Below are 54924 nucleotides of genomic sequence, written 5' to 3' on the forward strand. Positions count from 1 at the left end.
CAGCGCCAGCAGCCGCTTCGGCTGGGGCCGGTCCGGCTCCAGCGCCGCGACGCGCTCGCGCAACTCGATTGCCCGGTCGATCGCGCCATAGCGTTCCAGCCGCGCCGCCACGATTCCATAGGTCGCGCTGTTGGCCGAGGGCAGGTCGAGCGCCGCCGTCACCATCTCCACCGCTTCGGTCGTGCGGCCGCGCTTGCGCAGCCATTCGGCGGTGTCGAGATAGAAGGCCGGCACGCCGCCATGCGTCGCTTCCTCGGCCACAAACCGCATCGCGAACGCGTTCGGCGCGGCATCGAATGCCTTGAGATAGGGCCGGTCGGGCTGCCACGCGTCGATCGCGATCTTCGGCGCGTTCGAATCGGGCAGGCTGCCGATATCCTCGGCGACGATCGTCGTGACCGCCATCGAGGACTCCATCGTCACCGGCGCACGGCGCGCGCCGGTCACCACCACATCGCCGCCCGACTCACCGTTCGCACGCATTGTCGGCGGCGGCGGTGCCGGAACCGGCTCGGCCATGGGCGTTGCCGTCGGTGCCGGCATCGGCGCGGACACCGGCACGGCCCTCCCCTCCTGCTTGGGCGGGCGCGGCGCCGAAGCCGGGAAGCGCCGCTTCCACCATGCGACCTGCTCCGCCCACATGCCCGCGACCTGGTTCAGCCGCGCGGACCGCGCCTTCGCCTCACCGTCATCGGTGGCCCTGCGGATTTCGCGATACTGGGCGAGCAATTCCTTGGGATAGCCCTCGGGCGGCGCGATATCGGCGTTCACATAATCGGCCGGGGTTTCCAGCACGAGGAACGACAGGCTGGGCGATGCCACCGAATAGCGGCGGCTGAGCGCGACATAGGCCTCGCGCTGCTCGCTCGCGCCCAATGTCGCCAGCGTATCCACCGCCAGCAACTGACCCTCGCCCCCGAACGAAGCCGGGTCCTCCGGCATTGCGATCCGCGTCTCGGCCGATCCGACACGCGCCGTGACGCCGCCGCTCGCGGGCGCTCGCGCGATCACCATCCAGCGTCCCGCGCGGCTCTCCACCGGTACGAAGTCCAGCCGCCTGCCGCTCGCATCGAACACGCCTGTCACCCCAGCGTCCGCAGCCGCCAGCGCCTTTTCGATCGCCGATCCGTCGGCACCCAGCGCGAAGGCCCGCCCGCCATGGCTCGCCGCCACATGCCGCAGCCACGCCATGTCGGCATCGGGCTCGGTCGTCACCGCATCCAGCCGGCACCGCGCCGAAAGCGTAGCCGCCCGGTCGATCGAAGGCCGCCCGTTGGAAAATAGCAGGCACCGGTCCGCAGGCGCCGTCTCGTTCCCCAGCGCGGCGAAGCTGCTCGCCCCGCCATAGCGGACCGCCTTCAGCGCCGCGATCGCCGCGTCCACGCTCGCCACCGTCTTGCGCTCGGCCCCGCTCGAATTGAACAGCACGATCTCGATGCTGCGCGGCTGCAACGCGTTCAGCGTCCGCCGCAGCAGCGCCAGTTCGTCGTCATGCCGCCCCTGCAGCCGCGAGCGCGAACGATCCCAATAGATGCGCAGCTTGCCCGCCGTCCCGACGCCCGCCGGCCCGCTGGCACCAGAAAGCTGCACGAACCGCTCGCCCAGCGTGTTGCGGCTCAGCAGCGCCGCGGGCAGTCCTGCCCGGCTGATCGCCAGCGGCCCGCTCAACTCGCCTTTGCCCTCGCCCTTCGCGATCCAGCCCGCGCCATCGCGCGTCATCGGCCCCGGCGCACGCCCGGGCCAGGTCACGCCGGGCGCCACCGCATCGCTCGATCGCACCGTGATCGACCAGCCATCGCCGGGCTGCACGCTCAACGGCAGCAACCAGACTTCGTCCGATTGCGCCGAGGCATAGAGCGGCGCCACGAAGCGCAGCCGGATCGTCCGCGTGCCGCGCGGCGGGATCGGGAAGACCCGCGTCTTGAACGCGCCGTCATTGGTGACTTCGGCCAGCCCGGGATCGACGCGCTGGCGCACCCGCTCCTCATAGACGGCCTTCGCCTTGGGCTGATCGACCAGCACGCCCTCGATCATCCGGCCGTTCACATCGAGCGCATAGCCGGTCACCACCGCCCCTTCGGGCAGCATGAAACGGAAATCGCCCTCAAGGATATCGTTGCCGGGATTGGCGAACACCGCGGTCACGCTGGTCTCCGCCACCGCGCCGCGCACATTCACGACGGTATCGAGCCGCTGCAGGGTGATCTTGCGCACCGCCTCGTCGCTGCGCACGCCGCCGGCATGAGCGGTCAGGCTCGGGTTCGCCGTCTGCGCCTGCGCAGCCAGAGGAAGCACCATCAGCGCCAATGCGGCCAGCCAGCGTCGGATCATCGTGCCTCTCCCCTGCAACAACTCACGCTATGTCTTTCAGATGACACCTGCATTGCGCCAAAACCAAGGCCGCGATCCCCCGCTTCCCTTTTTGTTCGCGCAGGAGTAAGGCACCGCGACTTTTCTCGCACGTACAGAGGCATGTTTGGCCAAAGAAGAACTCCTTGAAATGCGCGGACAGGTTGTGGAGCTTCTCCCCAACGCGATGTTCCGTGTCCGGCTTGAGAATGATCACGAGATCCTCGGCCACACCGCCGGCAAGATGCGCAAGAACCGCATCCGCGTGCTGGTCGGCGACGAAGTGCTCGTCGAACTGACGCCGTACGACCTGACCAAGGGCCGTATCACCTACCGCTTCAAGTGATGCCGTCCGCGCAAGCGGACTCGTCCGGCTCGCCTGTGCGGCTCGTCCTCGCCTCCACTTCGCCGCGCCGTCTCGATCTGCTCAAGCGGATCGGCGTCGAACCTGCGCGCGTGGCCGCCCCGGACATCGACGAGGATCCGTTCAAGGCCGAGCTGCCCCGCGCCTATGTCCAGCGCATCGCCGAGGGGAAGGCGCATGCCGTCCCCCGCGCCGCGGACGAGATCATCCTCGCGGGCGACACCACCATCGCCGTCGGCCGCCGCATCCTGGGCAAGCCCGAGGACGAAGCCGATCTGCGCCGCATGCTCGCCTTGCTCTCCGGCCGCCGCCATCACTGCCTGTCCGCGGTCTGCCTGATCGGGCTGGACGGCAAGGCACGCACCAAGCTTTCCGACACGATACTCACCTTCAAGCGGCTGAGCGAAGCCGAGATCGACGCCTATGTCGCGTGCGGCGAAGGCATGGGCAAGGCAGGCGGCTATGCCATTCAGGGCCGCGCCGAGGGGTTCGTGCGCTATCTGGCGGGCAGCCATTCGGGCGTGGTCGGCCTGCCGGTGTACGAGACTCGCGCGCTGCTGATCGGCGCGGGCCTGCTCATTGCCTGAGTGGCTCTACGAAGCGGGCATCGGCGAAGCCCGCGCAGCGCTGGTCGAGAACGGCGCGATCCTGAAGGCCCGCATCGAGCTTCCCGGCCTGCGCGCGGGCGCCGTCATCGAAGGCCGTCTGCGCGCCGAGAATCGCGTCGAAACCGCCGAGGGCGACCTGTTGCTCGATCGCGCCCCGCCCGGCGTCACCCAGGGCGCCAAGCTCATCGTCGAGATCGCCCGCGAAGCCATTCCCGAACCCGGCCGCGCCAAGCTGCCCAAGGCCATCGTCACCGACAAGCCGCCCGCCCCCGGCCCCGATCTGCTAGCCCGCATCGCCGCCACCGGCATCCCCGTCCGCCAGCCCCGCCCGCACGAAGCCGATGCGCTCGAAGCCGCGGGCTGGTCCGAGATCCTCGAGGAGGCGACCACCGGCGAGATCGCCTTCCCCGGCGGCGCGCTGCGCATGGCGGTGACCCCGGCCATGACCCTGTTCGACGTGGACGGCACCGGCCCGCTCTCCCCGCTCTCCCTTGCCGCCGCGCGCGCCACCGCGCTGGCGATGGAGCGCCACGAGGTCACCGGTTCGGTCGGCGTGGATTTCCCGACGCTGGCCAACAAGGCGGAGCGGCTCGCACTGGGCGAGATGATCGACGCGCACCTGCCCCGGCCGTTCGAGCGCACCGCGGTCAACGGCTTCGGCTTCCTCCAGATCGTCCGACGCCGCACCCGCGCCTCGCTGCCCGAACTGCTGCTGGCCGATCCCGCCGGTGCCGAAGCCCGCGCCGAGCTGCGCCGTCTCGAACGCCTTTCGCCGCCCTACCCGGCTTCCCATATGGTGAGTGCCCGCATCGCCCGCCGCATCGCCGCCCATCCCGACTGGAGCGCCGAGCTGGCGCGCCGCATGGGCGGAAGCGTCGCGCTGGTCGCGGCCAAGGAGTGACGAATTGAAGCGCGATACCTGCCCGATCTGCCGGAAACCCGTCGATGCGGCGTTCACACCCTTTTGCAGCCGCGGCTGCAAGGATCGCGACCTGCTGCAATGGCTGGGCGAAGGCTATCGCATTCCGGCCGGACCCGCTGACGAAGAAGCGCAAACTGGACTGGACACCGCGAACGACGCCGACTAAGAGCGCGCCTTCCGGCGTTCGCCGGAGAGAAAGCTCCGGCCCCGCCGGACGCGCCCGGGTAGCTCAGTTGGTAGAGCATGCGATTGAAAATCGCAGTGTCGGCGGTTCGATTCCGTCCCCGGGCACCACTTTTCCGATAGCGACAGAGAAGCACCGGGTGCCCGAGAATGGCGCGGGAATAGCACCGTTTTGTTAGGCACTTATTCCGGCACCGATCTTGGCTACGCCAATCAGAGACCAATTCTGCACGATTTTTCTCCGGCTGAAACGGCCCTATCTCCCGCCGCAGGAAAAGTGGCCCCGACTTCCTTCGGCCCCTTGGTCTGGAGCGTGCAGACGGCAGCGGGAGGGACACGACCGAAAAATCGGAAGTAGGCTTCCTAAAACCGGAACTGGACTTCCGCCTTTGTCGGAATGGCAGGCATTGGGCCGACAGCCGTCGGTCCGCTTTCGGCGTGCGAACGGCGAGAGCAGACGTGCTTGGCCAAACACGTCAGTTGCAGCACGGCGCGTGAGGAGAGCTGTCGATCGGCAGATTTACCCATCGCGAACCGCCGGCTGGCCCCCGAAAAGTGGCGTTTGCCGACCATGAGAGCGGCCCATCTACAGTCCCGATGGGCCGCTCGGAGATCAGATTTCCGTTCGCTCGGCGAGGAGCAAGGCATCCTCGATGTCAACGCCGAGATATCGAACCGTGTTCTCGATTTTGGTGTGTCCCAGCAGGATCTGGATCGCACGGAGGTTCCCGGTCGCCTTGTATATCATGGACGCCTTGGTCCGGCGAAGAGAGTGTGTACCGTACTCGGCTCGTCGAAGGCCAATCGCATCGACCCATTCATCTACCAACCGGGCGTACTGCCTCGTGCTGAGATGCCCCGCGCGATCAACGCGGCTTGGAAAAACGTAGTCGCTCTTGGTGCCGCCCCGGCATCCGAGCCATGCATGGAGGCTCGCGCGGACATCAGCAGTGAGTTCGAATTGAACAGGTCGGCCCGTCTTCTGCTGAATTACGATCGCCCTGGTTCTTATTTCGGCTCCGGACACCAAGTCATCGATCTTGATCTTGACCAGATCGCAGCCACGCAATTTGCTGTCGATCGCCAAGTCGAAGAGCGCTCTGTCGCGAAGGCGCCCCTCGCGGTCCAGGAAGAAGCGGACGGCCCATATTTGCTTCTGCGTCAACGGGCGCTTCGTCCCCACCGCCTTACCTGCGTTCCATGCAGGTCGCGATTGAACGCCGGGATCAAAACGTGAGTAACCCATGGTCATTCTCCACGGCCTTGATTGGCCGTGGGTTGAACAGCTTTTGTTGCAGTAAGAGCGGACGGGCGGGGAGTCAGCGTCTCTCTCCGCGCTTTGCAATTGATTGACGCCCAGCGAAGTTGTCCTCCCCGAAGCGCCTGCGCGGCTGAGAAGGGGGCCTGGCGCTCATCGATGAGTCAGACGCGGTCAATTCGCACAAGATTCTGTGACGTCTCTATCAACCGCTCCCTACCCACCCCATATCATGGGTATCGCGGCCCCTGCCACGAGCGCCGCCGCGACTGAGAGATGCTTCGTGCTCCCGCTCGACCGAGGAGACACGTTATGAATATTCACCAGATGATTGCGCCGGCTGATAGCGAGCAACCCGCATCGGTCATAGCGTCGGGTGGGTCTGGATCTGAGGCGGACGCGCTGGAGGCGGCGCTTTCGGACATGACCGCCGCATTTTCCAGCGATTTCGTCAACGGGAGGGTCGGCGAGCACCATAACACCTTCGAGCACCGTTCGCGCGTGTTGCGCCAGATGACGGAAAGCCTCGCTGCGATGCGTGCGCAAGACGCGGTGACGGTGTCGTGAGCCCGCGCGAAGAGGCTCGCGAGGGGCTGATGTCCACGCCAGAGGACGCAGGTGCCGAGATGGCGCGGTACGCGATCACTCGGGTGCCCGCAGACATGTTCCACTATCGGGAATATCGCTATACTAGGCTTAGCGACGCGCTCGCCCAGGCCAAGCGCGACGGGAACGCAGCTTCTGGCGAGCCTGGATAGACGGATACGGGCTGCCGCCCACAAGCTCACAGGCCCGGCGGCGCCCGACGATCCTCGTAGATGCGATTTTCCTTGCGCACTCGACGACGGTATGAGCGATCGCGCGCGTGATAGGTTCGATACGCCACGAAGCTTGCCAACAGCAGCGTCAAGACCAGCATCATGCTGTAGGCGATGATCAATCGAAGTTCCATGCTGCATCCTTTGCGTCGAATTCGAGGTTCTGCCTGGCCGCGGAGACGGTGACCTCGACCGTCATGCCGAGAAAGGCATCAGCCGCGCCAATGTACCGGCCGTCCACCGGGCTCAGCTGACCGATGCTGCGGCCGACGGCGACGGGCACCAGATGCGCCTCGCCCATGCGCCCGTTGGTGGGATCGAACGCAATCCACCCCGCGCACGGCAAATAGACCTCGGCCCACGCGTGCGTCGCGCCATGCTGGTTGTCTCGATCGGCGGGATCGCCCGAAATCGGCGGATCGAAGAGATAGCCCGACACTGCGCGCGCGGCGAAGCCGAGGTGCCGGACCGCCTCGATGAACAGCGTGGCGAGATCGCGGCACGAGCCCGAAGCGAGATCGAGTGTCAGGTGCGGAGGCTGCGTCCCGACTTCGTCGCGCGTGACATAGGTCATGCCGATCCGGGCGGCCGCGTTCACGTCCTGCAGCAGTGACAGCGTGTCGGTATCGCCGCCAAGCACCACAGCGCGCGCCCAGTCGGCAAGCCGGTCCTCCGGGTCGGGATGTTCGGGAACCAGCAATGCACCCAGATCGGTGCGTTCCTCGTGCGAATAGTCGAACGGATAGTAGTGCGCATGCGGCGCAATCTTGAGGATGGGCCATGCGGCAGCGGTCTGTTCGACTGTCACCCGGTTGGTGATCACCAGCCGCGCCGTGGGGTCTGGGAAGGATGCCGTGGCGATAAGGTTGCCGAAGACATCCTGCGTCCACTCGAACTCCGCCGGGGGCTCGCAGCTGAGGTCGGCGGAGATCGGACGGAGTGCATGCGAGCCGCGCGGGCTCAGCATCATCCGATGCGCGAGAAGCGCGACGGGAGCCCGGTAGGCATAGGTGGTGACGTGCAGGATTTGCAGCCTCATTCCGTCACCTCCTGAATTAAGGACTCGAAGTCCCGAGCGTGGCATCACCCGCGGTCGGCGTGTCCCCTGTCGGGATTTTCGCTCAGCTCGCGAAGGCCGGCCGCGGGCGGTTCGCTCCGCGCAACCTGCGCCTCCGCGAATGCGCGGGTGCGCAGCTTCCGATCTTCGCGCAGGTCGGCTGCAATGCCTTCCTTCGCCCAGGCGGCAGCGGCAGCGTTCGCGACCAGCCGGACATTGTCGAGCGTGGCGGCGCGGGCAAGCGCATGGTGATGCGCTTCCTGGGCGCGGCAAAGGATCGAGGACGGCTGCATGGAACGGGCCTTTCGGTTTGGGGGAAGAGGTCAGCCCTTCTTGAGCGGCTGAGCCTGGGGCGTGCCCTTAAGCGAGGGATTGGAAGCGTTCTGCTTCGGCGGCTCCGGCTTCTTCGGCTTCCGCGCCTCGCGGTTGCCGCGTTGTTGGCCCTTGGCCATGTCGTGATCTCCTTGATGCGGGCCCGGCGGGCCGGGGATGACGCTCAGCGGCCGAACAGCGACAGAATCGGACGAACTGCAGCTATTTGGCGACCGCTGCGAACCTGCGCGTGCGCGGCAGCCTTCGCGTCGATGCTCGGGCTGCGAACATGGCTGATGCGTGGTGCGGGCCGGGCGAAACGGGCGTCGGGGATGGAGGGCATGAGAAGGCTCCGCGTCAGAGCGGGAGCATGAAGCACTCTCAGTCGCGGCCAAGCTCGAGAAGACGGCCTGCGATAACTGTAATATGGGGACGGACACACTGCGGCGCCATCCCCCTTTGTCGAATCTGCGAATAGTTTGAGCCGTGTCCTTGTGACTCAATCGACCGGACACAACATTGTCGGGGCGATCCTGAAGCTGAGTGCGTCGGCCTTTGAACCGGGCTGCACGGCGACCAAGGTGACAAGCCGATGTTCCTCGACGACCGCGACGCACAGGCCGGCGAGGAACTGCCGTTGCCTTGGACCACGCCACCATCCAATCAAGGGTCGGCCGAATGCCGCTGGTGCTGGCGGTTCGTATACAGGCCGGCGCTCCCTTGCTCGATCAAGGTGGTTGCCGGGCTCGCCGAAATGCGGACGTCGTCAGGGCTGGGTGATCGATGCAAATGGGAGCTTGCTACCAGAGCGTCGCCTGACGCCGCCTCCGCGGAAAAACCCCTGTGACCGACAAGCACCAGCGCTGGACACAAACGGACATCAACGATCTGCGGAGTGGTGTCGCTGGCGGCGTGGAAATCGAGGGCATAGCCGAGGCGCTCGGGCGCACCGTCGAGGACACCCGTGCGATGGTCCTGCGCCTTCGTCTACGCATCGAAGGCCGCAGCTAGCGGTTTACAATCGCGGCGCGTCGGCGTTGATCGAGAAATAGTTCGCTTGCCGCCTTGTCGGCAGCACGCCTGGCCACGACATTGTGCAGTGCAGCAATTCACTCCAGGATTGTACGCACGTCAGGGCTTCCGCCGTGGCCAGGAGACCGCCGCGTGCGAAATCTGAACGATACCCTGAACCGCCTTTCCGCATTGCGAAGCAAGATCGCACCCGGTGCGACTGGGTGCGCCGGCGCAGATCGGCTCTCCGACCTCCCCGCGTTCGGCTCCAATCCGGGCGCGCTTCGAGGTCGCTTCTATGTTCCTCAGTCGCTAGGTTCGTCCGCGGCCCTCGTGGTCGTGCTCCACGGCTGCACCCAGAACGCCGCCGGCTACGACCACGGATCGGGCTGGTCCCAGCTCGCCGACGAACAGGGGTTCGCCCTGCTCTACCCGGAGCAACAGCGCAGCAATAATCCCAATCTCTGCTTCAACTGGTTCAATACGGGCGACACGCAGCGCGATTGCGGTGAGGCGCTGTCGATCCGTCAAATGGTCGCGGCGATGGTCGCGGAGCACGCAATCGATCCCGCCCGCATTTTCGTCACCGGACTTTCGGCGGGCGGCGCGATGACGTCGGTCATGCTCGCCACCTATCCCGACGTGTTTGCCGGTGGCGCGATCATCGCTGGCCTTCCCTATGGCACGGCCGCGTCGATTCCCGAGGCCTTCGATCGCATGCGAGCGCATGGCGGGCCTCCGGCGGCAGCGCTTGGCGGGCTTGTAACCGGTGCATCACCACACAAGGGCCCATGGCCGAGAATCTCGGTGTGGCATGGCGACAGCGACGCGAGCGTGAGCCATGCGAATTCGGCGCTGATCGTCGAGCAATGGCGAGCCATTCACGGCATCGCGTGCGAGCGGACCGCCGTCGAGCACGTCGACGGCCATCTTCGCAATGTCTGGCGCGATGCCCATGGGCGCGACGTGATCGAGGAATATTGCATCGGCGGCCTCGGCCACGGCACTCCGCTCAGCACCTCGGGCGCCAATGCCTGCGGGGTCCCTGGGCCGTACATGCTCGAGGCCGGAATTTCCTCGACCCGGCGCACCGCAAGTTTCTGGGGTCTGGTCACGGCGCAAGCGGAAAGGCGACCGGAGCCGGCGCTGCCGCCAAGCCCGGGCATGGCCGTGCCCGCCAATCATCGCGAAGCGCAGTCTCGGCCCCAGAGGGCCTCCCGCCACGTTGAACGCATAATCGAAGATGCATTGCGCGCCGCGGGCCTGATGCGCTGAGCGCCGCGGCGGAAGGAAATTCGTTGGAGCTTTCGCACCACTTGTACGTGCTGCTGCTCGCAGGGGGCGGCGTGCTGGTGCTGTTGACGGCGTGGTTGCCGATGCTGCTGCGCAGGGCACCGCTGTCGCTGCCGATCCTGTGCGTGGGCGCGGGTGCTACGCTGTTCGCGCTGCCCCCACTTCGACCCTTCGCGGTTCACCCGCTGCAATTCCCGATCCTGGTTGAGCGACTGAGCGAACTCGTCGTGATCATCTCGCTGATGGGCGCAGGTCTGAAGATCGACCGGATGATTGGGCTGCGTAGCTGGATGCTGACCTGGCGCTTGCTGGGGATCGCGATGCCAGTCACCATGGTGATCGTCGCGGGGCTGGCCTTGGGGCTGCTGGGACTTGGCCTGGCGGCGGCATTGCTGATCGCGGCGGTGCTCGCGCCGACCGACCCGGTGCTTGCGAGCGACGTCCAGGTGGGCGGTCCCGGCGAAGGGAAAGAGGACGAAGCGCGGTTCGCCCTGACGTCGGAAGCCGGTCTCAACGACGGCTTCGCATTCCCCTTCGTCCATCTTGCGATCGCTCTCAGTGCTGCATCGTTCGGGCGCGGCGATCTGCTCGCGTGGTTCGGGCACGACCTTCTGTGGAAGACACTCCTCGGGGCGGTCGGGGGCTACGCCATCGGACGCGGGCTCGGCTACTTGACTTTCCACCTGCCGACGCGGGCGAGCCTGTCTCGCACCGGCGACGGCTTCGTGGCGCTGGCGGTGACGCTGCTTGCCTATGGCGTGGTCGAGATATTGGGCGGGTTCGGCTTCCTGGCGGTCTTCGTGTCGGCGCTGGCGCTCCGCAACGCCAGTCGCGATCATGACTATCACGACCGGCTGCATGGGTTCGCCGAAGAGGCGGAGCGGCTGCTGATGATGCTGCTGTTGATCCTGTTCGGCGGCATTGTGGTCTTCGGGGGCCTGCTCGCTGCGTTCGACGCGTGGATGCTCGTGTTCGTCGCCGGCGTCCTGCTGGTGGCGCGCCCCGCCGCGGGCCTGCTCAGCCTGGTCGGATCGAAGCTGCCCTGGCGCGAGCAGCTGGTGATTTCCTTCTTCGGCATCCGCGGGATGGGCTCGATTTACTATCTCGCCTTCGCGCTCAATCACGCCTCCTTTGCGGAGCCTCAGCGGCTCTGGGCGATGGTGGGTGGCGTCGTGCTCGCCTCGATCCTGTTGCACGGCATCACCGTGACACCGGCGCTGCGGCTGCTTGATCGCTGGCAGCGACGCCGCGGCGAGATCCCGCGATAACTCGAGTGGTCTCCTCCGGCTGGGCCAACCGGCCACGGTGATTCCCTCCGGACTGTCTCACGACGGAGTTAAAGGCCGGATCGCAAAATCATCCGTGGCCTGATGATCGGCATGGGAGAAACGGCGACCTCGTCGAACCAGCTCGCATCGACGTTGAACGGCTCCTGAGCGGTGCTGATCGGCGCCCGCGCCTCGGCGGTCTGGGCCGTTGCCGAATTCATGCCGGGCGGAGCGCCGACCATGCTATGGTGTAGCCGTGAGTCGATATGGCCGAGATATGAACGGCTCGCGACTATCCGGAATAGCTTTCATTCCCGAGAGCTTGCCGGTTTTCCCCGGAAGGGGGAATTCCATGAACCCGACAGCTCATCCCGACGTCGCGCACAATCTGGCGTTGGCGATCCTAGCCTCCTCCGACGCGCCTGCGCTTTTGCTCGACGGCAACCTCGCCGTCATCGCCGCCAGCGACACCTTCTACCGCGCCTTCGCGCTCGAGCCGCAAGACGTGGCCGGACGCCCCCTGTTCGACCTCGGCGCAGGCGAGTGGGACGTACCGCAGCTCCGCTCGCTGCTCGGCGTCGCCCTTGCGGATCTCGCCAGGATCGACGCCTATGAGATGGATCTCAAAGGCGATGCCGCGCCGCGCCGGCTCGTCCTCAACGCCCGGAAGCTCGACTATGGCGCTGCCCAGCAGGTCCGCCTACTCCTGACGATCTGCGACGTCACCGAGGCGCGGCTCAGTGCCAAGCTCAAGGACGATCTGCTGCGCGAGAAGGCGATCCTGCTTCAGGAACTCCAACATCGCGTCGCCAACAGCCTGCAGATCATCGCCAGCGTGCTCATGCAGAGTGCGCGACGGGTGCAGTCCGAGGAGGTGCGCAGCCACCTCCACGATGCCCACCATCGGGTCATGTCGATTGCCACCCTCCAGCAGCAACTCGCCGCGTCGAGACTGGGCGATGTGGAGCTTCGCGGATATTTCTCACAACTCTGCGAGAGCCTCGGTGCATCGATGATCCATGATCATGATCAGATCGCGATCGCGGTCACTGCCGATCGCAGCAGCGTGAACGCGGACGTTTCGGTCAGCCTCGGACTGATCGTCACCGAACTGGTGATCAACGCGCTCAAGCATGCCTTCCCAGGCGAACGCAGCGGCAAGATCCTCGTCGATTATCATGCGCATGGGCCGGACTGGACCCTGTCGGTCAGCGACGATGGCGTTGGCACGCCGGAAGCGTTGGCGGCGGCCAGGCCAGGCCTCGGCACCAGCATCGTCGAGGCGCTCGCCAACCAGCTTGATGCCACGGTCGAGACGGAGGGCGGATATCCCGGCACGACGGTCTCGGTCAGCCATACGGAATTGTCGGACGCCTGAAGCGGGAGCCGAACCGCGCCATCGCGTCGGCATCCCAATTGCAGCGACCTTCTTGACCGGTGGGGCATTGCGGCCCGCCCATGTGAGGCCCTTTAGCACCCGACCTCGTCAGGATAATATTGGCACGTTGAGAATTCTATATGTTCAATTGAGATAAATATAAGAGAGTCTTATATTAAATGGTTTCACGACTGATGAAACTAAGACTTTTAATAGCCGAAAACATTTATATTTTCGACCTAGTTTGTTTTCCGCAACATAACTTACCGACGTTCGTTCTATCCACGACCTTATATGAGGTCAGGAGAACAATCATGAGAAATGTGTTTTGGACGGCCGCCATATTGGCGGTCGCGGCGCCGGCTGTGCCCTCGTTGGCGCAGTCCGATGAGGCTCGCAGCGAACAACGCCAGGACGTCCGCGCGGCCGACCGGCAGTATCGCGAGGATATGCGCGATGCGGACAACCCGCGTGAGGTTCGACAGGCTCGGCGCGAGTATGCGCGCAATCTGGCGCAAGCCGATCGCCACGCGCGGCAGGCGAATCGCGGCTGGCGCGGATACGGCAACTATGATTGGGATCGTCGTGAGCCCGGCAGGGATGGCTATGATGCCGGGCGCTATTATCGCAGCGGCAGCTACTATCGGGCCCGCACGCTAACCGCCGACGACCGCGTCTACCGCGGCCAGAACGGGCGTTATTATTGCCGCCGTCCGGACGGGACCACTGGGCTGATCATCGGCGCGGCCGCCGGCGGGCTACTCGGCAACACCATCGCGCGCGGCGACAGCCAGGTCCTCGCAACCCTTGTTGGTGTCGCCGCCGGCGGCGTTGCAGGTCGGGCGATCGAACGCGGTAATGTCCGCTGCCGATAGAGCAAGCAGCGAGAGCGGCGGGAAACCGCCGCTCTGGAGATTGCGTTCTAGTCCATCTCTAATCGCCCCCGTGCGCCGCGAGCGGGGACGTGGGAATTATATATCGAGCTGCACCTCTTCATCACCTACATTCTTACAAGCGCTATCGCATTACTCGTCGGCGTATGCGTTTGGACGCTTGCGAATAATGCGCTCGTGCGCCGGGCCGCGCGAAAGCGACGGGAGCGAACGTCATGACCGGCAACCGGGCACGATCGGTCGCCGCCGATCCAGCCTCAGTTTCTGACACCCCCGATCCGAGCATCCGACGCTTACGCTCGTCGCTGGAGCAGGTCGCGATAGCCGCCCCGCGCCAGCGTCGGTGCCTCGCGTACCAGGCGGCGAACGCGGGAGCGAAGCGAATTCGCGCGGTCGTCCAGTCGAGCAGGATCCGCTCCTTGCCTCGCTCTCCGTCCTTCCGGTCCCCGGCGACCTGGTGGCGATGACGATATCCCCGCTTCTGGGAATCGCGACCGGACCGGCGGCGCTGAAGTTCAGATTCGCTCGCGCGTCGGTGTCCGACAAGATGATCGATTTTCCGGGGGCTTGGCTCTGCGCCCGGCAAAGAAGCGCGCTGCGGCCGCCGAAGGCGCAATGATGGTGCCTGGAGCGATCGCACTGGTTCGCCGCGATGGCGATCTGGCCTTGCCGGTGATCGTCATGGCGGGAGAGGGCGACCTCGTCACGCATGCGCCGAAGCACGCTGAACGGCTTGCCCGTGAGTTGCGGTGCCGAGCTGCGCATAGTGCCGCATCAGGGGCACTTCGTGCATTATGCCGTTCCCGAAGAGGTTGTGGCTTCCATTTCCGCGTTGACCACAGGACCGGCAGAAAGCGCTAATAAAGGGAAGGGCTCGCGAGGCCGTTCATCTAGCGTTTCCCCTCGCGCCGACTGGGCAGTGAGCGACCGTGATCGAGCGGATGCGGAAAGCTCCAGTGCAGGGTTCCATGACCCGAGCAGTCGAGCACGATCGAACGACTGCTTTCAGGAATGAACTGGCCTGGTCGGAACGACCGCAATGGGGCGCAATGCGGACACGCCGTGTGCAAGTAGGAACACGTCTCCACAGGCGAGGGTTACGATGAAGGCGCCTCAAGGCGCTTACATCAAGGAGACTCAATATGGCCGGCGGTAGTGAATTGTAGCCCAAGGACTCTCGCAACGTGACTGGTACTGCACATACGCCGGACGGTCGCTGGAGTGGTGATGGGCCCGAATCCGGCCATGGCGGTGAGCTCGAACCGAAGGACTCCCGCAATGTAACCGGAACTGCCACGACGGAAGATGGTCGGTGGACCGGTGCGGCCGTACGTCCTGAGGAAGGCCCGCAAATCCCCGAACGGAAGCAACCATAGTTGCGTATCGCGCTACGCCTTCAGAGCGACTTCCGCGGCAAGCGCCAATTTGTATATGGCGTCGCCAGCGTCCCGGATCACGGCAGCACGGTGAGCTGCGCTGTCACACAATCTTGAGGTTAATGCCGTCGGCGCAACATCTTCCATAATTGTGCCCGCCAAGGTGAGCAGGCGATCGACGAGGTCATCTCGGTCTTCCATGGCTGTCACGAAGCGCGACATGCCGTGAGAAGTCGAGACGCAGCTTTGTAACTGGAGCGGAATTCTGAGCATGCCGGCAAGCGCACGGTGTCAGAACCCCATCTCAACTCGCTGTCCCGCCCATTCCAGTGGTAAGCTCGCCCATCGCATCAACTGGGTCCGGGTCAGGCCTTCGGGCTGACGGCCTTCGACGATCGCCGAAACAATATCGGGCGCGAGATATCCGATCCTGAGCAGATCGGCGGCATGCTCGCGACCGTAGCCGATCTCGGCAGCCAGTTCCTCAAACTCTGCCGCGCCACTGGTCGCCAGCACTTCACGCGCAGCCATGGCTTGAGCGACAAGCTTTATCAGCGCCGGATTTTTCCGGGTCGCCGTTCCAGTTTCCACCGTCGGGATCACCAGCCGGAGCTGCTTGCCCGATCGCACGCAAGCGATTGGGAGGATGATATCGACTGGAGCATCACCGAGCAGGTCATCGACCGACCCGAATTTGCAGCGTACAGTCATGGCGTCGGTGGCGAGTTCAATCCGCTCAACACAGTCGACGATCAGCTGCCGCTGGTCGCGGGGAGTCCCGTTGGCGAGCCGATCGGCGGCGGCACGAACCACCGCCTGCATTCGCTCGATATCGACCGCAGCCGGTGCGCCAGATTCTAGAACGGCGCGTTCTGCGGCGGTCAGTTCATTGGCGACGGATGCCAGGATGCGCTTTTCGATGTCCGCCGCGCTGACGCGCCACTTCGGTTCGGCGTCCCTGACCTGCGACGCATAATAGCGATACCGCCGCCCGCCCCTATTGGTGTTGCTGGGAGACATCCGGCGCCCATGCCCATCCCAAAGCAGCCCAGCGAGCAAGCTGGGGTCGGGGGCACCATGTCCCAGCACGCGTTCAACCTTACCCTTTGCCAGCTGATCCACCGCGGCTGCAAAGATATCGGCGTCGACGATGCCATCATGCTGCCCGGGATAGACACGGCCCTTGTGCGCGATTTCGCCGACATAGATCCGGTTCTGCAACATCTGGTATAGCGCGCCGCGCCCGATGGGTTTTCCACCACGCATGATGCCGTTGCTGCCGGTCCAGCGCTTGCTGGTCACGCCATGGGCATCGAGTTCGATGAGAAGCGCGGTCCCGGAAGCCAGCTCGACATAGCGCCGGAAGATAAGACGGACCGTCTCGGCCTCGACTTCGTTCACGACCAGCCGGCGATCGACGATGTCGTAGCCGAGCGGCGGGTTGCCGCCCATCCACATGCCCTTGGCCTTGGACGCGGCGATCTTGTCGCGGATGCGCTCACTGGTCACCTCCCGTTCGAACTGGGCGAAGGAAAGGAGCACGTTGAGCGTCAGCCGCCCCATGCTCGTGGTGGTGTTGAACGCCTGCGTGACCGACACGAAGCTGGCCTGTTTCGCATCGAGGACCTCCACGATCTTGGCGAAATCGGCGAGGCTGCGGGTCAGGCGGTCGACCTTATAGACGACGATGACATCGACCTTGCCGGCTTCGACCTCAGCAAGCAGGCGTTTTAGCCCCGGCCGCTCCATATTGCCGCCGGAAAAGCCGCCGTCCTCGTAGATGCCGGGCGCCTGCACCCAACCCTCGTGCCGCTGGCTTAGAATATAGGCAGCGCATGCCTCGCGCTGGGCGTCGAGGCTGTTGAAGTCCTGCTCCAACCCCTCCTCGGTCGATTTGCGGGTATAGATTGCGCAGCGGAATGTGCGGCCGGTGACATCACGCGGATCACGCATCCGCCGATCCTCGCTTCAGGCCGAAGAAGCGCGGACCCGACCAATGTGCGCCGGTGATGTCTCGCGCGATCTGCGACAGCGAGGAATAGCGCCGATCACGATATTGATACCCGCTCTCCAGCACCAGGACATGATGGCTCGCCCCGCCCCATTCCCGGACCAGCCGCGTACCGGGTTTGATGCGCCCGTCATTGACGTTGACGCTGATCGTGCCGCTGCGCTCATACTGGCGTTTCAGCCGCTGAAGCTCGCGGGCAATGGCGGTGGGCAGACCGCCATGAACCCGTTCCTGCAACCGCCACGCAATGCCACGCCGGAGCAGGTCCGCGGTTAGGGGCGGTGCGGGAGCGCGATAGACACGCTCCCATTCGGCGCGAAGCTCTGCCGCGCGCATGGTTGTAAGCGTTGCGAGACGATCATTGAGGCTCGCCGGCATTATGCCTGAGCCTCGATCCGGTAGCAGGTAACGTCGCGACGCTTGGTCTTGGCGATGGCATGGCCCTTCTTGCGCAGGCCGGTCAGCGCAGCGCGCGTGGTGTGCGGCAGCCAACCGGTCGCCTCGATCAGTTCGTCGAGGGTCGAGCCTTGATCGCGTTGGAGTAATTCAAGGACCAGCGCCGCCTTGGTTTGGCGCTGAGCTGATAGAGCCGGCGGCAACGACGCCGGTTCCGGTGCAGGCCCCGGCTCACCAATGCCGATGGCCGACAAGCCAGCGGGCGTGATGAAGGCGCCATAGCGAAGATCGCCGTCGGTGCGCCACGCGCTGGCGGCAATCGTCTCGCGCTCTTCGGCCAGGCCTTGCTTTAGCAACGAGGCTATGGATTTGGCGATCGCCGTCGCCGGCGACGTCAGGGAGGAGGAATAGGGGTAAAGGCTGCCGTCCTCGCGACGAGAGGCGCCCGAAAGCAGGATAATCTGGGTATCGCTAAGCTTGGTCATGGTGGTTTTCCTTCGAGCGAGCAGCTCGTGCTGCTCCACCACCCACAGCCCGGTCAGTTCACCTTCCGGGCGGCGGTCCGGGACCGCGACTCACACAAACACCAATGCTCCGTTCGGCAACGAAGTCGAGTTCATTCTCGGTCATCGATCCGCAGGCCATAACGGGTGTCATGTTTGGCTGAAGACGGTAGCTTCACCCGATGGAGGATGCGTCTCGATTCTCGACTCAGCTGTCGATGAATTTCCAGACCGAAGGGCAGCCTACAGAATGACCCATCCCGTCACACCCGATGGCCGCTACTTCGTCGTACGCGGCAGGCTGTGGCGGACGTCCAATCCTGCATTGGGCAACGTTCAACGGCAGGCACTGGTCAATGCGCTGATGGATGCGCGCCGTGCGGTCGGCGCGGCGAAACGGCGCAGTGACGAACGTGCCGAGAAGGCAGCGAGAGCGGCGGTCGATGCCGCCAAGGTGGCGCTCGGCGAACGTGGTCCGGTTTGGTGGAATGATGGCGCGCCGGACTATAACCAGTATATGGCGCGGAACACGCCCTACGCTGGCTGGTTCGCGGACCTTACCTGACGGCAGCTACGTGCGCGTGCGCAACGCGCTGCTGGGATGTGCAGCGCGAAGCAACCGCCGAATACCGGGGCCCGATGATATCCGTACCTTAGCGTCCCGCTGTTGAATCGCCGCTGGTTGCGGCCAGTATAACCGCAATCGCTTCGTCTGGCTGATCCCACATTGGAAAATGTCCGCAGGCTTCGAACCAGTGCAGGTCGGCGGAGGGAAAAGCGAGTTTTGCCCGCGCTGCCTGCCTCGGTAGGCATAGCCGGTCATGGCGGCCCCAACCTATCACAATGCGACGCGTGGGATCGGCAGCCGGACCCGTTTGCTCAGGCCCGTTCGCAAGGTCATGGACCAAAGCATCGAACGTCGGGGTCTTACTCAGGCTTACCAGATCCGTCTCAACGACCTTTGGATCAAGTGCCCAGGGGCGCGCAGATAGCTGCACCAGCAATGCAGTGCGCGATGCGGCGTTCTTGCTCAACGACGGCAGGAACGGTCGGATTGCCCGAAGCAACCGCCCCGAAACGCCGATGGTGCTCTTAAAGAATGTGCGTTCCCAACCGCGCCAAAAGCCGCCCGGATCAAGTGCTACGACGTTGCCGACACGGCCACGCCGTGCAAGTTCCAGCACGATCCGGGCACCCATTGAGCTTCCGACAACGTCAATTCCGTCCAAGCCGTTGTCGGCGATGTAGCGGTCGACGCTGCCGACGAGGCCATCGAAGGTCCCGCTATCCTGTTCGGCCGGGGTAGCGCCGTGACCGGGAAGGTCGATGGCGATCACCGTCCGTTCAGCGCTGAGCGCACCTATGATCGTGCTCCACGATCGCCAGCTTCCGCCGAGACCGTGGATAAGGAGCAGCTTGCGGCCGGCGCCGCGTTGGACCTCGTTCATTCAAATGCTCCGAGTGGTCGGTGCTGAACGATCCAGATCGGCTTTCGGGGCCGGTTCGGGTGGCTTCCTTACTCCGCCGACTTTTTTGGCATTTAGCCGCTGGAGCGGAAACGAAACCTTGGGGCAAGGGGATGAAATTGCGCTGGCCATCCCCACTTAGGGCATTCAATCAAAACGGAAATATCGCGAGGTTCCATGGCCAATGGATGGGCGCCGGATGGCGCGGTTCAGGACCAGATCGATGACAGCATCGCGGATGCGGTGCTGGAGGCGCGTGCCCGAATGCCCAGCGGCGAAAGCCTGGAAGAGTGCGAGGCGTGCGGGGAGGATATCCCCGAGCGACGACGGCAGGCGTTGCCGGGCGTTCGCACCTGCATCGCCTGTCAGAGCGGGCGCGACGCCCGGCGCGTCATTGGCGGGATAAACCGGCGCGGAAGCAAGGACAGCCAGCTGCGATGATGCCTGCGATCGCCACGCCAGACTTGTTCGGTTCGACCGCCATCCCAGGCCTTGCCGCCGGCGCTGACGTGCTGGGCGTGGACGAGGAAGCCGAGCTGATCGCCCGGATCGACGCGGAGCCGCTGTCCCCGTTTCGCTTCCAGGGTTGGCTGGGCAAGCGGCTCACGCGGTCGTTTGGCTGGGCCTATGATTTCGATAATGGCAGTTTCGCCGAGACCGATCCGATCCCCCGCTGGCTGGAAGCGGTGCGTAGCAAGGCGGCTACGTTCGCGGGACTGGCGCCTGGCGACCTCGTCCAGACGCTGCTGATTAGATACGACCCGGGCGCGGGCATTGGCTGGCACAAGGACCGACCGGTGTTCGAGCAAGTGGTGGGCATCTCGCTCGGTAATGCCGCGATGATGCGATTCAGGCGTCGCGGCGCGAACGGGTTCGATCGCGTCGCAATCCCCTTATTGCCACGATCCCTCTATCACCTTTCCGGGGAGGCTCGGCACGACTGGGAGCACAGCATCGCGCCAATGGACGTGCCGCGCTGGTCGATCACCTTTCGGAGCCTGAAACGTCAGGCGGGCGCGGGCTGAAAATCCCCAAGGCCAGCGGTGCTGCCTTCGCCGCGCGAATAGGTCCCGACCAGCACGCCCGCGCCAAGCACGCGCCCTCTGATCGCATCTATGAAATCACCGCGGCCGGGATTGGCACTCAGCACCGGCGCCTCCCTTAGCGCGAAAAGCTGAAACACATAGTCATGCGCGCCGTGCCCGGTCGGCGGATCGGGCGGCAGCCAGCCCTCGGCGAAGAAGCTGTTGCGCCCGACATCGCGGCCGTCCGCGTGGCCCTCGCCGTCTCGCACGATCGCACCTTCGGCAATCCGGCGCTCGTCGGTGGGGATGCCCCAGACCAAGGCATGGACCAGTGGCCGGGGGGCGGGCGCGTCGGGATCTTCGACGATCAAGGCGAGCGACCGGGTGCCGGTTGGCATCCCGCCCCAAACCAGCGGCGGGGAGACGCCATCCCCGTCCGCGGTGAATCGCTCAGGCAGTCGAGCGCCGTTTGCGAAGGCCGGGCTGCTCAGGTCGAAACGCGTAGCACCTGCCGCGATATCTGGATCTGCAACGATTAGCTTGGCATGGCCGGCTCGGATATTCCGCAACAGACTGCCAAGCCATTCGGGCACGTGTTCGAGCATATCGACTATTTCATCGTGGCGTTTGGGTTGTCGGGGCCGCGATAGGCCTTGTCACTCTGACCGCCATCAAAGCCTTTGGGCTCCTTGCCGCTATGCGGGTTCGGATAGGCGCCGCCAGAGCCTTCGCCCTCCGACGCGGGATTGGCAACGCCGTCATCGCGCTGCTTCGTACCACCGCCATCGGCCTGCATCGGTTGCTTGTCAGTCATCGCCATTCTCCTGCCGCATCAGAACATCTGGCCATGCACCCCGTTCCGCTCCCGCCGCCGATCAGCGACCAATCAAATATTGTTGCAGTGCAGCAACTTAGCCCGTCAGGCCCGCGTTGATAGCCTTCGGCCAAGTTTCCGGCCGCGAAGGAATGTTCATGCGCCGTCTGTCAAAATCTATCGCCCGGCTTTCCGCATTTCGGAGCAAATCATCCGACGCAGCCGCACCGCGGACAGGGTCGCTAAAGGCACTAAGCGACTTCGGCACAAACCCGGGTAATCTCAAAGCATGGTTCCATATGCCGGCGCGTCGTCGCGAACCTCAGGCAATGGTCGTGGTGCTCCATGGCTGCACGCAGAATGCCCATGGCTATGACGAAGGCTCGGGTTGGACGCAGCTCGCCAACGAACTCGGCTTCGCGGTCCTTTATCCGGAGCAAACCCGGTCCAACAATTTTAACCTGTGCTTCAACTGGTACGAACCTTCCAACAGCCGCCGTGGCGGCGGCGAGCCGCTGTCGATCGTCCAGATGGTGGAGCATATGGTCCAGCTTTATCAACTCGACCCGTCGCGCGTGTTCATCACCGGGCTGTCCGCAGGCGGAGCAATGACGTCGGTGATGCTCGCGACCTACCCGGAAGTGTTCGCGGGCGGCGCGATCGTCGCCGGCTTGCCCTATGGGACCGCCTCCTCGATTCCGCAGGCGCTCGAGCGGATGCGGGGGCATGGCGGGCCCAGCACGGCGATCCTCGCAGATGCCGTCCTGAATGCGTCTCCCGGCGTCGCGAAGCGCCCCACCATCTCTCTGTGGCACGGAACGGCGGATCATGTGGTCACCCCGGCCAATGCAGACGCGAGCCTGGCGCAATGGCAGGCGGTGCATGGCCTACTGGGCCCGGCCGACACCACCGACGCGGTGGCAGGACATGAACGCCGCACTTGGCGTGACGCTGATGGCGCGATCATGATCGAGGACTATCGCATATCCGGCATGGGCCATGGCACACCGCTTTCGGCAACTGGACCCGACGCCTGTGGCAAAGCTGGCCCGCACATGCTGGAAGCAGGCATTTCCTCGACGCGGCGGCTTGCCGATTTCTGGGGACTGGCAACCGCGCCCGCGCGTTCGGGCGCTAGCGCGCAGCCAGTGATCAAGGGGGATCGAGACATTCGCCTTCCCTGGGCGGAGAAGGCCCATGCGAAGCATCGTGCAAATCCCGTCGCAGATCGGGCTCCCCCAGCAGCCTCCGTGGGAAAGGTTATCGAGGACGCACTGCGCGCCGCCGGTCTGATGCGATAAGCGGATGAGGCCGGCGCGGTTATTGCGGCTCGGGGTTCAGATACAGATAGGTCGGGTTAAAATCGGCCAGCGCTTCCAGCGCTGCGGCATCGTGCAGCACTGCCTCCCCACCGCGAACCTCGGCGATCCCGCGTTCGCGAAGTTCCTTTAGCATGCGATTGACATGAACCGGGGTCAGGCCGGTCGCTTCGGAGAGTTCGAGCTGAGTCAGTGGAAACGCAAACCAGTTTCCGTGCGTCATGCCTATGAGCTTCAGGCGGGCGTGCATCTCGCAAAGGATATGAGCGATTCTGCCGATCGCGGTACGCCGGCCGAGACACAATTCCCATTCACGGTGAATCGCCGCGTCCATATTCGTCGCAAACCAGTAGAGGCGCGTTAGATGCGTGTGGCTTTCGCACATGGCGAGAAGGCGGTCATGGGGGACGACGCCGATCCGGCACCGCGTCAGCGCCATGATATTATGATCCAGCTGCTTTAGCGTGAAGCTGTGCAGATCGACAAAATCGCCGGGAATGTGCAACGCGGTAATCTGGCGCTGGCCGTTGCTCAGGTCCTTGTACCGGCACATCCACCCGTCCAGCAGCATTGTGGAGGTGGCCAATCTCTGCTCGGCGCGGATGATGGTCGTCTTGGCGGGGACAACGCGCGTCTCGGAGATCAGGCCGCGCACGACGCGTTCCTCATCTGCCGAGACGGTGTCTCGGGCGCGCAATTTCATCAGATGCTTATCGAGCATAGGCCTCACCGAAAGATCCGGATCCCGAGCCCGGTGATGCATTGCCAACAAGCGGTATCATCCAGAGGTTCCGCTATCCTCGATCCGGCGCTCATAAGCATCGGCAAGCTGCCGATGCACTTTTTGCACCGCGGCGTTGCCCGTACGCTCTGCGCGCTCGCGTTCCTGCCGAGCGCGGCGCTCGTAATATTCGCCATCCTGTTCAGTGGTCATTGCTTTGCCCTCCTCCGACCCAACGAAACCGGCCTAGGCGCAAAGCGCTTCCCAACAATTATAATGGGTTATGTCGATGCCACGCGCTGACGGCGGAAAATTCCGTCGATTCAGTCGCGAACCGCAATCGCTTCGCCGACGGTGATCAGGGCCACCTCACCAGACTCGTCGCGGATCACTAATTTGTGACTGAGGATCAAGTGACCATGCTCCTGAACCGAATGCGCCGCGAGGGCGCGGATCTGAAGTATCGCTGCATCACGAGCCGCAGCAAGGTCAGGGAACTCCCAAGCCTCCTCCCCAATCGTGACAACGTCATTGTAGAGATCGAAATAATAGCTCGCCATGCCGTTTTAATGAGCGGGTGGGAAACGGGTTGCATGACCTGATCCACTATATGTCGAATTCACCGGCTGCGGAGCGACCGTCAGCAGACCCGCGTGAATACGTCCTCGCGCGGTGAAGCCCGGAGCAGATGATCGCGGAACTGATCGAGTGCGACGTCCAGCGAAGGCATTTGCGTACCATGCGCCGTCGCAAGCGCGGCGTGGCGCGGCCGTTCGGCCACCCACCCAAGGTCCTCGGCCAACGCCCGATCGAGCAACCCTCGCGGCAGACCGCAACGGTCAGCAATCCGCTCAGCAAAGTCGTACCACGATAGCGCTGTGCCGCCAGCGACGTGCCGGAGGCCGCTTGCACCATCGATCAGCAGGTCGAGCACAGAGTCGCACAGATGCGGGACAAAGGTGGGTGAGACAATGTGCTGGTCCGAAGCCGCGAAACGCTCGCCGGCGAGGAGGCGCGTGGCGACCTGCATCGCGAAATTATGGGCGTCCAGTGGCGAGAAGAATGCGGCTGTCCGGATCACCAGATGCGAGCCCGCGAGTTCCAGTATCAACCGGTCCGCAAGCGCCTTGCTCGCGCCATAGACTCCGAGCGGCGCGGGCGGATCACCTTCGAGATAGGGCGACTGTTTCGCACCGTCGAACACCAGGTCGCTCGAGAAGCTGACCGTCGATATCTCGCGGTCATCGCAGTGGCGGGCAAGATCGACCGCACCCTTCAGGTTCGCGGCGCTGCATCCCTGCGGGTCGCGCTCCGCGTCATCAACCCGCACCCACCCAGCGGCATTGATCACGGCCCATGGCCGATGCCTATCCAGCGCAGCGGCAATTGTCGCACCATCAGTGAGATCGAGAGCACTGCGATCCAGCAGGACATGGCCGATGTCCCGGTGCGCACATGCTCGCGCCAGCGCCTGCCCGAGGGTGCCCGTCGCGCCGCAGATCATCAGCGGCCGATCCCCATTCGCGCGCCAATCCGGCGCCGGAGAGGTATCGGTCAACGGGGCCGTTCGTGGCACGGGTGCATAGAGAAGGCGGATCGGGCGTCGCCACCATCCCCTGCCCTGTGCCACCGGATGCTGATTCTCTGGGCGATCGATGTCCGACAGCATCGATGCCAGGGCCGTCGGCTGCGGCGTTCCGCTTCGCGTATCGAAGGCTCCCGCCTCGTAATGCCCCCGGTCCGTCAGCAGCGTGTTCCAGCCTTGGCTCCCGAGCAGGGCCCAGCTGGTAACGGCTCGGATATCCACACCTTCTTTGCGAAGCTTCTGCGCTGTCCGCCAGGCCTCGCCCATCCACCGCATCTGCTCCTCCCGCGAGCAGCCGTTGTGAACCTCGGTAATCGCCAGCGGGATGCCATAGCGTTGCCACGCCTCGTGAAGGACGCCGGCAAGGCCGGGGGGCGCAGGGTCGAGCACCCGCACAGCCTCGATATCCGCATAACGCTGCTCGGCATTGCCGCCGATCGCATGCGCCGGATAACGGCGTATGCGGTGATCGAGAAAGCGGTCGCTGGTCAGGTAATGGTTCACGCCGATCAGGTCCGGCGGGCATGGATCGTTGGCGATCACAGCCAGCCGCGAGCCCAACCCAAAGCCCGTCAGCCGATCCCACATCGGATGCTCGGGAACCACGCGCCCGCATAGCAGGTCCCAGCTCATCCATCGCCGCACATTGTCGAACCCGGCCTGATGCCGCAGCGGTACGGTTGCCCAGCTGCGTCCCAGATCCTCGGTCTGGATCAGCCGGGCGGCGGGGTTGATGCGGCGGATTGCGCGCATCGACAGGCGGATGCCGTCGATCTGGTTGAGCAGCGCCTGCCAGAAGGCGCGCTCGTCGCGAGCATGCGGATACCAATGCCCATAGAGCGCCGAAAAGCGCGCCGTGGTCAGCGGCTCATTCACGGGCGTCCAATCATCTATCCACGGATAGCGCGCCGCGACCGCGCCGGCGAAATCAGACAGCTTTGCAGCAAAGCGGTCGTCGAGCAGGTGGGTGTAATGCGGGCCGCTGCCATGATGCACGAGGCCCGCAATCGGCCGCACGCCAGATGCTCCCAGCTCCGCGAGCCGCGCATCGGTCGCGCGCCAGTCGAAAATCCCCTCGCCGTCCGGAGAAATCCGTTCCCACAAGAGAGGGTAGCGCAGTGCCTTGATCCCAAGGCGGGCGAACAGCGCGAGGTCACCGGGCCGCGCATCGTGTCCGCTTACCACCGACTGATCGGTGAACCGGTCCTGGACACGGTTGACCGTACATTCGTGCCCACCCCAGAGCTCGAGCGCATGAGTCCCAAATTCAGGATCAGCCAAGGACGTAAATAATAGCCTTCACGCTACTTGCCGCAGATCGAAAACCTGCGCCGCTTCCGATGTCGCCGAAAATTCATGGGCAAAGCATAACCCAGATTATGCTGGGGAAATTATTGATATCCTAAAGGATTTTAGCGGAACGTCCGCTCGGCAATAGAGTTCACCCTCCGGGCGACTTTCTTTTGTCGACTTCCACTATCTAAGGATTTTGCATGGGCCGAGTAATGGCCTTCGGCGACGCGCCGGAGAGTGATGACGTGCGTTCAGGCGACGTCGGCCAGCGGACGTTGCTCTGCTTCAGCCATCTTCGCTGGGCATTCGTGTTCCAGCGGCCCCAGCACCTGATGAGCCGCTTCGCGAAGACCGGCGAGGTCGTGTATTGGGAGGAGCCGCTCTATCTAGCCCAAGGCGAGCAGCCGAGGCTGGAAACCCGGAGCTGTCCGGTGACCGGGGTAATTATTGCAATCCCCCAACTCCCGCCGGACGAATCTCAGGCAACCGAGCACGCCATGCTCCGCCGCCTGCTCGACACCTATCTGCTGAACGTGAAGCATCCGGTGACGCGCTGGTACTACACGCCGATGATGCTGCCCTTTTCGGAGCATGTCGAAGCGAGCTGCGTCGTCTATGATTGCATGGACGAGCTGGCCAATTTCCTCGGCGCCCCACCGGAGTTGCTGCCGCTCGAAACCCGGTTGTTCGACCAGGCCGATCTGGTCTTCACCGGCGGCTACAGCCTCTACGAAGCGAAGCGCGCCCGGCATGGCAACATCCATCCTTTCCCGTCCAGCGTCGATGTCGCGCATTTTACGGCGGCGCGCACGCACGCCTTTGATCCCGACGATCAGGCCCACCTGCCGCGGCCTCGCCTCGGCTTCTATGGCGTGGTGGACGAGCGCATGAATCTGGCCTTGCTGGCGCACCTTGCCGACGCCCGCCCGCACTGGTCGGTGATGATCGTCGGCCCGGTCGTGAAGATCAACCCGGCCGACCTGCCGCAGCGGCCAAACCTCCATTATCTCGGCGGCAAGACGTACGACAAACTGCCTGCCTATCTCGGCGCGTGGGACGTGGCGCTGATGCCGTTCGCAATCAATGATTCCACCCGATTCATCAGCCCGACGAAGACCCCCGAATATCTCGCCGCCGGAAGGCCCGTCGTATCAACCCCGATCACCGACGTCGTCCGCCACTATGGCAAGGTCGGTGGTGTGCAGATCGCGGATACGCCCGAAGCCTTTGTCGCAGCCTGCGATGCGGCGCTCGAACTCGCGCACGGTCCGAGCGGATGGCTCGAAGAGGTCGATGGTCTGCTGGCCCGCATGTCATGGGACCGGACTTTCCGGGAAATGGACGAGCTGATCGCGCTGGCGATTCGAACGGCCGAACAGGTGCACCCGGTCGTGTCCCCGACGAGCTGGCCCGCCGAGCGGCCGCAGCGGTACGATGTGATGGTTGTGGGTGCCGGCTTTGCCGGTGCGGTCATGGCCGAGCGACTGGCCAATGACGGCGGCAAGCGCGTGCTGGTGGTCGATCGCAGGCCGCATGTCGCCGGCAATGCGTTCGACCGCCTCGACGATGCGGGCGTGCTGATCCACCAATATGGCCCGCACATCTTCCACACCAATTCGAGCGATATCGTCGACTATCTGTCGCGCTTCACCGAGTGGCGCCCGTACGAACATCGGGTGCTCGCGGACATCGACGGGCTGCGCGTGCCGATGCCGATCAACCGCACGACGCTCAATCTGCTCTACGGGCTTGACCTCACCACCGACGAGGAAGCCGAAGCATTCCTAGCCAGCCGCGCCGAGCCGGTCGAACCGGTGGTCACGTCCGCCGATGTGGTGATTTCAAAGGTCGGACGCGAACTCTACGAGACCTTCTTCCAGGGGTATACGCGCAAGCAATGGGGCATGGACCCGAGCGAACTCGACAAGTCGGTGACGGCGCGTGTGCCGACGCGGACGTCGGAGGACGACCGCTACTTCACCGATAGTTTTCAAGCGATGCCGCTCGAGGGCTATACGCGGATGTTCGAGCGCATGCTCGACCATCCCAATATCGACCTGCTGCTCGGCGTCGATTTCGAGGAAGCGCGCGACGCCTATCCGCACGATCACCTCGTCTTCACCGGTCCGATCGACGAATATTTCGGGCACCGGTACGGCAAGCTGCCCTATCGCAGTCTCGAATTCCGGCACGAAACGGTGGATCGCGAGTGGTTCCAGCCCGTGGCGGTGGTCAACTTCCCATCCGAGGACGTGCCGCACACGCGGATCACCGAGTACAAGCATCTCACCGGTCAAACCGCGCCACGCACCAGCCTGACCTACGAAATACCAAGCGCGACCGGCGACCCCTATTATCCGATCCCGCGGCCTGAAAATCAGGCGCTTTTCAAACGCTACGAAGCGCTGGCGCTGGCCGCGCGTGACGTAACCTTCGTGGGGCGGCTCGCAACGTACCGGTACTACAACATGGACCAGGTCGTGGGCCAGGCGCTCGCCACTTACCGGCGCATGTCGGCGGCATTCGCCAAGCACGACCTTGGCGACATGGCCGCTCCCCAACTGGAACCGAAGCTGGCCGTCAGCGCCGCCTGACCCGCGCGTCCCAACTCACGTCTTTCCGAGGAACTTATCATGGCCAAGAAGCCCGCGCCCAAATCCAAAGCCAAGCTGACGCCTCCCGACATCGCAGGTGCCGATATCGGAGGGGAATCGCCGCAAAAGGCATCCCCCGTCCCGGCCGATGCCAATATCTCCTTCGCGTTCGGCGAGCCCCAGGCCGATGGCGGCGAGACGCATCAGGTCGCGGGCGGCGATGTCGCAACACTGACCACGCAGCAGGGTGCGCCGGTCGCCGACGACCAGAACACGCTGAAACAGGGCGCGCGCGGTCCAGCACTCCTCGAGGATTTCCATTTCCGGGAGAAAATCTTTCACTTCGATCATGAGCGCATCCCCGAGCGCGTCGTCCACGCCCGCGGCTATGGCGCGCACGGCTTTTTCGAGCTCACCGACAGCCTGGCGGATGTGACGCGCGCAGACATTTTTCAGCGCGTCGGCGAGCGGACCCCGGCGTTCGTCCGCTTCTCGACCGTCGCCGGCTCGAAGGGGTCGTTCGATCTGGCCCGCGACGTCCGTGGCTTCGCGGTCAAGCTCTATACGAATGAAGGCAACTGGGATCTTGTTGGCAACAACATACCGGTTTTCTTCATCCAGGACGCGATCAAATTCCCTGACCTTGTCCATTCGGCCAAGCCGGAACCCGACCGCAACTTTCCCCAAGCGCAGACTGCGCACGACAATTTCTGGGACTTCATCAGCCTCACCCCGGAAAGCTTCCACATGATCATGTGGACCATGTCGGACCGCGCGATCCCGCGCTCGTTCCGCACGATGGAAGGCTTTGGCGTCCACACCTTCCGGCTGGTCGACGCGAAGGGCAAGTCGACCTTCGTTAAGTTTCATTGGAAACCGAAGCAGGGCCTGCAGTCGGTCGTCTGGAACGAAGCGGTCAAGATCAACGGCGCGGACCCCGACTTCCATCGCCGCGACCTATGGGATGCGATCAACGGCGGGGACTTCCCTGAATGGGAGCTGGGCGTACAGTTGTTCGACGACGCCTTCGCCGACAGCTTCGACTTCGACGTGCTCGACGCGACGAAGATCATCCCCGAGGAACTGGTGCCCGTCCGCGTCGTCGGCCGGCTGGTGCTCGACCGCGTGGTCGACAATTTCTTCGCCGAGACCGAGCAGGTTGCGTTCTGCACCCAAAATATCGTGCCGGGCATCGACTTCTCGAACGATCCGCTGCTCGCGGGCCGCAACTTCTCCTACCTCGACACCCAGATCAAACGGCTGGGCGGACCCAATTTCACGCACATCCCGATCAATGCGCCGAAATGCCCGATGGCCCATTTCCAGCAGGACGGGCACATGGCGATGCGCAATCCCAAGGGCCGGGTGAACTACGAGCCCAACAGCTGGGGACCGACGATCGGCGGCCCGCGCGAAGATCCGGTGCATGGCTTTACCAGCTTCCCCGATGTCGCCGACGGCCCCAAGCAGCGGGTGCGCTCGGAAAGCTTCGCCGACCATTATAGCCAGGCACGGCAGTTCTTCGTCAGCCAGACCCCGATCGAGCAAAAGCATATTGGCGATGCACTGGTGTTCGAGTTGAGCAAGGTCGAGCGTCCCGACATCCGCTCGCGGACGGTCTCGCACCTCCTCAACATCGACGAGAATCTTGCAGTAGCGGTCGCCGACGGGCTCGGACTCGCCATTCCCGATGCAGCGGTCGCGGCGCGCAAGCCGATCACCGACCTGCCGCCATCCGACCCGCTCAGCATCATCAAGAATGGCCCCGAGAGCTTCAAGGGCCGGAAGCTCGGCATTCTGCTGAGCAATGACGCCGATGCTGCCTTGTTCAAGGCGCTGCTCAAGGCAGTCGATGCCGAAGGTGCGGTATATGAAGTCGTCGCCCCCAAGATCGGCGGCGTGACGCTGTCCGACGGCACGAAGGTCGCCGCGAAGCACAAGATCGATGGCGGCCCCTCCGTCCTGTTCGATGCCGTCGCTATCCTCGTCTCAGACGAGGGCGCGTCCCTGCTCTCGCTCGATGCTGCCGCTAAGGACTTTGCGACCGATGCGTTCGCGCATTGCAAGTTCATCGGCATCAGCGCGGAGGCCGAGGCGCTCTTCGTCGCCGCAGGAATCGCCGACGATCTCGATCAGGCCTGCCTGCCCCTCAGCAAGGCGGCCGACGCAAGGACCTTCATCGAAGCGTGCCGTGCGCTGCGGTTCTGGCCGCGCGAACTGACGGTCGATCTGGACGCCGCCAACGGCGAATGAAGGGATCAAGGAGCGGGAGGTCGCGATGCGCCGGATTCTGAGAGACAATGGTCTGACCATCGTCCTCCTGCTCCTGTTCGCCTTCAGTATCTGCGGCCAGTGGCTCACCGGCTGGCGCGTCGCAGTCGAGGATGCGATCCGGCACGGGAAGGCTGCAATGTCGCTCGCCGGCTATACGATCAGTCCCGAATTCCTCTCCTCGGTTTTCGAGAATTGGGAAAGCGAGTTTCTCCAGACGGGCGCCTATGTCGTCCTGACGGCGACGCTCTTCCAGCGCGGCTCGTCGGAGTCCAACGATCCGGACGATACCGAGCCCCGCGACGCGGATCTAGCGGCGCAGGCCGAAAAGCCCGGCGCACCTGTAATTCTGCGCAAAGGCCCCTTCTGGCGCGCACTCTATGCACGCTCACTGGGAATCGCACTGGCGCTCCTGTTCGCCGCCTCCTTCGTCCTACACTGGACTCAGAGCGCGCGTGCGGCGGCCGCGGAAGCGCGCGAGCATGGCGAGCCGGCGGTGGACACGCTGGCCTATCTGCTCGACCCCCAGCTCTGGTTCGAATCCTTCCAGAACTGGCAGAGCGAATTCCTGTCGACCGCGATCCTCGTCGTTCTCTCCATCTATCTTCGGCAGCGGGAATCCCCTGAATCCAAGCCGGTCGCGGCACCTCATTCCAGCACCGGCACCTAAGCGCTCAGGGAACGAGTCACGTCCAGCGCGAGTCTAGCCTTGATGTCCAGCATGCGAACGACAAGTCCCGCGCAATCCTCCCCGAGAAAGGGGAAGAGGCTTGCGCTCCCGCCCTTTCGGCCGGTCCAGCTTGCGACTCTCGTCGACAGCGTGCCGACCGGCGACCGTTGGCTCCACGAGATGAAATATGACGGCTATCGGCTCGAGGTCGCGGTCGGCGCCGGCGAGGCTCGCGCCTATACGCGCTCGGGCCTCGACTGGTCCGACAGGTTCACGGGCATCGTCGCCGCCGCGGCCGCGCTCGATGTCCGCTCGGCGCTGCTCGACGGCGAAGCGGTGGTCATGGACATGCACGGCCGGTCGCGCTTCCAGGCTTTGCAGGGAGCGCTCAAGGGCGCGCCCGATACGATCGACTTTTTCGCGTTCGACCTGCTCGAACTGGACGGCGAAGACCTGACAGGTCGTCCGCTTGCCGAACGCAAGGCGAGGCTCCGCGATATCCTGCCCGACGGGAATCCGCGCCTGCGCTATTCCGAGCATATCGTCGGTAGCGGCGAAAAGCTGCTGCACAGCTTTTGCGAAGCGAGTCTCGAAGGCGTCATCTCGAAGCGCGCCGATGCCCGCTATATCGGTTCACGCTCGGGCGGCTGGCTCAAGACCAAATGCATCAAACGCCAGGAATTCGTCGTGGTCGGCTGGACTCCTTCGGACAAGTCCCGCGCCTTCCGCTCGCTGATCCTCGCCATCCATGACAAGGGCAAGCTCCGCTATGCTGGTAAGGTCGGGACCGGCTTCGCCAATGACGAGATATTCCGCCTGATGGAAATCATGGCTCCGCTCGAGCGCAAGGAGCCAACCGTCGAGGCACCGCGCGCGGAGGTGCGCGGCGCGCACTGGCTAAGCCCGACGCTCGTCGCCGAGATCGCCTATACCGAGATGACCAACGAGGGGACGCTCCGGCACCCCAGCTATCTTGGACTCCGCGAGGACAAGAAGGCCGAGGCAGTCGTGCTGGAAACCGAGGCGAATGTCGCCGAGATCGCCGCCCCCGCGGTCAGCAAGGTGAAGATCAGCAACCGCGATCGGGTGATCTTTCCAGAATCCAGCATCACCAAGGGCGAATTGGCTGACTATTATGCTGCCGTCGCGCCCGTCATGCTGCCGTGGGTCGCGAGCCGGCCGATCAGCTTGGTGCGGTGCCCGCAGGGACGCGCCAAGAAATGCTTTTTCCAGAAGCACGACGCCGGGAGCTTCGGCGACGCAGTCAAGCATGTCGGCATCCTCGAGAAGGACGGACATGAGGAGCCCTACCTCTTCATCGATACCGCGGACGGCCTGGTGACCTGCGTCCAGATGGGAACGATCGAATTTCATGGCTGGGGCGCGCGGATCGAGGATGTCGAGAAGGCGGACCGGCTGGTGTTCGACCTCGATCCAGACGAGGGGCTGGATTTCGAGGCGGTCCGCAAGGCCGCGTTTCACTTCCGCGATATCCTCAAGTCGATCGGGCTCGAGACCTTCCCGATGGCGACAGGCGGAAAGGGCATCCACGTGATCGCGCCGCTGGTGCCGAAAGCCGATTGGCCGGAGGTGAAGGATTTCGCGCATCGCCTCGCCCAAGCCGTGGCCCAAAGCGATCCGGACAACTTCACGGCCGCGCTACCCAAGGCGCAGCGCAAGGGGCGGATCTTCGTCGACTATCTGCGCAACCAGCGCGGCGCGACCGCGGTGATGCCCTATTCGGTTCGCGCACGGCCGGAGGCACCGGTAGCTGCGCCGATCACTTGGAAGGAAATGGAGACGATCGACAAGCCGTCGCACTATCACATCGGCGACCCCGCTGAGCTGGTGAAACGCGCGGGCTCCAAGGCTCTAGCCGGTTGGGGCCGCGCCAATCAGGTGCTTCCCGACCTGTGACCTGAACAATCACCATGCCAGTCCGCCGCCCGGAATGACCGGGCGGCGCTCATGGTCTCAGGCGGAAGCGCCCGTGTAGCGCTCATATTCTTCGGTATAGCGCCGGGTGATCAGCGCCTGGTCGGCAGGGTCGGCGGACTCGGCCAGCTCGGCGAACCAGGTGCCTTCCTCGGAATAAACGTGATGCGCGACCGCGCCTTCGATATGGCCGAGCTTGTCCAGATAGTCCTGGCTCATCGGGTCGAGCCGCTCGAGCAGGCCCATCTCCATCTTGGCGGCCGACTGCTCCTGATACGCAAGCTCAGCATGCCCGACCTGATGGTCGGCGGCGAGCGCGGGATAGACGGCGGCTTCCTCGGCGATCGAGTGACCAGTCAGGAGCAAGCCCAATTTCTCCTGCGCGGCGCGCCGCGACGTCGCGTCGCCGGCGGCCTTCACCGCGGCGAATTGCGCTTCGATCTCCCGGTGATGGCCAAGGATCTGGTCCAGCCAGTCGCCAGGCTTGGCCAGGCTTTCCGCCTTTGCTCGTGCTTCGGCACGCGCTTCGTCGCTTTCGGGCGGTGTAATCGCCGCTATCGCCTTGTCCAATATCGACATTATCCGTCCTCCAGCGCCGAATGGTTCGGCCCAGACTAAACCGGCGCTGGCAGGCGACGTTCCCTGCTAACGACTCGCAACAAATTCATCAGAATCAAATGCATATGCCGTGCGCTCATGCGAGCACGCGGCATTGCTACTCGCCTAGTGCCGCTGCGATCATTCGCTGCCAAACGGCAATGTCGCCAGCGCGCTCCATGGCCTCGTCAGGTTCGCGCAGCACCTTGAGCACCGCGACGGCATCGCCTTCGAATTCTCGCCAGGTCGAATCGACTGCGTCCGCCGCGTGGGCATCTTCCCCATCCGCATTAGCGCTGAGGCGCTGGCCTGCCAGTACCCGGGCAATCCGCTCGATCGCGGGCGTCGTCGCAATGTCCATCATCCAGTCTCCCAAGCCACCCTAACGGTCCAGACTTTGTATCGTTGCCCGCACGGACGCACGGCCCATCCATTGGAGCATTGCCGACAGCCCGCGCGTTGCAGGACGATGGGCGAGACGATTTCAGAGCTTCAGGACAGGATGGATGCGGCAGCAGCCGCATTGGATTTCGAGGAGGCGCGCAAGCTGCGCGACCGGATCAACCTCATGCGCGGCGGAGCGTCGCGGGAAGACGCGGAGCAGGCGGATACCGCAGGTCTCGTCCGACAAAAACCCGGCGCCATGGGCATCGGCACCAGTCAGCAGCGCGTCACGCCCCCGCAGGGCTGGAAGCCGCCGCGCAAGCCCGACCCGATGACGAAGGGCGCCAGTCGCCGGGGCAAGGGCCGCCGGTGAACGCGCTCATATCGCGCGCCCCCTGGCCGTCGATCGATCCTATCTGCTCAGATACTCGCGCACCTTGTCCGCCGAGCTGCCCACGGCATCCACGGCCTCCTGGAGGCGTTCGCGACTTACCCCGAGCGACTCCGTCCAGTCGCGAACCTCATAATCCTCGGACATGTTGATACGATCACGGTCAGGTGATCCGGTTGCGGATTTATTGTCGGCCATGATCCACTCTCCCTTGTTGGCGAGCGAAAAACTCCCGGGATTTGAATTGGATGCCATGGCCCCGCGATCTTCCGGCAGTATCCGTGTCTGCTGCCTCGGTGCTGCAAGAGAATTGCGGTCACGACGCGAAACAATTGGCACCCCCTGCCTCCCCCTCGCGTTTGGTCGCCATGACCGAGAAGGATCAAATCGTGGCGGTGGGCCTATTGTCGGCGCGCGATCTCGAGCGCCTTGGGTCTGGCTTCGATCGCGCCTATGCGATCGCGGACGACAACATGTTCGAGCACCTGATAACGCTCCTCGACCGGATCGCCTGGCCCGGCGGTGCGGTCGGGGACGATAGCACCCGCCTGGCCTGACCTGGCCCAGCGCTGCACGGGGAGACAAGGCACATGGAAGCCGCAGCGGCCTGGGTCGCACCGATCGCGACGATGATCGCAGCGATGATGACCGCCGCCAATCTTGGCGCTCGCATCACGGGCTGGGGGTTCGTAATCTTCACCGTCGGGTCGGTCGGCTGGTCGATCGTGGCTATATCGAGCGGTCAGCAGAATCTGCTGCTCACGAACGGTTTTCTCACGCTGGTCAATCTGGTTGGCATCTGGCGATGGCTAGGCCGCCAGGCGCGCTATGAGGACGGCGGAGCGACCGCAACCAGACGCAGCGCCGCCACGCGTGTGCCGACACTCTACGCGCTGGGCTCGTTCGCAGGTTCGAGGCTGATCGGCAAGGACGGCACGGCGATCGGCGTGATTGTGGAGGCGATGCTTCGCTGCTCCGATGCGGGGATCGCCTATGTCGTCGTCAGCGAGGGTGGTATCGGCGGTGTCGGCGAACGGCTCCACGCCCTGCATCCCGATGAGTTGCAGCTATCCGAAGACGGCGTTGCCTGCACCTTGAGCGCCTCCGATCTCGAACGGCGTCCGATCCTGTCACCCGGTGCCTGGCCTGCTGCATTCACGCCGGAAATGCGCACGACGGAACGGACGCACGCGTCCGGCTTTGCCGCCGCATGAGCACCCCGCTTGACTGCCTGGTGATTGGAGCCGGCCCTGCCGGACTGACCGCCGCTATCTATCTCGCCCGCTTCCACCTGGGCGTGCAAATCGTGGACGCCGGCAAGAGCCGGGCGGCTCTGATCCCGATGACGCATAATCATGCCGGGTACCCGGGCGGGATAAAGGGAACGGAGTTGCTCAAGCGCATGCACGAGCAGGCGGCCGGTGTCGGCGCCGCGATAACCCAGGGTGTCATCGAGGGACTTGAACAGCACGATGGCCTCTTTGCCGCCACCCTCGGCGACCAAACCATTCTCGCGCGGACGGTGCTGCTGGCCACCGGCGTGGTCAACAACCCGCCCCCGATCTCGCCGGAGCTTCATGGCATCGCACTTGAGCGCGGGCTGCTTCGCTATTGCCCGATCTGCGACGGGTATGAAGCGACCGACCAGAATATCGGCGTGATCGGCACGGGTACGCACGGCCACAAGGAAGCGATCTTCCTGCGCTCCTTTTCCAGCCGCGTGACGCTGATCGCACCCGGCGGACCGCACGCGTTTCACGATACGGAACGCGAGGCGCTGGAGGGCGCCGGGGTCGCCATCATTGACGGTCCGTGTCAGTCGCTCCGCCTGGAGGACCGAACCATTATCGTCCCCACACCCAGCGGCGACCATGGCTTCGACACGCTCTACCCGGCCCTTGGATCGGTCATCCGGTCGGAACTGGCGGTGCAACTCGGGGCTGAGGCCAGCGCCGATGGCTGCCTTGTGGTCGACGATCATCAACGCACCAGCATCGCCGGCCTCTACGCGGCGGGGGACGTTGCGAAGGGCCTCGACCAGATCAGCCATGCCATGGGGGAAGCGGGCGTCGCAGCGACCACGATCCGCAACGACCTTGCCGAGAACCGCCCGCTTCGTCGCTAACCAGCACCGTTAATCCAGTCGCCCGCCACGGACCGCTCGCAACCGGAACGCCAATGCCGCCCTCGCGCAGTCGCCGCTGCGGTAATTTCGCCGAAGCCGGCGGTCAGGATCCGCTTAAGGGGTCGATGATTTGAGACGAGCATCGCTATCGTCGACCGACTTTTCGCCGCCCGAAATAGCGGCCTCCACAAGAGCTCCGCCTACGCCAGCCAAGGCGGTTTGCGCCAGATTTTCCACCTGCTTGCGACCGGCTTCCACCGCATTGTCGGCTGCCTCACGCGCCACATCCCCAAGTTTATCGGCGACATCGCCCATCACCTTGGCTTCACGACGTGTTGAAGGAAGGAGCAGGGCGATACCGGCGCTGACCGCGGCCGTACCCGCAACAGCAGCCAGGGGATTAGCGCCAACCTGTTTCGCACCGGCTTGAACCACGTCGCCCAATCGCTGGGCGACGCCGCGCGCAGCCGACTTCTTCGGCCCCGGACGAACGTTGCCGGGTTCGGCTGGCGTGGCGGCATGGCCTCCGGCTTTCGCAGAGCCAGGTCGCGCGGATTTGACTGGTTTCGTGCTCATGCCGCCGCCTCCATCTCAAATGGCACCTTTCCGGCGACAGGTTGACGCATTCCCGCCTTTGCGATGCGGCCAATCAGAAGTCCTGCGATCGAGGCCACACCGATCGCAACGCCGGGGTGCCGGGTGATCAGCGAGCGCGCGCCATCGACCATATCGCCAACACTTTGGCGATCCAGACTCTGGGCGACAGTCTCCACCACATCGCCGCCGCGATGAACCAGGCCGCCGACCCCGCTGCCGAACTGGTCGCCGGCGCCGTCGGCGAGGTCACGGATGACTTCCACCACGATACCGAGCTTCTGCACCGCATCCTGCTTCCGCCCATCGGCGAATTCACCGGCCTTGGCGAAGGCCAACTCGGAAAGCCCGCCCGCCTGGCCTTTCACTTGTTCTACAAGGCGATTGGCCGCGCCGTCAGGTGCGGAACCTTCATTTGCCTCTGGTTCGATATCGATCCCGGTCGAAGCCACACTGTCCTCCTGTGTTGCGGTGACCAGCCTGAACAGCTCTCGCACGCCAGGGTTCCGGCCTAAGTAATTGAATTTCATACCGCTCAGATGAGGGGAACGAAGGACCGTGGTCGAAGTTGTGCGCCCGTGCTCGGCGAATGATCGCCGCATCATTGCCGTCCTGCGGCGCGAGGAAGAAAATGCGCGTCGGTGTCCAAAGTTCGGGCGAAACCCATGCCAGTTCGTCCCAGCGCGTGCTGACGCCTGTCGGCATGGTGGCAGTCGCACTGGCGAACGCGCTCCTGGACGGGAATGTCATGTTCGTCGCCTCCGACGAGCAACGCGCCGAAGCGGTGGCGGAGGCGCTGCGCTGCGCCGTCCCGGACGCGGAAGTGATTCATTGCCCCTCGAGCGATGCGCTCCCGGGCGATTCATCGCCTGCCTCGCCCGCGAATGTCGGCCGGCGGGTAGCCGCGCTGCGCCGGGCGCGCAAAGCCCATGCGGATGCTGTCCGGGCGGTCGCCCTGATTACCACGGCCGAAGCGGCCGCCAACGCGGTTGCTCCGCCTTTCGCATTTGACGCAGCGCCGCCCGCGCTGCGTGCAGGCGACGCACTCGATGCAGAAGCCTTTACGGCGACGCTGGAGGAAATCGGATATTTCGCCGATGACCGCGTCGATGAGCCTGGCGAAATGGCCGTTCGCGGACAGGTGATCGACCTGTTTCCCGCCGACGCCATTCTCCCGGCCCGCATTGAACTCGACGATGGCCGTATCCTGGGGATCCGCACCTATGACCCCGTCACTCAGCTGGGCAACGATCCGCTGGATATGCTCGAGATCGGGCGGGCGTCCGAACCGTCGCTTGGCGGGGACTGGACCTCGCTGTTCGACCATATGCCCGACGCGGCGATCGCGGCTGATCCGGACGCTGGGGAGCGCCGGGACCGGTTCGTCGCACTTGCTCGCGATCCTGCCGGGACCGGGCGGGATGCTCCGGTCGTCGACCAGGCGGTCTGGGAAGCGGCGACCGCGGCACGGCGGAAAATCGATCTTGGCGATACTGACCTGACCGATGCGCCGAGGTTCGTCGAACGCAAGGCACCGCTCCGCGCATTTGCCCGCGCAGCCGCAAGGACGTTCGAAGCGGGCGGACGCGTCGTGGTGCTGGGCGCGGCGCGCGATCTTCGCTTCCTCGCTCCGCGTCTGGCCAAGGTCACTGGCGCTTCATCGGTGCAGTTGTCACAGTGGCGGGACCTCCAGACGGTCGACCCCGGCACGCTGGCGTTGTTGGAGATGCCGCTCGACCGCGGCTGGACCGTGCCGGGCCTGCTCGCCGTTGCGGCCAGCGATCTGCTCGGCAGCCGGGCCCACACCGCGGACGCTTCCCATAGCAATGCGGACGTGTTGCGCGGACAGACGGGCGATATCCGCCTCGGCGATGTCGTCGTCCATGAGGAGTTCGGGATCGGCAAGGTCGCGGGCCTCGAGGCTATGCATGGCGATGCGGAGGATGCAGGAGAAGCCATAGTCCTGGAATATGCCGGCGGTGCCCGCAGGCTGATGCCTGTCACGGACGCCGACCGCCTGTGGCGGTATGGCGCGGATGCGGAAGCGGTGACGCTCGACAAGCTGGATGGTTCGAGCTGGGAGAAGCGCCGCGGCGCCATCGATCTCGCCATTGCGGAAAGCGCGCGGGGCCTGACGGCGCTGGCAGTCGAACGCGATGGCCGCTCGGCCCCGGTGCTGGATCCGGATGCGGCCGCCTATGAGCGCTTCGTTTCGGGCTTTCCCTTCACCGAGACGCCCGATCAGGCGCGCGCGATTTCCGCGGTCCGCGGCGAACTGGCCTCGGGCAAGCCGATGGACAGGCTAGTCGTCGGCGATGTCGGCTACGGCAAGACCGAAGTCGCGATGCGCGCAGTGGCGCTGGCGGTCCTGGCAGGCAAGCAGGCAGTGGTCGCCGCCCCGACGACCGTGCTCGTCCGTCAGCATCTCGAAAGTTTCCGCAGGCGGTTCAAAGGTACGGACATCGTCGTCGCCGGTCTTTCGCGCCTGTCGAGCGCTGCCGAGAAAAAGGCGGTCAAGGAGGGACTGGCGGACGGCTCGGTGCATATCGTCATTGGCACCGGGGCGGTGGCCAGTGCAGACTATAGCAGCCTCGCGCTTGTCGTGATCGACGAGGAACAGCGCTTCGGCACGGCCGACAAGGCCAAGTTGCGCGGGCTTTCGGCCGATTGTCATATCCTCACCCTGACGGCGACGCCGATCCCGCGGACGCTGCAGACGGCATTGGTCGGCCTTCAACAGGTATCGGTGATCGCAACGCCACCTGCGCGACGCCAGCCGATCCGCACCAGCGTCGGCGTGTTCGAGCCTGCGACGGTCCGCACTGCCTTGATGCGCGAGAAGGGGCGTGGCGGGCAGAGCTTCGTCGTCGTGTCGCGGATCGAGGACATGGCGCCGATGGCCGAGAAGCTGGCGGCGCTGGTCCCCGATCTGCGCATTGCCCAGGCGCACGGCAAGATGCCGGCCGCCGAAATCGACGAGGCGATGGTCTCATTCGCAAACGGTGACGGGGATGTGCTGCTCGCGACCAACATCATCGAAGCGGGGCTCGACGTCCCGCGCGCCAACACCATGATCGTGTGGCGCGCCGACCGCTTCGGCCTCTCGCAGCTTCATCAGCTACGCGGGCGCGTCGGGCGCGGCAGCCGGCGCGGACAGATCCTGCTGCTGACCGACCCGGATGCGACGATCGCCGATGCGACGCTGAAGCGGCTGCGCACGCTTCAGGCTTTCGATCGCCTGGGCGCGGGCTTCGCGATCAGCGCCCGCGATCTCGACATGCGCGGCGCGGGCGATCTGCTGGGCGACGCACAGGCCGGGCATATGAAGCTGATCGGAGTCGACCTCTACCAGCATTTGCTGGGCGGCGCGCTTCGGGCTGCGCGCGGCGAACAGGTCGATGTCTGGTCGCCCGAGCTCAACCTCGGCGTGGCCGGACGCCTGCCGGAGAGCTGGATTCCGGAGGCCGACACGCGGATCGGTCTGTACGCCCGGCTGGCGCGCCTGAGCGACGCGGCGGGCCTCGATGCCTTCGAGCTTGAGATCGAGGACCGGTTCGGCGCAGCGCCGGACGATGTTCAGAGGATGCTCGCCATCGCCCATGTCAGATTGTTGGCGCGCGAGATGGGGATTGGGAGAATCGATGCCGGTCCGGCCGCGATCGCGCTGACGCCGCGGCCCGGCACCTTGATCGACACCGCCGCGACGGCGCTCGAAGACCGCAACGGCCGCCTGATCCTCGCCCACAGGATCGACGCTGCCGACGAGCGGCTCGAGCGGGTGCGCTCGCTACTGGAGGAGCTGGCCGGCGCGAGCGGCGACTAGCGATTGGCCCCAGCCGCTAACGGATATCGGCAAGCTCGGATGGGCGCAGCGCATAGTCGAGCTGTTCCATACGGCATTGCCGGGGCGCCTTGTCGGGCCGCCAGCGAACGAGCCCGGTACCGTGACGGAAGCGGTCGCCGGTGACCTGGTCGAAGCTGACCTCGACGACGAGTTCGGGCTTCAGCGGAATCCATTCGCTTTCCTTGCCGTCATTCCACCGGCTCGGTCCGCCCGGTGCCTTTCCGGTAAATCCGGGTGCGGCGATCAGTGCGTCCAGCCGTTCGGTCAGCTCGGCGCGGTCAGCCTTGGCCAGCGCGGAGGTGAAGCCGACATGGTTGAGCAAGCCTGCATCGTCGTAAAGCCCCAGCAGTAGCGATGCGACCAGCGGTCCGTCCTTGGCGCGGCGGAATCCTCCAACCACGCAGTCCGCGGTGCGGTGCCGCTTGACCTTGAGCATCGCGCGTTCGCCGGGCCGATAGGGTTCGTCGAGAGGCTTGGCGATGACACCGTCCAGTGCGCCGCCACTCGCCGTGAGCCATGCCTCGGCCCCTGCGAGACTCGCGGTATGAGGGGAGAGCAGAAGCACTGCACTGCCATCGCGCGAATGGAAGCGCTTAAGCGCCGCCCGCCGATCGGCGAGAGGACAGTCGATCAGTGCCGCGCCCTCCAGCGCGAGGCAATCGAACAGCATCAGCTGCGCAGGGGTTTCGCGCGAAAGCCGGAGGATTCGGCTCTCGGCCGGATGCAGCCGCGCCTGCAGAGCGTCGAAAGACAGCGCGCCGCTGAGGGGCAGAATCAACTCGCCATCGAGGACATAGTCGTCGCAGCGGGTCGCCTGATTTGGATCGCAGCTCAACCGCTTCGCCCAGGCGCGATGCGATAGCGCGAAACCCATCCCATTTGGGTTCGAACTGCCAGCCCGGCTCCTGCGGCAGCGCTTCTACCAGCTTGGCTTCCATTGGCTCGGTCGCGGCTAGCGGGTGCATCCTGTCGGTCATGCCTTGCGCGTCCGCTTCGGCTTGTCCGCCAGCTCGACCCAGACCGGCGCATGGTCGCTGGTCTTTTCCCAGCCGCGAACATGCATGTCGACCTGTGCGTCCACGAGCCGGCCGGCAAGTGCGGGGCTGAGCAGGAGATGGTCGATCCGGAGTCCCGCGTTGCGCCCATAGGCGTTCCGGAAATAGTCCCAGAACGTGTAGATCGTTTGGTTGGGATGGATCGTTCTCAGCGCGTCGGTCCAGCCCTGCCCAGTCAGGCGGAAGAAGGCCTCGCGCACTTCCGGCGCGAATAACGCGTCGTCGAGCCAGCGCTCGGGTTTATAGACGTCGCGCTCGGTCGGCATGACGTTGAAGTCGCCCGCCAGCATTACCGGCAGCCCCGACTCCAGCAGCCCAGCGGCATGCTCGATCAGCTTGTCGAACCAGCGCAGCTTGTAGTCGAACTTGGGGCCCGGGCGAGGATTGCCATTGGGCAGATACAGGCCGCCGATTAGCAGCCCGTTCACCGCCGCTTCGATGTAGCGGCTCTGGCCGGGATCTGGGTCTAGCGGTAGCCCGCGGCGGGTTTCATGAATTTCGCCGACCCGGCTCAGCATGGCGACGCCGTTCCAGCTTTTCTGCCCGTGCCAGATGGCGTCATATCCAAGGTCGCGGATCGCAGCCTCCGGAAACCTCTCCTGCGGTGCCTTCAATTCCTGAAGCACGACGATATCGGGCTCGCGCTCAGCCAGCCAGCGCAGGAGTACCGGCAGGCGCCCGTTGACGCCGTTCACATTGTAAGTCGCGATCTTCACGCCCAACAGACGTTTCGGCGCAGCAGCTGTTCCGCCGCCATCGCGCCGTGCAACTCAGTCATTCGGCACACTGACTGCCGCCATCAAAGCCGGAATTTCAGCGAGAAGTTCGCTTGCCATGAACCCAAGCGGCCCAACGCGCTTCGCGAGCATCGAGCCGGCGCAACCGTGCAGCCAAACACCCCAGCCCGCGGCGGTCATAGGCTCTGCTCCTCTTGCCATCAGACCGGCGATTAAACCGGCCAGGACATCGCCAGATCCGCCGGTCGCTAGACCGGGACCACCGCCGGGATAATGCAGCGTTGCAGCGCCCGGTGTGGCAATCCACGTTTCCGAAGTTTTCAAGACAATGGTCGCTCCGAATTTGTCCGAAGCTGCCTCAGCGAGGCGGGCTGACGCCTGGGTCTCATCACAGCCCATCAAAGCGGCCATCTCACCGGGGTGTGGCGTCATCACCAGCGCTTCGTTCCAGGTTTGCGCCTGCGTAACGAAGTTCGCCATCGCCGCGATGACGGCTGCGTCGAGAAGCATTGGAACGTGCTGTCCCGCTCCGGAAAACAAAGAACCCAGAATCTCCCCGGATTCTGCGTCGGATCCCATCCCCGGACCAAGCACCAGCGCATCGCACCGCTCAAGCATGCCGGCCAGAACCACCCCCGCCTCCGCCGCCAGTTCCCCATAATCGTTCGACGGCAACCCGAAGCTAGCGGCCTCGGGCATTCGCAAACCCAAACCGAGCTGAACTGATTCCACCGTTGCCAACTGAACCTTGCCAGCACCGGCGCGAAAGGCGGCTTCGCCGGTCAGCAGCAATGCGGCGGGCACAGTCTCTGCGCCCCCGGCGGCGAGGACACGCCCCCGCTTATTCTTGTCCGTGTCCGCCTCAGGCTGAGGCAAGGGATGCAGCCGGAGCCACGTCTGGTCCAGTACGATCATCCCCGCGCGCCGACCATCGCGTCGGGCTCGTGGGTCACTTCGGCTTGCGGATCCTCATCGACTGGCGAAGTGACATTGTAGCGGACCAGGACCAAGCCGCCGTCCTGTCCCACGGCGGGATCGTAGGCATATTCAGTGACGGAGCAGTTGGCGACATCGCCTTGACGATCGATCGCGAGAATCTCCTCTTCCGAAAGGTTCTCGATAACGTAGCGAAGACACAACACCACGACCTGATGAGCGACGATCATCACTTTTCGTCCGCCATGATGAAGCGATACGGTGTCCAGAAGCGACCGCAGGCGGAAGATTACGTCGCACCAACTCTCACCGCCGGGCGGGCGATGATAGAATTTCCCGAGCAATTGGCGAAACTCTGCCTGACGCGGTTCCTCTGCGACGATACCTGCGGTCGTCAGGCCGTCCAGAATGCCGAACTCTTTCTCACGCAATCGCTCGTCACCGCAGATCGCTTCTTCGGCGTGCGCACCGCCCGCATCGCAAAAGCGCCGCGCCGTGTCCCGCGCCCGAACGTATGGACTGCACAGGATTACGTCGGGCACACCGCCTCCTAAACCCTGGGCGAACCAACGTCCCAGCGCATCCGCCTGGCGCTCGCCCAAGCCAGAAAGTGGAACATCCACGTCGCGCAGGTTAAGAGGGATCCGATGTTGCCCGGCCGCGTGCGCGAGATCGCGAGCAACGTTGCCCGCACTCTGGCCATGGCGAACCAGCCAAAGCCGTTCGGGCCAGCGGGCCGTCGTCATGATGGTTCTAACAAGATCATGTGCGAACAATGCGGCGGGCGTGAACCTGTTCCGCACGGCCCGCCACTGGACACTAGGCGTCGCCGCTGCCGGGTTCCGCCATGCCGCGATGCATTTCCGCTAGCGTGGATTGCGGAAGGACTCCAGCGCCAGCGACCTGCAGCTTGTTGGCAAGGCCGGACACGATGTGGCCCTTACCGGCCATGAGCGCATCCCACCCGTCCTTGGCGACCTTCGCGGGATCCGCCTTGTTCTTGTCCTGCCCGACCTTGGTGTCGAGCATGTCGGCACGCGCGAAGAATTCGGTGTCGGTCGCGCCCGGCATCAGCGTCGTCAGCGTGACGCCGTCGACATCCTTCAATTCATTGCGCAGCGCTTCGGTGAAATTGTCCACGAAGGCCTTGGTGGCGTTGTAAACGGCGTTGAAACTGCCGGGGATGTATCCCGCGATCGAGCCGGTTACGAGAACCTTGCCGGCGCCGGCCGTCACCATCTGGTTCAGCACCTTCTGGAGCAGATACACCGTACCGGTAATGTTGGTATCGACCGAATGCCGCCAATTCGCGACCTGCTGGTCGAGGAAGGGCCCGCCCGTACCGATGCCGGCATTGGCAGCGAGCAGATCGATCCGGCGCCCGTTGGTGGCGGCGAGCAACGTGTCCACGCCGTCGATCGTCGAAAGATCGGCCTGAACGGACTGCACGTCAGTGCCGAACTGCTGAAAATCGGCGGCTGCAGCATCGATCAGTGCCTCGTCCGCGACCACGATCAGGTCATATCCGTCTTTCGCTGCAAGCGTTGCGAGTTCAAAACCGATGCCCGTCGAGGCACCAGTGATGATTGCGAGCTTGTCTGCCATGCGTGTCACTCCGCTGCGAGCGCCAGGCCGGGCTTGAGCACCACCTTGGTCACTTCGTTCTGATTGTCGTGGAACATCTTGTAGCCCTTGGGTGCGTCCTCGAGCCCAAGGGTGTGGCTGATCAGAAAGGTCGTATCGATCTTCCCCTCCATAATCGCGTTGAGCAGCCCGGGCATATAATGCTGGACGTGGGTCTGGCCGGTCTTGAGCGTCAGACCCTTCTCCATGAAGGCACCGAGCGGGAACTTGTCCACGAAGCCGCCATAGACCGCCGGCATCGAGACGCGCCCGCCCTTGCGGCAGGCAAGGATCGCCTGCCGAATCGAATGGATGCGATCGGTGCCGAGAAAGGTCGATGCCTTGATTTGGTCGATGACGTTATCGACGAAGAAGCCATGCGCCTCGAGCCCCACCGCGTCGATTACGGCATCGGGGCCGATTCCGCCCGTCATCAGCATCAGCGCCTCATAGGTCGCGCTTTCCTCGAAATTGATCGTCTCTGCGCCGAAGCGCTTGGCGAGTTCCAGCCGATGTGGAAAGTGATCGATCGCGATCACGCGTTCGGCGCCCATCAGGAACGCCGATTGCACCGCGAAAAGCCCCACCGGCCCGCAGCCCCAGACCGCGACGGTGTCGCCCGGCTCGATGCCGGCATTCTCCGCCGCCATCCAGCCGGTGGGGAGAATGTCGGAAAGGAACAGAACCTTCTCGTCGGGAACACCGTCGGGGATCACGATCGGGCCGACATCGCTGAACGGCACGCGGACATATTCGGCTTGGCCCCCGGCATAGCCGCCAGTGAGATGGCTGTAGCCGAAGAGGCCTGACATAGGCTGGCCGTACAACTCCTGGCCGATGTCCTGATTGTCGGCAGGGAGGCCATTGTCGCACGCCGAATATTGATGCTTGCCGCAATGGAAGCAACTGCCGCACGCGATCGTGAACGGCACCACGACCTTCTGCCCTATCTGGAGCGTGGACTTCGCGCCGACCTCGACCACTTCGCCCATGAACTCATGACCGAGGATGTCGCCCGCCTGCATCGTCGGGATATAGCCGTCGTACAAATGCAGATCGGAACCGCAGATTGCCGTCGCCGTCACCTTAATGATCGCGTCGCGCGGGTTCAGGATCTCGGGATCGTCGACCGTATCGACGCGAACGTCGTGCTTCCCGTGCCATGCCAGTGCGCGCATCAGTTCCGCTCCTCTTCGAGTTGAGCGCGGGTGCGCGACGATGTGGCGATCTCGCCGGTTTCCATAAGCTGCTTGAAGCGGCGAAGATCGCGGCGCGCCTGGATCGCGGGTTCGCGCTGGAACATCTTGGCGATCACCTTGCCGATCACGCCCGCGGGCGGGTCGTAAAGAATGGTCGCGGTAACGACAGTACCTCGCGCACCTGCATCGCGGAACTCCACCCGTCCGCTATTCGGTACATCAGCGCCCTCATCCGAAGACCAGGCGAGCACTGCCCCCTCGACCTCCTCGGTGACGGTCGCATCCCATTCGACGGTCCTGCCGCCAGGCGCCTTGACCACCCAGTGCGACCGGTCGGGGTCGAGCGCATCGACGCGCTCGACATTGTCCATGAAGCTCGCAAGGTTCGCGAAGTCGCGCCAGTAAGCGAACAGCTCAGCGCGAGGCCGGTTGATCGTGACCGCTCGCGCGATCAAGGTATCGCCGCGCGGTTCGATCAGACCGCCTGTCGCTGCCTCCACAGCAGCAGAGGCATGTTTCGAGGTCGCCAGCGGGGCATCGTCCCGTGACGTCTGGTCGAGCGTGTCGCTCATCACATTCTCCGATTTTGTGATGTCTCAACAACGGGATAGGGGGTACGTTCCGTGTCGGGCATCTGCGGAGAGATTTCTTTGGCGGCAGCACTACGCCAATAGCAAGGACAAACCGGTTCGGGTTTCGTCCGGTCGTAAGCCCGAAAGCGCGCTAAGGCTGGACCAAATCTAGGTGCGACAGGCCGAGCGCCAGCGCATTTCATAGATCGTGACGATCGTCGGGTTGCGTTTGCCGCGTTCGAGATCGCTTAAATATTGCTGAGTGAGCCCCGACTTCTCGGCCAGTTGCTCTTGGGTCAGCCCTTCAAGCTTGCGGATTCTGGCGCAATTGTCGCCGACAAGTTTCCGCATATCCATACGGAAACCATTGGCGACCTACGCGGCCATGGTTTATCTACTATAGTATGTATATGGCTCGAGTACAGCATGCGCAGCCGGGGTCGCATCTATCGTGCCACTAGCATCCAAACAGCCAACATCGGCCGGGGCAATCGACCTCGGCGACCGACGCCCTCATCGCCGCCCCTTCTGCCGTTCGCTACATTAAGCTCGGCCAGAACGGTCGATGGTCTGCGCCCTTTGCGATGGGATCGTACCGTTCGGCTTCGAGCAGGTTGATCACACGTCATGCTTGACAGGGAATTGGGATAGGGTGCGGCAGGCATTGGTCGCTGCGGGCCGTAGCCCGGCGGGCGCCACGCAAGGCGTACGTGAACTCAAGGACTTTTTCGAACGCGACGAGAAGTGCCTGTGGGTGACGTTTGCCGATGGGCATCTATGGTGGGCCTTCGCCCAGTGCGATCGAGGGGCGCGATCAACGCGCCCAAGGTGTCCGGCTAGCCGACGGCAGGCTTATCGCTTGCGAGGCAGTGATCGTCGGGATCGGCATTGTCCCGACCGTCGGGCCGCTGATTGCTGCCGGTGCCGAAGGCAGCAATGGCGTTGATGTCGACGACCATTGCCGAACGACATTGCCGGATATTTTCGCTGTCGGCGACTGCGCTGCACACATCAATGCCTTCGCTGGCGGGGCACGGATCCGGCTAGAATCCGTGCAGAACGCCACTGATCAAGCAACCACGGCGGCGCGCACCATTGCGGGTGCCCACGCGCCCTATCAGGCTACGCCCTGGTTCTGGTCGAACCAATATGATCTAAAGTTGCAGACTGTAGGCCTTTCATCGGGCCATGATCTCGCGGTCATCCGTGGGGACCCGGCGACCTGCACATTCAGCATCGGCTATTTTAAGGAAGGTCAGCTCATCGCACTCGACTGCGTCAACGCCACCAAAGATTATGTTCAGGGTCGCAAGCTCATAGAAGGTGCCTCGGCTGTGAGCGCTACCGAATTCTCCAATGCCGAGCGGTCGCTGAAAGATTTACTCGGCCGATCAGGAACACAGCGTTGGGGCAACTAGCTCAACATGGCTGACGCCGAGCGCGGTCGCCAGTTCATAAAGCGTCACGACTGTCGGGTTTCGCTGCCCGCGTTCCAGGCCGCTCAAATACTGTTGGCTGAGCCCGGAAAGCTCAGCGAGCGCTTCCTGTGTCAGATTTCGCTCGCGGCGAATCCGCGCGACATTCGCACCGACAAGTTTGCGCATGTCCATGCACAAACCACTGGCGATCAACGCCGTGCGAGTTTATCAACTATAGTATGTATTTCATAATTCGCCCGGCGCGGCATCCGACTTTCGGCATCTCGGCGACAATTGCGATCGCCATAATGTGTGGCACGTTTCCAGACGCACATGCGCAATCCGTGGCTGACCTGCCAAGATGTAGTCCAAATAGTACCGCCCCTAGATCGATGCAGACGATAGCAGTGCCGGCGGTCGGTGAAGAACGGGAGGTCGAGGTTGGGAGCGTGATGCTTTCCACCGGCGAGGCTGGGATATCGTTCTCCGGATTGCGATTGACTGCAAATACCGCGGTGCACGGGAAACGCGCGGGAGCCGATTTCACCGTGAATCTGCCCGAGGGGACGCTGCCAAGCCCCGGCTATGGGCGCGACCTGTTTATGGTGACGGGCGCGACGTTCCGATACGATCGTGAGAAGGGCGAGCGTCGCGGCCTCTCAAAGCCCGACATCGGCGTCTATGTGGATCCCACCAACGATCGGCGGCTGGTGGCACGCCTGGTGTTCGGCTTCTCCAAACTGGACGTCCCGATCCCAGATGCGCAGTTCCAAATCGATCGGTGCATGTGGGCACCTGGCGGTGGGCTGCGAAGAGAGATCCTTTACTCCGGCGGCTCGAAGGGAACGATCACGCTGCAGTACCGCGAATATGTAAATAACACCGCGCGACCTGCCTTCTCGCAGGAGCTGTCATACGATTTGGCGGACGGCAACGAGATCGGGTTCAAGGGCGCTCGGATCAGGATCATCAAGGTCTCGAACACCGGAGTTCGCTTCGTCGTGCTGAGACAAATGACGCCACAGTGATCCGATGCGGGCGTGCCCAGGCTCTAGAAGATCCGTACCTCCCACCATTCCGGCCAGTCAACTTTGTGCGGTTTGCGTGTCGCCGCGACGATCGTCTCCTGCTCGGCGATCGTGAGAGGACGATCCCCGAGCCGAGCTAATGCTGCTTGCACCAGCCATGGCTCGATGACCAATTTCGCCGTTGGGCGATAACTATCGAGCAAATGCGCCATGCCCAGATTGCGCATTGGCTTATCGACCTCGCCGTCCTGCGCATAGCAGGTGTAAACGACAAGCTGGGTCTTGGGTTTGGTGGCCGTCGCCTGAGGCTTTTGCAATGCCCGCAGCGCTAGCGATCGCAGCGGCCCGTCCTTCGCGAGGCCCTCGTTGATCAGATAGTGCAGGAACGCCACGTCCGCAGTGACCTTCTTGCGGACGCCGTCTTCGACGATCGTCGCTTCGCGACCCAACACTGTGTCGTACGGCAGCGGCTTGTTGCGCCCCCGCGGCCTGCCCCGCGTGTTTGGGCAGATACCGGGTTGGAACTGCGTGCGCTTGGGCGGGCGACCATAGCCGATCTCGTAAGGAGGTTCGTCAGCCATCACGAGAACCCTTCGGCCAACGCACGGCATCGGGATTGTCGGTGTGACGGACCAAGTCCTCGAGTCCGCGGCGATCTTGCAGATCAAATTGCCGGACCAATTTGTCCAGGTCGCGGCGAGTTCGCAGATCGGCATGCCGATCCAGCGCCTCCTGCACCGCCCACGCCTGCAGCTTGAAATAGGGGCCGCCGTCCTCGTTTAGCTCGCCATTGCCGGTCACGATCCCAAGCAGCACCAACGCGTCATCCATCGGAACCGGGCGACTATTCTCGATCACGATTTTGACGGGAAGCACCTTTGACTGGCCCGGACTCTTCGCGACCTCACGCTCGTCGATCCAGCCAAGCACTGTCTTCGCCGCCCGATACTTGCCGTTGACCGCGTCCTGGTAGGTCCGCAGCTCCAGGGCCTCTTTCGCCCCCAGTTTCTTTGGCTTGCCGCCTAGCTCAACGCCGACCTGGCGCTGCGCAACCAGCGCATATGCTGACTGCACCGACTTCTTCGCTGGCTTCCGCTTTGGAGACTGGGCCATCAGATATCCCAGCCCTTGAGCAGCCGCGGAGTACCATTGGTCATCGCCACCCAACGATCAACCGCAAGATCAACATAGGCCGGGTCAATATCCAGGCCCCGGAAGCGGCGACCGGTGCGCTCCGATGCAATCAGGGTGGTGCCCGAGCCGAGAAAGATGTCGAGTACGACATCGCCCCGGCGAGTGACGTCCTGAATCGCGTCCGCCACCATCGCGACCGGCTTCACCGTCGGATGGAGGTCGAGGTCGTCCCGCGTGCCCTTGAACGTATTGACCGAGGCATAATCCCACACGTTGGTGCGGTTGCGACCGTGGCGGCCGAGCTCAACCGTATTCAGGTGAGGCACATCGCCAACGCGGTAGACAAAGACCAGCTCATGCTTCGACCGGTAGAGCGAGCCCATGCCGGCGTTCGACTTATTCCAAATGCATAGGTTGAGTTGCTCTCCATACAGTACCTTCGCCACGGCCGAGACATCGTCGGCGTGACGCCAGTCCATGCACAGGAAGTGCACGGCACCGTCGCGCGATAGTTTGACGCAAACGCCAAAGGTGTCAGCCAGGAAGTCACGAAAGCCGCTATCGGTCATCTCGCCCGATGCCATCGCAAACTCACGATGCTTGCTTTTGACGTTAGCGTGACCCTGAATTTTCACATTGTAGGGGGCGTCGAGGAAGGCACAGTCAGCCTGAATGCCATTGCCCAGGACCTGCTGCACGAAGGCCAAGTCACGCCCATCACCACAACCAATGCGATGGTCGCCCAGCTGCCATATATCGCCAAGCTGTGTTTTCGGCTGCGTTGGCAGCGCTGGAATGACCTCGTCATCCGGATCAGCGCCGGGATCGAGGATGACGTTGACCTCGCCTTCCGAAAAACCCAGATCGTTGAAGTCGATCTCGATTTCCATCGCGCTCAGCTCGGCTAGCTCAATGCGAAGCAGGTCGGGATCCCAGGAAGAATTGAGCGAAATCTTGTTGTCAGCGAGTCGGAGCGCTCGCTTCTGCGCCTCGGACAAATGCCGCAACACGATCGCCGGCACTCGCGTCATGCCGAGCTCCCGCGCCGCCTGCACTCGGCCATGACCGGCGATGATGATGCCGTTCTCGTCAATCAGGATCGGATTCACAAAATCATGCCGACGGATCGACGCCTTTAGCTGCTCGATCTGACGGCGGGGATGCGTCCGGGCGTTGGTCGGATGCGGCACGAGCACACCGATGTCCCACTCAACCACCTCAAGCTTCACGTCGTACATCGCCAAATCCCAGCCTCACCGTTCGGCCGATGAATATCGATGCCTAACAATAATCGTCAACAGAAAACGGAAATATCGCGCTCGTCACGCGATTCTATATCATTAGCTTGAAGCACTGCAAAATAGACTTGCCATTATCTCGCACAACCAATTGCTGATAATCGGCAGCTTGAATGCCATTCATCTTGGTATTGGCCGGAATATAAGCCAACTAATATGCCAATATGTGATTTGTTTAAGCCACTATAGTCAGCTTGATAGCCGGTTATGCCGGGATTGCACTCAGTGCGTTGGCGCGCCGGTAAGCCGGTGACGCCGGTCAACGTCCCCAGCCACCCAGATTCGATGTCGCCAGGCTCGATACCCTGATCGGGGTGTCGCATTCCCTGTTTGCTGCTTTTGGTTGCCTGTTTCGGACCTGAAATTCCCTGTTTCAGGGGCAATGGGAATAGCGCCACGGCCGCGAATAGCCGAGCAAGCCATTGATAATTTAACGCTAATTGTGAAAGCCCCGTGGAGAATTACGCCGACAAAGCGCGATTTTCCCTGTTATCGGGGTGAGACCGGTCCGCTCGCGACTGCGCCGCGCACCACTTCTTGTCAGGATCGAATTCCAGGTCCGCCCCGGGCTTGTGACGCCCCTGCCCGGCCGATACGCTCCCGCGTCGAACGGGAGGGGCGCATGAAGGGCTGGACCAATTTGCTGGTGGCGATCGCAGGCGCGATCCTGCTCACCGTCATCGCCACCACTACGCCGTCGCCCGCCCCGGCCGACGCGCCGGCCACCGCTTTCTCCGCCACGCGCGCCATGGTCGATGTGCGCGAGATCGCCCGCGCGCCGCACCCGACCGGCAGCGAGGAGAACAGGCGTGTCCGCGCCTATCTGACGGAGCGCCTCGAATCGCTCGGCATGACGGTGACGAGCGTCAGCATGCCGCTCGCCGAAAAGGCACAGGCGCGGCTCGACAAGTGGCGGGGCAGCCCGGCCCGCGCGCAGGCGACCAATGTGATCGCCACGCTCGAAGGGCGCGATCCCGCCAAACCGGCCGTGCTGCTGATGGCACATCACGATTCGGTCTGGGGCTCGCCCGGTGCTGCGGACGATGCAGCAGGGGTCGCGGCGATTCTCGAAACGGTGCGGGCGATCCGCGCGAGCGGGAAACAGCCCGAGCGCACGCTGATGGTGCTGCTCACCGATGCCGAGGAACTGGGGCTGGACGGCGCCGAACATTTCTTCACCCGGGATCCGGCGCGGAAGCGCGTCGGCGTGATCGTCAATATGGAGGCGCGCGGCGGCGGCGGGCGGACTTCGATGTTCGAAACCGGCGATGCCAATGGCGCGATGATCGATCTCTTCGCGCGCCACGTCGATCGCCCGGTCGGCACCTCGCTCAGCGTATTCGTCTACAATAATCTGCCCAACTACACCGACTATACCGTCGCCAAGGAACAGGGCGTTCCCGGCTTCAACTTCGCCTTTATCGGCCGCCCCGGCCTTTATCATTCGCCGCTGATCACCCCGGAGGCACTCGATCAGGGATCGCTGCAGGATATGGGGCGGCAGGTGCTCGATCTCAGCCGCGGCCTGCTCGATGCGCCCGCGCTGCCGGGCAAGGCGCCCGATCGCGTCTTCTACGACCTGTTCGGCCTCGTCTTCCTTGCCTATCCCGGCTGGGTCGGCTGGCTGATCCTCGTGGTCGCGGCGGGCAGCTATGCCTATGCTGGTTGGGGCGTCTCGACGCTTCGCGGCATGGGGCGCGGTGCGGGTGCTGCGCTGGCCCTGACCGTGCTGGGCGCGCTGCTGCTGTTCCTCGGCAATCTCGCCTCGGGCGCGGATGGCGCAGTCAATTATTACGACCGGCTCGCGGCCATTCCCCGGCTGGAGATTCAGGCGGTCCTGCTGTGCCTCGCCGCAGCGACTTTGGTCGCAGGCCTGCTGCTCGACCGGCGCCCGGTCCTGCCGCTGCTCCACCCGATCGCCGCGCCGTTCCTGCTGCTGGCCGCCATCGCACAGGCCGTCGCACCTACCGCCGCCTTCCCGCTCCAGATCCCGCTGCTGCTCGGCGGAATCGGTGCCGCCGTGATGCGCTGGCGCGGCGGCGCTACCGGTGCTTGGGCGCTGACCATCGCCGCGATGCTGGGCGTGGGCTATCTGCTCACGCTCGGCCATGCGCTGTTCCAGGCGGTCGGCGCCGACCTGCCCTTCGCGATGGTGATCCCGCTCACGCTCGGCGCGCTGCTGCTCCTGCCGCTGTTCGCCCGGATCGACCGGGCGCGGGCGATGAAGGAAGCAGCGGTGCTGACCCTGCTCGCGCTCGGCATCGCTTTATGGGTGCGCTTCGATGCCGTCGCGCCG

The 54924-nt window shown here is 64.0% G+C and carries 60 protein-coding genes, 1 tRNA gene and 1 pseudogene (1 of these 62 only partly in view); 27 read left to right on the forward strand and 35 right to left on the reverse strand.

Features of this window, described 5'->3' with window-relative positions; genetic code table 11:
* Positions 1-2331: VIT domain-containing protein (locus P1X14_RS00005; protein WP_277313248.1), on the reverse strand; the 2331-nt coding region annotated here is incomplete at its 3' end.
* A 145-nt stretch (positions 2332-2476) separates the two neighbouring features.
* Here P1X14_RS00005 and infA point away from each other — a divergent pair.
* From infA to P1X14_RS00030, 5 genes are all read left to right on the forward strand, one after another.
* A complete protein-coding gene (gene infA / locus P1X14_RS00010) occupies positions 2477-2695 on the forward strand; it encodes a translation initiation factor IF-1 (protein ID WP_003049127.1) in 219 nt (72 codons plus the stop codon).
* Between the two features lie 35 nt (positions 2696-2730).
* On the forward strand, positions 2731-3300 hold the full coding sequence (locus tag P1X14_RS00015) for a nucleoside triphosphate pyrophosphatase (protein ID WP_277313249.1): 570 nt from the start codon (positions 2731-2733) through the stop codon (positions 3298-3300).
* On the forward strand, positions 3293-4222 hold the full coding sequence (locus P1X14_RS00020) for a ribonuclease (RefSeq protein WP_277313250.1): 930 nt from the start codon (positions 3293-3295) through the stop codon (positions 4220-4222). Before P1X14_RS00015 ends, P1X14_RS00020 begins: the two co-directional genes overlap by 8 nt.
* A gap of 4 nt (positions 4223-4226) precedes the next feature.
* Entirely contained in the window at positions 4227-4409 is a 183-nt protein-coding gene (gene yacG, locus P1X14_RS00025) for a DNA gyrase inhibitor YacG (protein WP_277313251.1), read from the forward strand.
* A 52-nt stretch (positions 4410-4461) separates the two neighbouring features.
* A tRNA-Phe gene (locus P1X14_RS00030) sits at positions 4462-4537 on the forward strand.
* 502 nt (positions 4538-5039) lie between these two features.
* On the opposite strand, the gene P1X14_RS00035 is transcribed toward P1X14_RS00030, so the two are convergent.
* Entirely contained in the window at positions 5040-5672 is a 633-nt protein-coding gene (locus P1X14_RS00035; protein ID WP_277313434.1) for a tyrosine-type recombinase/integrase, read from the reverse strand.
* 324 nt (positions 5673-5996) lie between these two features.
* Here P1X14_RS00035 and P1X14_RS00040 point away from each other — a divergent pair, with 324 nt between their 5' ends.
* A complete protein-coding gene (locus P1X14_RS00040) occupies positions 5997-6251 on the forward strand; it encodes a hypothetical protein (RefSeq protein WP_277313252.1) in 255 nt (84 codons plus the stop codon).
* Between the two features lie 217 nt (positions 6252-6468).
* Here the strand turns inward: P1X14_RS00040 and P1X14_RS00045 are convergent, their stop codons facing one another.
* From P1X14_RS00045 to P1X14_RS00060, 4 genes are read right to left on the reverse strand one after another with little or no spacing between them, the layout of a single operon-like run.
* Complete coding sequence (locus P1X14_RS00045; protein WP_166745665.1) at positions 6469-6624, reverse strand: hypothetical protein; 156 nt, start codon at positions 6622-6624, stop codon at positions 6469-6471.
* Complete coding sequence (locus P1X14_RS00050) at positions 6621-7541, reverse strand: transglutaminase family protein (protein ID WP_277313253.1); 921 nt, start codon at positions 7539-7541, stop codon at positions 6621-6623. The genes P1X14_RS00045 and P1X14_RS00050 overlap by 4 nt, the downstream gene beginning before the upstream one ends.
* Before the next feature lie 44 nt (positions 7542-7585).
* The gene (locus tag P1X14_RS00055) at positions 7586-7852 is read right to left on the reverse strand and encodes a hypothetical protein (RefSeq protein WP_277313254.1); all 267 of its coding nucleotides are present in this window, start codon (positions 7850-7852) and stop codon (positions 7586-7588) included.
* Positions 7853-7882: 30 nt separating this feature from the next.
* Positions 7883-8011 (reverse strand): hypothetical protein, encoded by a 129-nt coding sequence (locus P1X14_RS00060; RefSeq protein WP_276469517.1) that lies wholly within the window; start codon positions 8009-8011, stop codon positions 7883-7885.
* 703 nt (positions 8012-8714) lie between these two features.
* Here P1X14_RS00060 and P1X14_RS00065 point away from each other — a divergent pair.
* The 3 genes from P1X14_RS00065 (at position 8715) to P1X14_RS00075 (ending at position 11443) form a co-directional block, all read left to right on the forward strand.
* A complete protein-coding gene (locus P1X14_RS00065; RefSeq protein ID WP_166745666.1) occupies positions 8715-8882 on the forward strand; it encodes a hypothetical protein in 168 nt (55 codons plus the stop codon).
* 153 nt (positions 8883-9035) lie between these two features.
* Positions 9036-10157 (forward strand): PHB depolymerase family esterase, encoded by a 1122-nt coding sequence (locus P1X14_RS00070; RefSeq protein WP_066798514.1) that lies wholly within the window; start codon positions 9036-9038, stop codon positions 10155-10157.
* Positions 10158-10204: 47 nt separating this feature from the next.
* Entirely contained in the window at positions 10205-11443 is a 1239-nt protein-coding gene (locus P1X14_RS00075) for a cation:proton antiporter (protein ID WP_346770435.1), read from the forward strand.
* A gap of 68 nt (positions 11444-11511) precedes the next feature.
* On the opposite strand, the gene P1X14_RS00080 is transcribed toward P1X14_RS00075, so the two are convergent.
* Complete coding sequence (locus P1X14_RS00080; RefSeq protein WP_157073716.1) at positions 11512-11685, reverse strand: hypothetical protein; 174 nt, start codon at positions 11683-11685, stop codon at positions 11512-11514.
* A gap of 110 nt (positions 11686-11795) precedes the next feature.
* Here P1X14_RS00080 and P1X14_RS00085 point away from each other — a divergent pair, with 110 nt between their 5' ends.
* Together P1X14_RS00085 and P1X14_RS00090 are read left to right on the forward strand one after the other, a co-directional pair.
* Entirely contained in the window at positions 11796-12821 is a 1026-nt protein-coding gene (locus tag P1X14_RS00085; RefSeq protein ID WP_277313256.1) for a histidine kinase dimerization/phosphoacceptor domain -containing protein, read from the forward strand.
* 194 nt (positions 12822-13015) lie between these two features.
* Positions 13016-13696: a glycine zipper 2TM domain-containing protein gene (locus P1X14_RS00090; protein ID WP_346770432.1), complete on the forward strand. Its 681-nt coding sequence runs from the start codon at positions 13016-13018 to the stop codon at positions 13694-13696.
* Positions 13697-15102: 1406 nt separating this feature from the next.
* Here P1X14_RS00090 and P1X14_RS00095 read toward each other — a convergent pair.
* Genes P1X14_RS00095 through P1X14_RS00110 form a run of 4 tightly spaced genes read right to left on the reverse strand, consistent with a single transcriptional unit; the run spans position 15103 to position 17982 of the window.
* A complete protein-coding gene (locus P1X14_RS00095; RefSeq protein WP_277313257.1) occupies positions 15103-15363 on the reverse strand; it encodes a hypothetical protein in 261 nt (86 codons plus the stop codon).
* A gap of 18 nt (positions 15364-15381) precedes the next feature.
* Positions 15382-17043 carry a recombinase family protein gene (locus tag P1X14_RS00100; protein ID WP_277313258.1) on the reverse strand — a complete coding sequence of 554 codons (1662 nt, stop codon included), beginning with the start codon at positions 17041-17043 and terminating at the stop codon, positions 15382-15384.
* Positions 17036-17479 carry a DUF2924 domain-containing protein gene (locus P1X14_RS00105; protein WP_277313259.1) on the reverse strand — a complete coding sequence of 148 codons (444 nt, stop codon included), beginning with the start codon at positions 17477-17479 and terminating at the stop codon, positions 17036-17038. The genes P1X14_RS00100 and P1X14_RS00105 overlap by 8 nt, the downstream gene beginning before the upstream one ends.
* Positions 17479-17982: a DUF3489 domain-containing protein gene (locus P1X14_RS00110; protein ID WP_277313260.1), complete on the reverse strand. Its 504-nt coding sequence runs from the start codon at positions 17980-17982 to the stop codon at positions 17479-17481. Before P1X14_RS00110 ends, P1X14_RS00105 begins: the two co-directional genes overlap by 1 nt.
* A 268-nt stretch (positions 17983-18250) precedes the next feature.
* Between P1X14_RS00110 and P1X14_RS00115 the strand changes: the two genes are divergently transcribed.
* A complete protein-coding gene (locus tag P1X14_RS00115) occupies positions 18251-18565 on the forward strand; it encodes a hypothetical protein (protein WP_277313261.1) in 315 nt (104 codons plus the stop codon).
* A gap of 88 nt (positions 18566-18653) precedes the next feature.
* On the opposite strand, the gene P1X14_RS00120 is transcribed toward P1X14_RS00115, so the two are convergent.
* Positions 18654-19448 (reverse strand): alpha/beta fold hydrolase, encoded by a 795-nt coding sequence (locus P1X14_RS00120; protein ID WP_277313262.1) that lies wholly within the window; start codon positions 19446-19448, stop codon positions 18654-18656.
* Between the two features lie 195 nt (positions 19449-19643).
* Here P1X14_RS00120 and P1X14_RS00125 point away from each other — a divergent pair, with 195 nt between their 5' ends.
* Both P1X14_RS00125 and P1X14_RS00130 read left to right on the forward strand, forming a co-directional pair.
* Positions 19644-19907: a DksA/TraR family C4-type zinc finger protein gene (locus P1X14_RS00125; protein ID WP_277313263.1), complete on the forward strand. Its 264-nt coding sequence runs from the start codon at positions 19644-19646 to the stop codon at positions 19905-19907.
* Positions 19904-20491 (forward strand): alpha-ketoglutarate-dependent dioxygenase AlkB, encoded by a 588-nt coding sequence (locus tag P1X14_RS00130; protein ID WP_277313264.1) that lies wholly within the window; start codon positions 19904-19906, stop codon positions 20489-20491. The genes P1X14_RS00125 and P1X14_RS00130 overlap by 4 nt, the downstream gene beginning before the upstream one ends.
* On the opposite strand, the gene P1X14_RS00135 is transcribed toward P1X14_RS00130, so the two are convergent.
* Positions 20473-21096, reverse strand: coding sequence for a YbhB/YbcL family Raf kinase inhibitor-like protein (locus P1X14_RS00135; RefSeq protein ID WP_277313265.1), 624 nt, complete (start codon positions 21094-21096; stop codon positions 20473-20475). The two genes, P1X14_RS00130 and P1X14_RS00135, sit on opposite strands and share 19 nt — an antisense overlap.
* A gap of 5 nt (positions 21097-21101) precedes the next feature.
* Positions 21102-21305 (reverse strand): hypothetical protein, encoded by a 204-nt coding sequence (locus P1X14_RS00140; protein WP_277313266.1) that lies wholly within the window; start codon positions 21303-21305, stop codon positions 21102-21104.
* 158 nt (positions 21306-21463) lie between these two features.
* Between P1X14_RS00140 and P1X14_RS00145 the strand changes: the two genes are divergently transcribed.
* Complete coding sequence (locus tag P1X14_RS00145; RefSeq protein WP_277313436.1) at positions 21464-22606, forward strand: PHB depolymerase family esterase; 1143 nt, start codon at positions 21464-21466, stop codon at positions 22604-22606.
* 19 nt (positions 22607-22625) lie between these two features.
* Here the strand turns inward: P1X14_RS00145 and P1X14_RS00150 are convergent, their stop codons facing one another.
* The 4 genes from P1X14_RS00150 to P1X14_RS00165 all read right to left on the reverse strand — a co-directional run bounded on the left by P1X14_RS00150 (position 22626) and on the right by P1X14_RS00165 (position 26211).
* Positions 22626-23345: a Crp/Fnr family transcriptional regulator gene (locus P1X14_RS00150; RefSeq protein WP_277313267.1), complete on the reverse strand. Its 720-nt coding sequence runs from the start codon at positions 23343-23345 to the stop codon at positions 22626-22628.
* 57 nt (positions 23346-23402) lie between these two features.
* Positions 23403-23558, reverse strand: coding sequence for a hypothetical protein (locus tag P1X14_RS00155; protein WP_277313268.1), 156 nt, complete (start codon positions 23556-23558; stop codon positions 23403-23405).
* Between the two features lie 110 nt (positions 23559-23668).
* Positions 23669-23905, reverse strand: a complete 237-nt coding sequence (locus tag P1X14_RS00160; protein WP_277313269.1) for a hypothetical protein — start codon at positions 23903-23905, stop codon at positions 23669-23671.
* 80 nt (positions 23906-23985) lie between these two features.
* The gene (locus P1X14_RS00165; RefSeq protein ID WP_277313270.1) at positions 23986-26211 is read right to left on the reverse strand and encodes a family 1 glycosylhydrolase; all 2226 of its coding nucleotides are present in this window, start codon (positions 26209-26211) and stop codon (positions 23986-23988) included.
* 257 nt (positions 26212-26468) lie between these two features.
* On the opposite strand from P1X14_RS00165, the gene glf reads away from it, so the two are divergent.
* The 4 genes from glf to ligD are packed head-to-tail and all read left to right on the forward strand — an operon-like array spanning position 26469 to position 33675.
* Positions 26469-28817 (forward strand): UDP-galactopyranose mutase, encoded by a 2349-nt coding sequence (gene glf / locus P1X14_RS00170; RefSeq protein ID WP_277313271.1) that lies wholly within the window; start codon positions 26469-26471, stop codon positions 28815-28817.
* A 39-nt stretch (positions 28818-28856) separates the two neighbouring features.
* The gene (locus tag P1X14_RS00175; RefSeq protein WP_277313272.1) at positions 28857-31070 is read left to right on the forward strand and encodes a catalase; all 2214 of its coding nucleotides are present in this window, start codon (positions 28857-28859) and stop codon (positions 31068-31070) included.
* Between the two features lie 25 nt (positions 31071-31095).
* Positions 31096-31758, forward strand: coding sequence for a DUF6766 family protein (locus P1X14_RS00180; RefSeq protein ID WP_277313273.1), 663 nt, complete (start codon positions 31096-31098; stop codon positions 31756-31758).
* 51 nt (positions 31759-31809) lie between these two features.
* Entirely contained in the window at positions 31810-33675 is a 1866-nt protein-coding gene (gene ligD, locus P1X14_RS00185) for a DNA ligase D (RefSeq protein WP_277313274.1), read from the forward strand.
* Between the two features lie 57 nt (positions 33676-33732).
* On the opposite strand, the gene P1X14_RS00190 is transcribed toward ligD, so the two are convergent.
* Positions 33733-34272 carry a hemerythrin domain-containing protein gene (locus P1X14_RS00190; protein ID WP_277313275.1) on the reverse strand — a complete coding sequence of 180 codons (540 nt, stop codon included), beginning with the start codon at positions 34270-34272 and terminating at the stop codon, positions 33733-33735.
* A 136-nt stretch (positions 34273-34408) separates the two neighbouring features.
* Positions 34409-34651, reverse strand: coding sequence for a hypothetical protein (locus P1X14_RS00195; protein WP_277313276.1), 243 nt, complete (start codon positions 34649-34651; stop codon positions 34409-34411).
* Between the two features lie 108 nt (positions 34652-34759).
* On the opposite strand from P1X14_RS00195, the gene P1X14_RS00200 reads away from it, so the two are divergent.
* Positions 34760-35047: a UvrB/UvrC motif-containing protein gene (locus P1X14_RS00200; protein ID WP_277313277.1), complete on the forward strand. Its 288-nt coding sequence runs from the start codon at positions 34760-34762 to the stop codon at positions 35045-35047.
* A 39-nt stretch (positions 35048-35086) separates the two neighbouring features.
* On the opposite strand, the gene P1X14_RS00205 is transcribed toward P1X14_RS00200, so the two are convergent.
* Positions 35087-35263 (reverse strand): DUF3606 domain-containing protein, encoded by a 177-nt coding sequence (locus P1X14_RS00205; RefSeq protein WP_277313278.1) that lies wholly within the window; start codon positions 35261-35263, stop codon positions 35087-35089.
* A gap of 170 nt (positions 35264-35433) precedes the next feature.
* Here P1X14_RS00205 and P1X14_RS00210 point away from each other — a divergent pair, with 170 nt between their 5' ends.
* From P1X14_RS00210 to P1X14_RS00220, 3 genes are read left to right on the forward strand one after another with little or no spacing between them, the layout of a single operon-like run.
* Complete coding sequence (locus P1X14_RS00210) at positions 35434-35622, forward strand: hypothetical protein (RefSeq protein WP_277313279.1); 189 nt, start codon at positions 35434-35436, stop codon at positions 35620-35622.
* A 33-nt stretch (positions 35623-35655) separates the two neighbouring features.
* A complete protein-coding gene (locus P1X14_RS00215) occupies positions 35656-36279 on the forward strand; it encodes a PRC-barrel domain containing protein (protein ID WP_277313280.1) in 624 nt (207 codons plus the stop codon).
* Entirely contained in the window at positions 36276-37190 is a 915-nt protein-coding gene (locus P1X14_RS00220) for an NAD(P)/FAD-dependent oxidoreductase (RefSeq protein WP_277313281.1), read from the forward strand. Before P1X14_RS00215 ends, P1X14_RS00220 begins: the two co-directional genes overlap by 4 nt.
* Before the next feature lie 114 nt (positions 37191-37304).
* Here P1X14_RS00220 and P1X14_RS00225 read toward each other — a convergent pair whose 3' ends face one another.
* Both P1X14_RS00225 and P1X14_RS00230 read right to left on the reverse strand, forming a co-directional pair.
* Positions 37305-37766, reverse strand: a complete 462-nt coding sequence (locus tag P1X14_RS00225; RefSeq protein WP_277313282.1) for a hypothetical protein — start codon at positions 37764-37766, stop codon at positions 37305-37307.
* A complete protein-coding gene (locus tag P1X14_RS00230; RefSeq protein WP_277313283.1) occupies positions 37763-38314 on the reverse strand; it encodes a hypothetical protein in 552 nt (183 codons plus the stop codon). Before P1X14_RS00230 ends, P1X14_RS00225 begins: the two co-directional genes overlap by 4 nt.
* A 101-nt stretch (positions 38315-38415) precedes the next feature.
* Here P1X14_RS00230 and P1X14_RS00235 point away from each other — a divergent pair, with 101 nt between their 5' ends.
* The gene (locus P1X14_RS00235; protein ID WP_346770433.1) at positions 38416-41607 is read left to right on the forward strand and encodes a DEAD/DEAH box helicase; all 3192 of its coding nucleotides are present in this window, start codon (positions 38416-38418) and stop codon (positions 41605-41607) included.
* Between the two features lie 16 nt (positions 41608-41623).
* Here the strand turns inward: P1X14_RS00235 and P1X14_RS00240 are convergent, their stop codons facing one another.
* The 8 genes from P1X14_RS00240 to P1X14_RS00275 form a co-directional block, all read right to left on the reverse strand.
* Positions 41624-42463, reverse strand: a complete 840-nt coding sequence (locus tag P1X14_RS00240; RefSeq protein ID WP_277313284.1) for an ATP-dependent DNA ligase — start codon at positions 42461-42463, stop codon at positions 41624-41626.
* 138 nt (positions 42464-42601) lie between these two features.
* Positions 42602-43399 carry an exodeoxyribonuclease III gene (xth, locus tag P1X14_RS00245; protein ID WP_277313438.1) on the reverse strand — a complete coding sequence of 266 codons (798 nt, stop codon included), beginning with the start codon at positions 43397-43399 and terminating at the stop codon, positions 42602-42604.
* Positions 43400-43453: 54 nt separating this feature from the next.
* Entirely contained in the window at positions 43454-44335 is an 882-nt protein-coding gene (locus P1X14_RS00250; protein ID WP_277313285.1) for an NAD(P)H-hydrate dehydratase, read from the reverse strand.
* Complete coding sequence (locus P1X14_RS00255; RefSeq protein WP_277313286.1) at positions 44332-45102, reverse strand: histidine phosphatase family protein; 771 nt, start codon at positions 45100-45102, stop codon at positions 44332-44334. Before P1X14_RS00255 ends, P1X14_RS00250 begins: the two co-directional genes overlap by 4 nt.
* 73 nt (positions 45103-45175) lie before the next feature.
* Complete coding sequence (locus P1X14_RS00260) at positions 45176-45961, reverse strand: SDR family NAD(P)-dependent oxidoreductase (protein ID WP_277313287.1); 786 nt, start codon at positions 45959-45961, stop codon at positions 45176-45178.
* Between the two features lie 5 nt (positions 45962-45966).
* Positions 45967-47157 carry a zinc-dependent alcohol dehydrogenase gene (locus tag P1X14_RS00265; RefSeq protein ID WP_277313288.1) on the reverse strand — a complete coding sequence of 397 codons (1191 nt, stop codon included), beginning with the start codon at positions 47155-47157 and terminating at the stop codon, positions 45967-45969.
* Positions 47157-47750: an SRPBCC family protein gene (locus tag P1X14_RS00270; protein ID WP_277313289.1), complete on the reverse strand. Its 594-nt coding sequence runs from the start codon at positions 47748-47750 to the stop codon at positions 47157-47159. The genes P1X14_RS00265 and P1X14_RS00270 overlap by 1 nt, the downstream gene beginning before the upstream one ends.
* Before the next feature lie 168 nt (positions 47751-47918).
* The gene (locus P1X14_RS00275; RefSeq protein WP_277313290.1) at positions 47919-48101 is read right to left on the reverse strand and encodes a helix-turn-helix transcriptional regulator; all 183 of its coding nucleotides are present in this window, start codon (positions 48099-48101) and stop codon (positions 47919-47921) included.
* Between the two features lie 449 nt (positions 48102-48550).
* On the opposite strand from P1X14_RS00275, the pseudogene P1X14_RS00280 reads away from it, so the two are divergent.
* Positions 48551-49168 (forward strand): annotated as a pseudogene (locus P1X14_RS00280) (oxidoreductase C-terminal domain-containing protein); the annotation flags it as partial.
* On the opposite strand, the gene P1X14_RS00285 reads toward P1X14_RS00280, so the two are convergent.
* Complete coding sequence (locus P1X14_RS00285) at positions 49142-49360, reverse strand: helix-turn-helix transcriptional regulator (RefSeq protein WP_277313291.1); 219 nt, start codon at positions 49358-49360, stop codon at positions 49142-49144. The pseudogene P1X14_RS00280 and the gene P1X14_RS00285 overlap by 27 nt on opposite strands.
* 200 nt (positions 49361-49560) lie before the next feature.
* Between P1X14_RS00285 and P1X14_RS00290 the strand changes: the two genes are divergently transcribed.
* Positions 49561-50196, forward strand: coding sequence for a hypothetical protein (locus tag P1X14_RS00290; RefSeq protein ID WP_277313292.1), 636 nt, complete (start codon positions 49561-49563; stop codon positions 50194-50196).
* A 23-nt stretch (positions 50197-50219) separates the two neighbouring features.
* Here P1X14_RS00290 and P1X14_RS00295 read toward each other — a convergent pair whose 3' ends face one another.
* Genes P1X14_RS00295 through P1X14_RS00305 form a run of 3 tightly spaced genes read right to left on the reverse strand, consistent with a single transcriptional unit; the run spans position 50220 to position 52568 of the window.
* A complete protein-coding gene (locus P1X14_RS00295) occupies positions 50220-50777 on the reverse strand; it encodes a DUF5681 domain-containing protein (protein WP_277313293.1) in 558 nt (185 codons plus the stop codon).
* Entirely contained in the window at positions 50770-51309 is a 540-nt protein-coding gene (locus P1X14_RS00300) for a hypothetical protein (protein WP_277313294.1), read from the reverse strand. The genes P1X14_RS00295 and P1X14_RS00300 overlap by 8 nt, the downstream gene beginning before the upstream one ends.
* Positions 51309-52568, reverse strand: coding sequence for a DNA methyltransferase (locus P1X14_RS00305; RefSeq protein WP_277313295.1), 1260 nt, complete (start codon positions 52566-52568; stop codon positions 51309-51311). Before P1X14_RS00305 ends, P1X14_RS00300 begins: the two co-directional genes overlap by 1 nt.
* A 682-nt stretch (positions 52569-53250) precedes the next feature.
* Here P1X14_RS00305 and P1X14_RS00310 point away from each other — a divergent pair.
* Positions 53251-54924, forward strand: partial view of a M20/M25/M40 family metallo-hydrolase gene (locus tag P1X14_RS00310; RefSeq protein WP_277313296.1) — the 5' portion only. It continues 30 nt past the right edge of the window; the window shows 1674 of its 1704 coding nt (coding positions 1-1674); the start codon lies at positions 53251-53253; its stop codon lies off the right edge, out of view.

The sequence above is a fragment of the Sphingomonas sp. AOB5 genome (genome assembly GCF_029433115.1).
Lineage (GTDB): Bacteria > Pseudomonadota > Alphaproteobacteria > Sphingomonadales > Sphingomonadaceae > Sphingomonas.

Coding starts and splice junctions, on each gene's coding strand:
- P1X14_RS00035 (WP_277313434.1), bottom strand. CDS start 5,672: ATGGGTTACTCACGTTTTGATCCCGGCGTTCAATCGCGACCTGCATGG.
- P1X14_RS00040 (WP_277313252.1), top strand. CDS start 5,997: ATGAATATTCACCAGATGATTGCGCCGGCTGATAGCGAGCAACCCGCA.
- P1X14_RS00050 (WP_277313253.1), bottom strand. CDS start 7,541: ATGAGGCTGCAAATCCTGCACGTCACCACCTATGCCTACCGGGCTCCC.
- P1X14_RS00055 (WP_277313254.1), bottom strand. CDS start 7,852: ATGCAGCCGTCCTCGATCCTTTGCCGCGCCCAGGAAGCGCATCACCAT.
- P1X14_RS00060 (WP_276469517.1), bottom strand. CDS start 8,011: ATGGCCAAGGGCCAACAACGCGGCAACCGCGAGGCGCGGAAGCCGAAG.
- P1X14_RS00080 (WP_157073716.1), bottom strand. CDS start 11,685: ATGGTCGGCGCTCCGCCCGGCATGAATTCGGCAACGGCCCAGACCGCC.
- P1X14_RS00085 (WP_277313256.1), top strand. CDS start 11,796: ATGAACCCGACAGCTCATCCCGACGTCGCGCACAATCTGGCGTTGGCG.
- P1X14_RS00090 (WP_346770432.1), top strand. CDS start 13,016: ATGAAACTAAGACTTTTAATAGCCGAAAACATTTATATTTTCGACCTA.
- P1X14_RS00095 (WP_277313257.1), bottom strand. CDS start 15,363: ATGCTCAGAATTCCGCTCCAGTTACAAAGCTGCGTCTCGACTTCTCAC.
- P1X14_RS00100 (WP_277313258.1), bottom strand. CDS start 17,043: ATGCGTGATCCGCGTGATGTCACCGGCCGCACATTCCGCTGCGCAATC.
- P1X14_RS00105 (WP_277313259.1), bottom strand. CDS start 17,479: ATGCCGGCGAGCCTCAATGATCGTCTCGCAACGCTTACAACCATGCGC.
- P1X14_RS00110 (WP_277313260.1), bottom strand. CDS start 17,982: ATGACCAAGCTTAGCGATACCCAGATTATCCTGCTTTCGGGCGCCTCT.
- P1X14_RS00115 (WP_277313261.1), top strand. CDS start 18,251: ATGACCCATCCCGTCACACCCGATGGCCGCTACTTCGTCGTACGCGGC.
- P1X14_RS00120 (WP_277313262.1), bottom strand. CDS start 19,448: ATGAACGAGGTCCAACGCGGCGCCGGCCGCAAGCTGCTCCTTATCCAC.
- P1X14_RS00125 (WP_277313263.1), top strand. CDS start 19,644: ATGGCCAATGGATGGGCGCCGGATGGCGCGGTTCAGGACCAGATCGAT.
- P1X14_RS00130 (WP_277313264.1), top strand. CDS start 19,904: ATGATGCCTGCGATCGCCACGCCAGACTTGTTCGGTTCGACCGCCATC.
- P1X14_RS00135 (WP_277313265.1), bottom strand. CDS start 21,096: ATGCTCGAACACGTGCCCGAATGGCTTGGCAGTCTGTTGCGGAATATC.
- P1X14_RS00140 (WP_277313266.1), bottom strand. CDS start 21,305: ATGACTGACAAGCAACCGATGCAGGCCGATGGCGGTGGTACGAAGCAG.
- P1X14_RS00145 (WP_277313436.1), top strand. CDS start 21,464: ATGCGCCGTCTGTCAAAATCTATCGCCCGGCTTTCCGCATTTCGGAGC.
- P1X14_RS00150 (WP_277313267.1), bottom strand. CDS start 23,345: ATGCTCGATAAGCATCTGATGAAATTGCGCGCCCGAGACACCGTCTCG.
- P1X14_RS00155 (WP_277313268.1), bottom strand. CDS start 23,558: ATGACCACTGAACAGGATGGCGAATATTACGAGCGCCGCGCTCGGCAG.
- P1X14_RS00160 (WP_277313269.1), bottom strand. CDS start 23,905: ATGGCGAGCTATTATTTCGATCTCTACAATGACGTTGTCACGATTGGG.
- P1X14_RS00175 (WP_277313272.1), top strand. CDS start 28,857: ATGGCCAAGAAGCCCGCGCCCAAATCCAAAGCCAAGCTGACGCCTCCC.
- P1X14_RS00180 (WP_277313273.1), top strand. CDS start 31,096: ATGCGCCGGATTCTGAGAGACAATGGTCTGACCATCGTCCTCCTGCTC.
- ligD (WP_277313274.1), top strand. CDS start 31,810: ATGCGAACGACAAGTCCCGCGCAATCCTCCCCGAGAAAGGGGAAGAGG.
- P1X14_RS00190 (WP_277313275.1), bottom strand. CDS start 34,272: ATGTCGATATTGGACAAGGCGATAGCGGCGATTACACCGCCCGAAAGC.
- P1X14_RS00195 (WP_277313276.1), bottom strand. CDS start 34,651: ATGGACATTGCGACGACGCCCGCGATCGAGCGGATTGCCCGGGTACTG.
- P1X14_RS00200 (WP_277313277.1), top strand. CDS start 34,760: ATGGGCGAGACGATTTCAGAGCTTCAGGACAGGATGGATGCGGCAGCA.
- P1X14_RS00205 (WP_277313278.1), bottom strand. CDS start 35,263: ATGGCCGACAATAAATCCGCAACCGGATCACCTGACCGTGATCGTATC.
- P1X14_RS00210 (WP_277313279.1), top strand. CDS start 35,434: ATGACCGAGAAGGATCAAATCGTGGCGGTGGGCCTATTGTCGGCGCGC.
- P1X14_RS00215 (WP_277313280.1), top strand. CDS start 35,656: ATGGAAGCCGCAGCGGCCTGGGTCGCACCGATCGCGACGATGATCGCA.
- P1X14_RS00220 (WP_277313281.1), top strand. CDS start 36,276: ATGAGCACCCCGCTTGACTGCCTGGTGATTGGAGCCGGCCCTGCCGGA.
- P1X14_RS00225 (WP_277313282.1), bottom strand. CDS start 37,766: ATGAGCACGAAACCAGTCAAATCCGCGCGACCTGGCTCTGCGAAAGCC.
- P1X14_RS00230 (WP_277313283.1), bottom strand. CDS start 38,314: ATGAAATTCAATTACTTAGGCCGGAACCCTGGCGTGCGAGAGCTGTTC.
- P1X14_RS00235 (WP_346770433.1), top strand. CDS start 38,416: ATGCGCGTCGGTGTCCAAAGTTCGGGCGAAACCCATGCCAGTTCGTCC.
- P1X14_RS00250 (WP_277313285.1), bottom strand. CDS start 44,335: ATGATCGTACTGGACCAGACGTGGCTCCGGCTGCATCCCTTGCCTCAG.
- P1X14_RS00255 (WP_277313286.1), bottom strand. CDS start 45,102: ATGACGACGGCCCGCTGGCCCGAACGGCTTTGGCTGGTTCGCCATGGC.
- P1X14_RS00260 (WP_277313287.1), bottom strand. CDS start 45,961: ATGGCAGACAAGCTCGCAATCATCACTGGTGCCTCGACGGGCATCGGT.
- P1X14_RS00265 (WP_277313288.1), bottom strand. CDS start 47,157: ATGCGCGCACTGGCATGGCACGGGAAGCACGACGTTCGCGTCGATACG.
- P1X14_RS00270 (WP_277313289.1), bottom strand. CDS start 47,750: ATGAGCGACACGCTCGACCAGACGTCACGGGACGATGCCCCGCTGGCG.
- P1X14_RS00275 (WP_277313290.1), bottom strand. CDS start 48,101: ATGCGGAAACTTGTCGGCGACAATTGCGCCAGAATCCGCAAGCTTGAA.
- P1X14_RS00285 (WP_277313291.1), bottom strand. CDS start 49,360: ATGGACATGCGCAAACTTGTCGGTGCGAATGTCGCGCGGATTCGCCGC.
- P1X14_RS00290 (WP_277313292.1), top strand. CDS start 49,561: ATGCAGACGATAGCAGTGCCGGCGGTCGGTGAAGAACGGGAGGTCGAG.
- P1X14_RS00295 (WP_277313293.1), bottom strand. CDS start 50,777: ATGGCTGACGAACCTCCTTACGAGATCGGCTATGGTCGCCCGCCCAAG.
- P1X14_RS00300 (WP_277313294.1), bottom strand. CDS start 51,309: ATGGCCCAGTCTCCAAAGCGGAAGCCAGCGAAGAAGTCGGTGCAGTCA.
- P1X14_RS00305 (WP_277313295.1), bottom strand. CDS start 52,568: ATGTACGACGTGAAGCTTGAGGTGGTTGAGTGGGACATCGGTGTGCTC.